Source organism: Pseudomonas sp. GW823-FHT06E10, assembly GCF_058794995.1.
The window spans coordinates 1-55330 of record NZ_JBXAHJ010000002.1 but is presented as its reverse complement, the minus strand read 5'-3'; the positions used below and the strand labels follow the sequence as shown (position 1 = coordinate 55330).

53 protein-coding genes and 1 tRNA gene (1 of these 54 cut by a window edge) are annotated in these 55330 nt (G+C 60.2%); 32 read left to right on the top strand and 22 right to left on the bottom strand.

Going from position 1 to position 55330, the window contains the following annotated elements; all coding sequences use genetic code 11:
• Positions 1-117, bottom strand: the 5' end (the start) of a protein-coding gene (locus tag AC1Q6Y_RS03285; RefSeq protein WP_198530231.1) for a 4'-phosphopantetheinyl transferase family protein. The gene continues 609 nt to the left of window position 1, outside the view; 117 of the gene's 726 nt are visible here — the first part of the coding sequence; the start codon lies at positions 115-117; the stop codon falls past the left edge of the window.
• A 233-nt stretch (positions 118-350) separates the two neighbouring features.
• Between AC1Q6Y_RS03285 and AC1Q6Y_RS03280 the strand changes: the two genes are divergently transcribed.
• The 4 genes from AC1Q6Y_RS03280 (at position 351) to AC1Q6Y_RS03265 (ending at position 4046) form a co-directional block, all read left to right on the top strand.
• Positions 351-953 carry a hypothetical protein gene (locus AC1Q6Y_RS03280; protein ID WP_057713637.1) on the top strand — a complete coding sequence of 201 codons (603 nt, stop codon included), beginning with the start codon at positions 351-353 and terminating at the stop codon, positions 951-953.
• A gap of 120 nt (positions 954-1073) precedes the next feature.
• Positions 1074-1751, top strand: coding sequence for a response regulator transcription factor (locus AC1Q6Y_RS03275; protein WP_057713638.1), 678 nt, complete (start codon positions 1074-1076; stop codon positions 1749-1751).
• Entirely contained in the window at positions 1748-3094 is a 1347-nt protein-coding gene (locus tag AC1Q6Y_RS03270; RefSeq protein ID WP_090457300.1) for an ATP-binding protein, read from the top strand. The genes AC1Q6Y_RS03275 and AC1Q6Y_RS03270 overlap by 4 nt, the downstream gene beginning before the upstream one ends.
• A gap of 196 nt (positions 3095-3290) precedes the next feature.
• Entirely contained in the window at positions 3291-4046 is a 756-nt protein-coding gene (locus AC1Q6Y_RS03265) for a polysaccharide deacetylase family protein (protein WP_057713640.1), read from the top strand.
• Between the two features lie 44 nt (positions 4047-4090).
• On the opposite strand, the gene AC1Q6Y_RS03260 is transcribed toward AC1Q6Y_RS03265, so the two are convergent.
• On the bottom strand, positions 4091-5089 hold the full coding sequence (locus AC1Q6Y_RS03260; RefSeq protein ID WP_218494352.1) for an AraC family transcriptional regulator: 999 nt from the start codon (positions 5087-5089) through the stop codon (positions 4091-4093).
• A 339-nt stretch (positions 5090-5428) separates the two neighbouring features.
• Here AC1Q6Y_RS03260 and AC1Q6Y_RS03255 point away from each other — a divergent pair, with 339 nt between their 5' ends.
• Positions 5429-6763, top strand: coding sequence for a dicarboxylate/amino acid:cation symporter (locus tag AC1Q6Y_RS03255; protein ID WP_057713642.1), 1335 nt, complete (start codon positions 5429-5431; stop codon positions 6761-6763).
• A 156-nt stretch (positions 6764-6919) separates the two neighbouring features.
• Complete coding sequence (locus AC1Q6Y_RS03250) at positions 6920-8101, top strand: CaiB/BaiF CoA transferase family protein (protein ID WP_057713643.1); 1182 nt, start codon at positions 6920-6922, stop codon at positions 8099-8101.
• A 120-nt stretch (positions 8102-8221) separates the two neighbouring features.
• Here AC1Q6Y_RS03250 and AC1Q6Y_RS03245 read toward each other — a convergent pair whose 3' ends face one another.
• Together AC1Q6Y_RS03245 and AC1Q6Y_RS03240 are read right to left on the bottom strand one after the other, a co-directional pair.
• Complete coding sequence (locus tag AC1Q6Y_RS03245) at positions 8222-8716, bottom strand: SprT family zinc-dependent metalloprotease (RefSeq protein WP_057713644.1); 495 nt, start codon at positions 8714-8716, stop codon at positions 8222-8224.
• Positions 8717-8873: 157 nt separating this feature from the next.
• Positions 8874-9476, bottom strand: coding sequence for a Yip1 family protein (locus tag AC1Q6Y_RS03240; protein ID WP_008051494.1), 603 nt, complete (start codon positions 9474-9476; stop codon positions 8874-8876).
• Between the two features lie 282 nt (positions 9477-9758).
• Here AC1Q6Y_RS03240 and ttcA point away from each other — a divergent pair, with 282 nt between their 5' ends.
• Positions 9759-10583, top strand: coding sequence for a tRNA 2-thiocytidine(32) synthetase TtcA (ttcA, locus tag AC1Q6Y_RS03235; RefSeq protein WP_008051493.1), 825 nt, complete (start codon positions 9759-9761; stop codon positions 10581-10583).
• Positions 10584-10705: 122 nt separating this feature from the next.
• Entirely contained in the window at positions 10706-11380 is a 675-nt protein-coding gene (locus AC1Q6Y_RS03230) for a DNA-3-methyladenine glycosylase I (protein WP_057713645.1), read from the top strand.
• Positions 11381-11469: 89 nt separating this feature from the next.
• On the opposite strand, the gene AC1Q6Y_RS03225 is transcribed toward AC1Q6Y_RS03230, so the two are convergent.
• From AC1Q6Y_RS03225 to arsC, 3 genes are read right to left on the bottom strand one after another with little or no spacing between them, the layout of a single operon-like run.
• The gene (locus AC1Q6Y_RS03225) at positions 11470-11895 is read right to left on the bottom strand and encodes a DUF2069 domain-containing protein (protein ID WP_492624034.1); all 426 of its coding nucleotides are present in this window, start codon (positions 11893-11895) and stop codon (positions 11470-11472) included.
• Position 11896: 1 nt separating this feature from the next.
• A complete protein-coding gene (gene wrbA / locus AC1Q6Y_RS03220) occupies positions 11897-12493 on the bottom strand; it encodes an NAD(P)H:quinone oxidoreductase (RefSeq protein WP_057713647.1) in 597 nt (198 codons plus the stop codon).
• A complete protein-coding gene (gene arsC, locus AC1Q6Y_RS03215) occupies positions 12490-12843 on the bottom strand; it encodes an arsenate reductase (glutaredoxin) (protein WP_218494355.1) in 354 nt (117 codons plus the stop codon). Before arsC ends, wrbA begins: the two co-directional genes overlap by 4 nt.
• Positions 12844-12957: 114 nt before the next feature.
• Between arsC and AC1Q6Y_RS03210 the strand changes: the two genes are divergently transcribed.
• Positions 12958-13425 carry a TlpA disulfide reductase family protein gene (locus tag AC1Q6Y_RS03210; RefSeq protein ID WP_057713649.1) on the top strand — a complete coding sequence of 156 codons (468 nt, stop codon included), beginning with the start codon at positions 12958-12960 and terminating at the stop codon, positions 13423-13425.
• Positions 13426-13514: 89 nt separating this feature from the next.
• Here the strand turns inward: AC1Q6Y_RS03210 and AC1Q6Y_RS03205 are convergent, their stop codons facing one another.
• From AC1Q6Y_RS03205 to AC1Q6Y_RS03190, 4 genes are all read right to left on the bottom strand, one after another.
• On the bottom strand, positions 13515-13919 hold the full coding sequence (locus AC1Q6Y_RS03205) for an META domain-containing protein (protein WP_492624033.1): 405 nt from the start codon (positions 13917-13919) through the stop codon (positions 13515-13517).
• Positions 13919-14353: a hypothetical protein gene (locus tag AC1Q6Y_RS03200; RefSeq protein ID WP_056728017.1), complete on the bottom strand. Its 435-nt coding sequence runs from the start codon at positions 14351-14353 to the stop codon at positions 13919-13921. The genes AC1Q6Y_RS03205 and AC1Q6Y_RS03200 overlap by 1 nt, the downstream gene beginning before the upstream one ends.
• Positions 14354-14430: 77 nt before the next feature.
• Positions 14431-15423, bottom strand: coding sequence for a 2-hydroxyacid dehydrogenase (locus AC1Q6Y_RS03195; protein WP_492624032.1), 993 nt, complete (start codon positions 15421-15423; stop codon positions 14431-14433).
• A 95-nt stretch (positions 15424-15518) separates the two neighbouring features.
• Complete coding sequence (locus tag AC1Q6Y_RS03190) at positions 15519-18272, bottom strand: response regulator (protein ID WP_492624031.1); 2754 nt, start codon at positions 18270-18272, stop codon at positions 15519-15521.
• A gap of 215 nt (positions 18273-18487) precedes the next feature.
• On the opposite strand from AC1Q6Y_RS03190, the gene AC1Q6Y_RS03185 reads away from it, so the two are divergent.
• From AC1Q6Y_RS03185 to AC1Q6Y_RS03150, 8 genes are all read left to right on the top strand, one after another.
• Entirely contained in the window at positions 18488-19207 is a 720-nt protein-coding gene (locus AC1Q6Y_RS03185; RefSeq protein WP_492624030.1) for a response regulator transcription factor, read from the top strand.
• Positions 19197-20618, top strand: coding sequence for a histidine kinase sensor domain-containing protein (locus tag AC1Q6Y_RS03180; protein ID WP_492624029.1), 1422 nt, complete (start codon positions 19197-19199; stop codon positions 20616-20618). Before AC1Q6Y_RS03185 ends, AC1Q6Y_RS03180 begins: the two co-directional genes overlap by 11 nt.
• A 168-nt stretch (positions 20619-20786) precedes the next feature.
• Positions 20787-21689 carry a cysteine synthase CysM gene (gene cysM / locus AC1Q6Y_RS03175; RefSeq protein ID WP_056728010.1) on the top strand — a complete coding sequence of 301 codons (903 nt, stop codon included), beginning with the start codon at positions 20787-20789 and terminating at the stop codon, positions 21687-21689.
• On the top strand, positions 21689-23041 hold the full coding sequence (rlmD, locus tag AC1Q6Y_RS03170; RefSeq protein WP_492624028.1) for a 23S rRNA (uracil(1939)-C(5))-methyltransferase RlmD: 1353 nt from the start codon (positions 21689-21691) through the stop codon (positions 23039-23041). Before cysM ends, rlmD begins: the two co-directional genes overlap by 1 nt.
• Positions 23042-23163: 122 nt before the next feature.
• A complete protein-coding gene (gene relA / locus AC1Q6Y_RS03165) occupies positions 23164-25407 on the top strand; it encodes a GTP diphosphokinase (protein WP_090457279.1) in 2244 nt (747 codons plus the stop codon).
• A gap of 137 nt (positions 25408-25544) precedes the next feature.
• On the top strand, positions 25545-26378 hold the full coding sequence (mazG, locus tag AC1Q6Y_RS03160) for a nucleoside triphosphate pyrophosphohydrolase (RefSeq protein WP_218494360.1): 834 nt from the start codon (positions 25545-25547) through the stop codon (positions 26376-26378).
• A gap of 28 nt (positions 26379-26406) precedes the next feature.
• Complete coding sequence (locus tag AC1Q6Y_RS03155; RefSeq protein ID WP_057713659.1) at positions 26407-26949, top strand: DUF2058 domain-containing protein; 543 nt, start codon at positions 26407-26409, stop codon at positions 26947-26949.
• A gap of 158 nt (positions 26950-27107) precedes the next feature.
• A complete protein-coding gene (locus AC1Q6Y_RS03150; RefSeq protein WP_492624027.1) occupies positions 27108-28055 on the top strand; it encodes a hypothetical protein in 948 nt (315 codons plus the stop codon).
• A gap of 67 nt (positions 28056-28122) precedes the next feature.
• Here the strand turns inward: AC1Q6Y_RS03150 and AC1Q6Y_RS03145 are convergent, their stop codons facing one another.
• The 6 genes from AC1Q6Y_RS03145 to AC1Q6Y_RS03120 all read right to left on the bottom strand — a co-directional run bounded on the left by AC1Q6Y_RS03145 (position 28123) and on the right by AC1Q6Y_RS03120 (position 35662).
• A complete protein-coding gene (locus tag AC1Q6Y_RS03145; RefSeq protein WP_057713661.1) occupies positions 28123-28311 on the bottom strand; it encodes a hypothetical protein in 189 nt (62 codons plus the stop codon).
• Positions 28312-28711: 400 nt separating this feature from the next.
• Positions 28712-29932 (bottom strand): beta-ketoacyl-ACP synthase I, encoded by a 1221-nt coding sequence (fabB, locus tag AC1Q6Y_RS03140; RefSeq protein WP_007974551.1) that lies wholly within the window; start codon positions 29930-29932, stop codon positions 28712-28714.
• Between the two features lie 11 nt (positions 29933-29943).
• Entirely contained in the window at positions 29944-30459 is a 516-nt protein-coding gene (gene fabA, locus AC1Q6Y_RS03135; protein ID WP_003227150.1) for a 3-hydroxyacyl-[acyl-carrier-protein] dehydratase FabA, read from the bottom strand.
• A gap of 247 nt (positions 30460-30706) precedes the next feature.
• A complete protein-coding gene (locus AC1Q6Y_RS03130) occupies positions 30707-32608 on the bottom strand; it encodes an ATP-binding protein (protein WP_429520533.1) in 1902 nt (633 codons plus the stop codon).
• On the bottom strand, positions 32605-33537 hold the full coding sequence (locus tag AC1Q6Y_RS03125) for an ABC transporter substrate-binding protein (RefSeq protein WP_492624026.1): 933 nt from the start codon (positions 33535-33537) through the stop codon (positions 32605-32607). Before AC1Q6Y_RS03125 ends, AC1Q6Y_RS03130 begins: the two co-directional genes overlap by 4 nt.
• A gap of 1 nt (position 33538) precedes the next feature.
• Positions 33539-35662: a TonB-dependent receptor plug domain-containing protein gene (locus AC1Q6Y_RS03120; protein ID WP_492624025.1), complete on the bottom strand. Its 2124-nt coding sequence runs from the start codon at positions 35660-35662 to the stop codon at positions 33539-33541.
• Positions 35663-35857: 195 nt separating this feature from the next.
• Here AC1Q6Y_RS03120 and AC1Q6Y_RS03115 point away from each other — a divergent pair, with 195 nt between their 5' ends.
• The 10 genes from AC1Q6Y_RS03115 to AC1Q6Y_RS03070 all read left to right on the top strand — a co-directional run bounded on the left by AC1Q6Y_RS03115 (position 35858) and on the right by AC1Q6Y_RS03070 (position 44416).
• A complete protein-coding gene (locus AC1Q6Y_RS03115) occupies positions 35858-36883 on the top strand; it encodes an NAD(P)H-dependent glycerol-3-phosphate dehydrogenase (RefSeq protein ID WP_150812165.1) in 1026 nt (341 codons plus the stop codon).
• 31 nt (positions 36884-36914) lie between these two features.
• The gene (locus tag AC1Q6Y_RS03110) at positions 36915-37262 is read left to right on the top strand and encodes a DUF4389 domain-containing protein (RefSeq protein WP_056727994.1); all 348 of its coding nucleotides are present in this window, start codon (positions 36915-36917) and stop codon (positions 37260-37262) included.
• A complete protein-coding gene (sixA, locus tag AC1Q6Y_RS03105; RefSeq protein ID WP_057713667.1) occupies positions 37259-37714 on the top strand; it encodes a phosphohistidine phosphatase SixA in 456 nt (151 codons plus the stop codon). Before AC1Q6Y_RS03110 ends, sixA begins: the two co-directional genes overlap by 4 nt.
• A 137-nt stretch (positions 37715-37851) precedes the next feature.
• On the top strand, positions 37852-39519 hold the full coding sequence (locus AC1Q6Y_RS03100; RefSeq protein ID WP_223502736.1) for an AMP-binding protein: 1668 nt from the start codon (positions 37852-37854) through the stop codon (positions 39517-39519).
• Between the two features lie 32 nt (positions 39520-39551).
• The gene (locus AC1Q6Y_RS03095; RefSeq protein ID WP_008003274.1) at positions 39552-39995 is read left to right on the top strand and encodes a hotdog fold thioesterase; all 444 of its coding nucleotides are present in this window, start codon (positions 39552-39554) and stop codon (positions 39993-39995) included.
• A gap of 113 nt (positions 39996-40108) precedes the next feature.
• Positions 40109-40915, top strand: a complete 807-nt coding sequence (locus AC1Q6Y_RS03090) for an alpha/beta fold hydrolase (RefSeq protein ID WP_349735085.1) — start codon at positions 40109-40111, stop codon at positions 40913-40915.
• Complete coding sequence (locus AC1Q6Y_RS03085) at positions 40912-41766, top strand: alpha/beta hydrolase (protein WP_090457266.1); 855 nt, start codon at positions 40912-40914, stop codon at positions 41764-41766. Before AC1Q6Y_RS03090 ends, AC1Q6Y_RS03085 begins: the two co-directional genes overlap by 4 nt.
• 50 nt (positions 41767-41816) lie before the next feature.
• A complete protein-coding gene (locus AC1Q6Y_RS03080; protein ID WP_489339078.1) occupies positions 41817-42476 on the top strand; it encodes a glutathione S-transferase family protein in 660 nt (219 codons plus the stop codon).
• 8 nt (positions 42477-42484) lie between these two features.
• Positions 42485-43291, top strand: a complete 807-nt coding sequence (locus tag AC1Q6Y_RS03075; protein ID WP_090457262.1) for a DUF4892 domain-containing protein — start codon at positions 42485-42487, stop codon at positions 43289-43291.
• A gap of 69 nt (positions 43292-43360) precedes the next feature.
• Complete coding sequence (locus tag AC1Q6Y_RS03070) at positions 43361-44416, top strand: AI-2E family transporter (protein WP_090457260.1); 1056 nt, start codon at positions 43361-43363, stop codon at positions 44414-44416.
• A gap of 44 nt (positions 44417-44460) precedes the next feature.
• Here the strand turns inward: AC1Q6Y_RS03070 and xopAW are convergent, their stop codons facing one another.
• The 3 genes from xopAW to AC1Q6Y_RS03055 form a co-directional block, all read right to left on the bottom strand.
• On the bottom strand, positions 44461-45102 hold the full coding sequence (gene xopAW / locus AC1Q6Y_RS03065) for an EF-hand domain-containing protein (RefSeq protein ID WP_218494372.1): 642 nt from the start codon (positions 45100-45102) through the stop codon (positions 44461-44463).
• 248 nt (positions 45103-45350) lie between these two features.
• Positions 45351-46400, bottom strand: coding sequence for a sensor histidine kinase (locus AC1Q6Y_RS03060; RefSeq protein WP_492624024.1), 1050 nt, complete (start codon positions 46398-46400; stop codon positions 45351-45353).
• On the bottom strand, positions 46400-47158 hold the full coding sequence (locus AC1Q6Y_RS03055; protein WP_340317611.1) for a response regulator: 759 nt from the start codon (positions 47156-47158) through the stop codon (positions 46400-46402). The genes AC1Q6Y_RS03060 and AC1Q6Y_RS03055 overlap by 1 nt, the downstream gene beginning before the upstream one ends.
• A 296-nt stretch (positions 47159-47454) precedes the next feature.
• Between AC1Q6Y_RS03055 and pyrF the strand changes: the two genes are divergently transcribed.
• Positions 47455-48153 carry an orotidine-5'-phosphate decarboxylase gene (gene pyrF, locus AC1Q6Y_RS03050; RefSeq protein ID WP_173677935.1) on the top strand — a complete coding sequence of 233 codons (699 nt, stop codon included), beginning with the start codon at positions 47455-47457 and terminating at the stop codon, positions 48151-48153.
• Positions 48154-48284: 131 nt separating this feature from the next.
• On the opposite strand, the gene AC1Q6Y_RS03045 is transcribed toward pyrF, so the two are convergent.
• Positions 48285-49289, bottom strand: coding sequence for an NADP-dependent oxidoreductase (locus AC1Q6Y_RS03045; RefSeq protein WP_492624023.1), 1005 nt, complete (start codon positions 49287-49289; stop codon positions 48285-48287).
• Positions 49290-49527: 238 nt separating this feature from the next.
• Between AC1Q6Y_RS03045 and AC1Q6Y_RS03040 the strand changes: the two genes are divergently transcribed.
• From AC1Q6Y_RS03040 to AC1Q6Y_RS03030, 3 genes are all read left to right on the top strand, one after another.
• The gene (locus AC1Q6Y_RS03040; RefSeq protein ID WP_223502742.1) at positions 49528-50289 is read left to right on the top strand and encodes an SDR family oxidoreductase; all 762 of its coding nucleotides are present in this window, start codon (positions 49528-49530) and stop codon (positions 50287-50289) included.
• 201 nt (positions 50290-50490) lie between these two features.
• Complete coding sequence (locus tag AC1Q6Y_RS03035; RefSeq protein ID WP_492624022.1) at positions 50491-51876, top strand: aminotransferase-like domain-containing protein; 1386 nt, start codon at positions 50491-50493, stop codon at positions 51874-51876.
• A 108-nt stretch (positions 51877-51984) separates the two neighbouring features.
• On the top strand, positions 51985-53949 hold the full coding sequence (locus AC1Q6Y_RS03030) for a methyl-accepting chemotaxis protein (protein WP_492624021.1): 1965 nt from the start codon (positions 51985-51987) through the stop codon (positions 53947-53949).
• A gap of 163 nt (positions 53950-54112) precedes the next feature.
• Here the strand turns inward: AC1Q6Y_RS03030 and AC1Q6Y_RS03025 are convergent, their stop codons facing one another.
• The gene (locus AC1Q6Y_RS03025; RefSeq protein ID WP_102669921.1) at positions 54113-54871 is read right to left on the bottom strand and encodes a hypothetical protein; all 759 of its coding nucleotides are present in this window, start codon (positions 54869-54871) and stop codon (positions 54113-54115) included.
• A gap of 385 nt (positions 54872-55256) precedes the next feature.
• Here AC1Q6Y_RS03025 and AC1Q6Y_RS03020 point away from each other — a divergent pair.
• Positions 55257-55329 (top strand) — tRNA-Glu (locus AC1Q6Y_RS03020).
• Position 55330 lies beyond the last annotated feature (1 nt).

Sequence of the window (55330 nt, the reverse complement as noted above, 5' to 3'; positions counted from 1 at the left end):
CAGTCGGGCGCTATCGAAATGAGTACTCAGCAGGACCGTATCGGGCAGCGCAAACGGCAGCGGCCAATGGTCATCGAGGGGCGTGCAGCAGACGGGCAGGGCGGGGGTTGAGTTCATATCTGGCATTTTGCCGGGTTGGCTTGAGGCTGGGTAGTGCAAAGCTTCTGACGAGTTGGTAGTCGGTGCCCGCCTTTTCCATTGCATGGTCGGATCTGCTGCTGAAACGTGTCGAAATATTCGGGGCGGGTCGGTTCAGCCCAGGTTCAGGGTGCGTTCAGGGGGAGTTCAGGGCGCGGTGCGTAACCTTGCCTCGTACCCAAAAAACAATCGGCACATGAGGAAACTCCCCAATGACTGGATTCAAAAAACTGCTTCTGGCATTCACGGTTCTGAGCGCAAGCACCGCAGCTTTCGCGTCCGACGACAACTTCGCCAGCCTTACTCTTGGACAGACCAGCGACAAGGTTAAAAAATCCCACGCCCTGAACGACAACCTCAATCACCCGAACGCCGATGGCGTAATCGGCAAGGACACCACCTGGGGTGTTCGTCTGGGCCAGCAAAACACCAAGGGCCGCTACTACGCCACTTACGACAATGTGTCGGGCTCGCACAACGGCATTAAACTGCGTCAGGAAAATCTCCTGGGCAGCTACGATCTGTTCTACCCGGTGGGCGCTAGCACCAGGCTGTTCGGTGGCGCCACGGCCGGCCTGACCAAAATGACTCAGGAGTCGCCAGGCTTCAGCCGCGACAGTGATATCGGCTACGCCATCGGTGGCCAAGTGGGTGTGCTGCAACAGGTTTCGCAAAACACCTCGGTTGAACTGGGTTACCGTTACCTGCGCAGCAACGCCAGCACCGAGATGAGTGAGCGCGGCGGCAGCAAGCAGGGTTCGCTGGACCTGACCAGCAGCGCCCAGACTTACCTGTCCGCCAACTACGCTTTCTGACAAGCGTTTCGTGAACGGCCTGCGCCGGATCAGCCTGAGTGACTGATCCGGCGTTGCCATGTTAGCTCTTGAGGTGCGACGTTGCGCCTATGGAGATGTTGATTTGCCCGGGAGAGCAATATGAAATTGCTGGTCGTCGAAGATGAAGCGCTGCTGCGTCATCACCTGCAAACCCGCCTGACGGAGAGCGGCCACGTGGTCGAGTCCGTGGCCAACGCCGAGGAGGCGCTGTACCAGACAGCCCAGTTCAACTTTGACCTGGCGGTGATCGACCTCGGTCTGCCGGGCATTAGCGGGCTCGACCTGATCCGGCAGTTGCGCTCAAGTGGCAAAACCTTCCCGATCCTGATCCTCACTGCGCGCGGTAACTGGCAGGACAAGGTCGAAGGCCTGGCCGCCGGCGCCGATGATTATCTGGTCAAGCCGTTTCAGTTCGAAGAACTGGAGGCCCGCCTGAATGCCTTGCTGCGACGCTCCAGCGGTTTCACCCAGTCGACCATCGTCGCTGGCCCGTTACTGCTGGATCTGAACCGCAAGCAGGCGTCCCTCGACGATCAGCCGTTGGCACTGACTGCGTATGAGTACCGCATTCTCGAATACCTGATGCGTCACCATCAGCAAGTGGTGCCCAAGGATCGCTTGATGGAACAGCTCTACCCGGATGACGACGAGCGTGATCCGAATGTGATCGAGGTGCTGGTCGGCCGTCTGCGCCGCAAACTGGAGGGGCCGGGCGGGTTCAAACCGATCGACACCGTGCGCGGCCTGGGCTACCTGTTCAACGAGCGTTGCACTTGATCCGTTCGCTGCGCATACGCTTGATGCTCGCCGCCACGCTGTTGGCGGTGTTGTTCATGCTGGCGTTGCTGCCTGCGATGCAGGGTGCCTTCAGCCTGGCGCTGCAGGACTCCATCGAGCAGCGTCTGGCATCCGACGTGACCACGCTGATCTCGGCCGCCCGGGTGGAGAACAACAGCCTGCAGATGCCAGCGCAATTGCCCGACGAGCGCTTCAATCTCACCGACAGCCGATTGCTCGGCTATATCTATGACCGTGAAGGACAACTGGTCTGGCGTTCGAAGGCGACCCAGGAAGAACGCATCAACTACAAGCCGCGCTATGACGGACGTGGCAGCGAGTTTGCGCGGATCCGCGAAGCCAATGGCCAGGAGTTCTTCGTCTACGACGTCGAGGTCAAGTTGCTCGGCGGCAAAAGTGCAGCCTTCAGCATCGTGGCGTTGCAGCCGGTTCGCGAGTACGAACTGACCCTCGAAGGTCTGCGGGAAAATCTCTATCTGGGTTTTGGCGCGGCACTGCTGGTGCTGCTGGCGTTGCTGTGGATCGGCCTGACCTGGGGCTTGCAGGCATTGCGGCGCTTGAGCCAGGAACTGGACCAGATCGAAGGTGGCACCCGCGAAAGCCTCAGTGAGGAACATCCCCGGGAGTTGCTGCGCCTGACCGGTTCCCTCAACCGTTTGCTGCATAGTGAGCGTGAGCAGCGCAGTCGCTATCGTGATTCCCTCGACGACCTGGCTCATAGCCTGAAAACGCCCTTGGCGGTGCTGCAAGGCGTCAGTGAAGACATGGCCCAGCGTCCCGAGGATCGCGATCAGGCCTGGGTGCTGCAAACCCAGATCGAACGCATGAGCCAGCAGATCAGCTACCAGTTGCAGCGCGCCAGCCTGCGCAAAAGCGGCCTGGTACGTCATCAGGTGCATTTGCGGCCGGTACTGAAAAGCTTGTGTGACACGCTGGACAAGGTTTACCGCGACAAGCGCGTACACGTCGCGTTCGATTTGCCCGACCCATGTTACGTACCGATCGAGCAGGGTGCCCTGCTGGAAATGATGGGCAATCTGCTGGAAAACGCCTATCGCCTGTGCCTGGGCGAAATACGCATCAGTGTGCGTGAAACCCTCAGCGGCACGCAGTTGTGTGTCGAGGACGACGGCCCTGGCGTACCACAGGATCAGCGCGCACGGATTCTCGAGCGCGGAGAACGCCTGGACCGCCAGCACCCGGGGCAGGGTATCGGCCTGGCGGTGGTCAAGGACATCATCGAGAGCTACCACGCCCAGCTGACCCTGGGGGATTCACCGATGGGCGGAGCGGCGTTCCGGATTTATTTTCCGGCGGTGTGAACGGGTATTTGATAGCAGTCTTTTCGGGCTACAGGCATCAAGCGTTAAACGACCGGCAACAATGTTTTGTTGGCGTTCAGCCGTTTGGTGGCAAGTAATAAGCCTCGCCTTATTGACGACATGCACACGCAGAGTCTGTGTTGCTCGCATGAGTGGATAGGGGCTGAAGCGTTACAAGCCACCAAAGGAGATAAGGATGGAAAGGAAGAAAGTTTGGCTGACGTTTGACGACGGTCCTCGGCAAGCCCAGACCGAAACCGTGCTGGAAACACTGGAGCTGTTTGATATCAAGGCAACGTTTTTTATTGTTGGCAATCTGGTTGCCAGGCATGGCGAGCGTATCAAGCGCATCCTGGGCGAAGGGCACCGGATCGGCAATCACACTTACGATCATCTAAGACTGGTCGGCCAGGACAAAGACACCATCATCGATCAAGTCAAAATGACGGAGCAGGCGCTGACTCCCTACCAGCAGCCGGACCTGATCATGAGGCCGCCTTATGGCGCTCACGACGCGATGGTCGATCGCACTGTCGCCGAGTTGGGGTACCGGCAGGTTCTCTGGAGCGTGGATACCCTGGACTGGAGCAGCAACTACCAACCGGGGGGCTGGGTATCCCATGGTGTTGAGCAAGTAAGGAAAAGAAAGAATTCCATTGTGCTGATGCATGACATACATGCGACCACGGCCAATAATCTTGGCCGGTTCATCGGACAAGTGAACCTGCTGGGCGATGTGGACTTCGAGTCACCGGCCACACTGGCGATTGCGCCGGTCAGTCAGTTGAATATGTATGTGGTGGTAAGGGGCGATACATTGTCCACAATTGCCAGAGAGTTTTATGGCGATGCTGCCAAATACCTACTGATCTTTAATGCGAACAGGTCGGTGCTGGATCATCCAGACAAAATTTACCCTGGCCTGTCACTGATCATCCCGCCTCCAGGGTAAGCGTTCGCCAAATCTGGACGGGGTGTAACGCGGGTGCTGAAAATTCAGTTCTCCTGCGCCCGATAAGCCCCCGGCGTTAGCCCCGTCCATTTCTTGAACGCCCGGTGAAACGCCGATGGCTCGGAAAACCCCAACTGCTCGGCGATCTGTTGCAACGACAGGTCGGCGCGGCTCAGGTGATAAATCGCGATGTCCCGGCGCAACTGGTCCTTCAATTCCTGAAAGCTCGAACCCTCTTCCCGCAAATGCCGGCGCAAGGTCTGCGGGCTGATGTGCAGGTGGGCGGCCACGGCTTCCAGGTCGGGCCAGTGTGAACTGTCGCGACTGAGCAAGCGCCGCAGGCGGCTGCTCAAGCTGTCGCCATCGTCCGGGCGCGAGAGCAGGTCGGCGGGGGAGCGTTCGAGGAAATGCTTGAGGGTGCGTTCATCCTGCAACAACGGCATGGCCAGGTAGCGGCTGTGAAACAACAGGCTGCTCTGGGGCCTGGAAAACTCAAGCGGACAGGAAAACAGCAGGTCGTACTCGGCGCCGTGTTCCGGCCGGGGGTAGCTGAACGTGGCCTGTTCCAGGCGAATGCGCTGGCCGATCAGCCAGCTGCCGAAACGGTGCCAGATCACCAGCAGGCTTTCACTGAGGAAATGATCCGGGTCCCAGAGCTGCGAGTCGTCCAGGCTCAGGCGCACCCATTCATCTTCGCGGCTCAGGGTCAAACGCGGCGCCCCGGGGAACAGGCTGTAAAACAACAAGCCGCGATGGAGTGCCTTATCCAGGCTGCGGCAGTGAATCACGGCATGGCACATCATTGCGAAGCTGCCCGGCCTGCTTGGGGCTTGCCCGAACCCGAGGTACTCGTCGTCCAGTGCCAGCCATAACGCCTGGATCAGTTGGGTGAATTGCTCCGGAGCGATGCGTGCCCGGGGTTCGTCCAGCAACTCGGGGCTGATTCCCAGTTGCTGTAGCAAGCCCGAATAGTCGTAGCCGTGCCGACGCGCACCACACAGGGCGGCGCGGGCGAAGTGACTGGCGATGGTACGTTCGCGCATGGCAGCAGATCTGACCGTTGATCGACGGATGTTAGCTGCGCGCCGCGGGCGTGAACAGGGCGGATATCCGCCAAATTGCAGGACGACTTTCAGTGCAGGGGCGGAAATCCGCCACATGCTTGTAGCCGTTCGGTGACAGGGAATTCGCTGCAACCCCAGATATAAAAAGGCTTGCAGGGGGTTTTACGGAAGGTGGCACGGGCCTTGCGATACAACGAGCAGATGCCTGCCGTTGCGCAGCTCGAAAAAACAAATCCCTCCAGTGCAGGAGGGTTCGCAATCGCGGTGTTGCGGGCAACAGCTGGATGTTGTCACCGGGCACCTTTGAGGAACTTTGCAATGACGACTCGTCAGCCACTGTATAAATCCCTGTACTTCCAGGTGATCGTTGCCATCGCTATCGGCATTTTGCTCGGTCACTTCTACCCGCAGACCGGTGTAGCCCTCAAACCGCTGGGTGACGGGTTCATCAAACTGATCAAAATGGTCATCGCGCCGATCATCTTCTGTACCGTCGTCAGTGGTATCGCCGGCATGCAGAACATGAAATCGGTCGGCAAGACCGGCGGCTATGCGCTGCTGTACTTCGAAATCGTGTCCACCCTTGCCTTGCTGATCGGCCTGGTCGTGGTCAACGTCGTGCAACCGGGTGCCGGCATGCACATCGACGTATCGACCCTGGATACCAGCAAAATCGCTGGCTTCATCTCGGCTGGTAAAGACCAAAGCATCATTGCCTTTGTCCTCAACGTGATCCCGAACACCATCGTCGGCGCGTTCGCCAACGGCGACATCCTGCAAGTGCTGATGTTCTCGGTGATCTTCGGTTTCGCCCTGCATCGCCTGGGTGCCTACGGCAAGCCGGTGCTGGACTTCATCGATCGCTTTGCTCACGTGATGTTCAACATCATCAACATGATCATGAAGCTCGCTCCAGTCGGTGCGTTCGGTGCGATGGCGTTCACCATCGGTGCCTACGGCGTCGGTTCGCTGGTGCAACTGGGCCAGTTGATGATCTGCTTCTACATCACCTGCATCCTGTTCGTGCTCCTGGTACTGGGTGCCATCTGCCGCGCGCACGGTTTCAGCGTCATCAAATTGATTCGCTACATCCGTGAAGAACTGCTGATCGTGCTGGGCACTTCCTCTTCGGAATCCGCTCTGCCACGCATGCTGATCAAATTGGAACGCCTGGGTGCACAGAAATCCGTTGTGGGTCTGGTGATCCCGACTGGTTACTCGTTCAACCTCGACGGTACGTCGATCTACCTGACCATGGCCGCTGTGTTCATCGCTCAGGCGACTGACACCCCAATGGACCTCACTGCCCAGATCACCTTGCTGCTGGTGCTGCTGTTGTCCTCCAAGGGCGCCGCCGGTGTGACCGGTAGTGGCTTCATCGTGTTGGCTGCCACCCTGTCCGCCGTGGGCCACCTGCCGGTTGCCGGCTTGGCGCTGATCCTCGGTATCGACCGCTTCATGTCCGAAGCCCGTGCCCTGACCAACCTGGTGGGTAACGCTGTTGCGACCCTGGTCGTGGCCAAGTGGGTGAAAGAGCTGGACGAAGACACGCTGCAAGTCGAACTGGCTTCCGGCGGTCGCGGTATCTCCGACGAGCGTGAAGTAGACGACCTGGGCGTGGCCGAAGGCCCAGCCCCGGCCAGCGTCAAGTAAACGCTCAACAGAAACTCGGCCTGCAATGAAAAACCCGCTTCGGCGGGTTTTTCATGCCTGCGATTTGAGCGCAACGGTCACCGCCAGTGACGCATCAGGTGATTGCTGCGATGTTCTCGGCTGCCTAGGCTTGGAGGATCGCACTGGAGAACACTTATGCTCGGTCCACTGGCATCACTCAAGGTTCTGGATTTCTCGACACTGCTACCGGGGCCGTTCGCCTCGTTGCTGCTGGCGGACATGGGCGCCGAAGTGCTGCGCATCGAATCGCCGACCCGCATGGATTTGCTGCGGGTGTTGCCGCCCCACGATCAAGGTGTGTCAGCCAGTCATGCCTATCTCAATCGCAACAAGCGCAGCCTGGCCCTGGATCTCAAGCAGCCTGAGGCGCTGGAGGTGATCAGGTCGTTGCTGCAGGACTACGACATTGTGCTCGAGCAGTTCCGTCCGGGTGTCATGGAGCGTCTGGGCCTGGGTTACGAAGCCCTGAAGGCGATCAATCCGAGACTGATTTATGTGTCGATCACCGGCTATGGCCAGACGGGCCCCTACAAGGACCGCGCCGGTCATGACATCAACTACCTGGCCCTGTCCGGGCTGGCGAGTTACACCGGCCGTGCCGACACTGGGCCGTTGCCGTTGGGCATGCAGGTGGCGGATGTCGCCGGTGGTTCGCTGCACGGGGTGATTGGCTTGCTGGCGGCAGTCATCGCCCGACAGCAAACCGGGCAGGGCCAGCACCTGGATGTCAGCATGACCGACTGCGCGTTCAGCCTCAATGCGATGGCCGGTGCCGGGTATCTGGCCTGCGGCGTCGAGCCGGGACCGGAAAACCAGGTGCTCAATGGCGGCAGTTTCTACGATTACTACCGCTCCCGGGATGGGCGCTGGCTGTCGGTGGGCAGCCTGGAGCCGGTCTTCATGAAACAGTTGTGCACGGCATTGGGTCTGGAGGAATTGGCCGGCCTCGGCCTGTCACCGCAACCGGCGCATCAGAAACAGCTTAAAGACGCGCTGAAGCTCGAATTCGAAAAGCATGACTTTGCCGAGTTGCGCGCGCTGTTCGCAGAGCTGGATGCGTGTGTCGAGCCAGTGTTGAGCCTGGGAGAAGCGCTCGGTCATCCGCAGTTGCAGGCGCGGGAGTTGGTGGCCGACGTACCTCGTGGCGATGGCTCGACCCAGGCGCAGATGGCGTGCCCGTTGAAGTTTTCGCAAGGTTTGCCGGAGCCCCGGCATATTGGCGCGGCGCTGGGGCAGCATACGGATCAGGTGTTGGGAGAGTTGGGGTTCAGTGCTGAGCGGATCGAGCAGTTGCGGCGGGCCAAGGTGATTCTTTAGTGCCTGTCAGGCCGCCATCGCGAGCAAGCTCGCTCCCACACTGGGTTTGTGTCACGCCACAGATTCTCTGTGGGAGCGAGCTTGCTCGCGATAGCGGCAGCACAAACACCGAAAATCCAACTACTCGACCCGCATCTCGCCACTGAACACCAACGTATTGCGGCACCGCCGACACAAATACCGCCGTCCCTGCCGAACCAGGCTGTGGCGCTGTGCCGAAAACGGGAAGTCGCTGTCGACGCACGGGCACTTGTAGATGTAGCGGGTCACGCTGCGGCGTTTGACGTCATAGGTGTGGCAGCGGTTGGGCGGCAGTTCGTACACGCCGCGCATGATCAGTTGCCACTCTTCACCATGGGGTTGGATGCGGTCGCCGAACAGTTGGTGGGCGATCAGGTGCGCGACTTCATGGGCCACGGTCTGCTTGAGGAAATCTTCGGTATTTTCCCGGTACAGCTGCGGGTTGAAGCGCAGCAGGTTCTCGTGCAAATGCGCGACACCGGCTTTTTGCCCGCGCAGCTTGAGGCTCACCACGGGGCGCTTGAAAGGTCGTTTAAAAAAGGATTCGGCTAGTTGGAAACAGTCTTCGACGCGGGTATTGAGTTGCTCGGGCATGCTTGATGGATCTCCAGAGCGGTCGAGTATGCCGCAACCCTCGGACCTTGCGAATCACCAGGTTGCCGAATGGTCGTGTGCGTTCTCGTTGCTGAAGAATGAAAAGACCGCCTTGCGGCGGCCTTTGTCGGCAGTTCTGATTTTCAGTGATGAGCGGCTAACTGGTGTAGACCGGGCCCACGCCGAGTCCCCAGACAATTACTGTGAACGCCATGATGGCGACCAGCACCACCAGGCCTACGGCGAGCACCGAACTTGAAAACAGGAAGCCCTCGTCAGATGGAATGTTCATGAATGTCGGCAAGCCCACATACAGCAAGTACACCGTGTAGCAGATCGCTGCGGTACCGACGATCATCCCCAGCCACAGGTGCGGGTACAAGGCGGCGAGACCGCCGATGAACAGCGGTGTAGCGGTGTAGGTGGCAAACGCAATGCAGCGGGCCAGGCTTGGGTTGGCGTCATAGGTGCGGGCCATCCAGTGGATGAAGGCGCCCATTACGGCCACACCACCGAGCATCGCCAGGTACGACATGATCGTCATCCATATCGCGCTTTCTACGGTCAGCATTACGGGAGGTCGATTGCCGATGACCCAGCCGACCTGTGTGGTGCCAATAAAGGCAGACACGGCGGGGATCGCCGCCAGGATCAGCGTATGGGTCAGGTACATGTGGCTGATGCTTTCCTCCTGGTCGCCACGGATTTCTTTCCATTCTTGGTCAGGGTGGGTGAAGAGCCCCACTACGTGATGGATCATGCCAGTCACTCCTCTTGTTTTTACCGTCGCCCCCCAGTGGAGCGCCTACGGGCCAATGCGGCCAAGCAAGTCATAGGTCTGAATTTGTATGTGACCTTATGTCGCAGTATAGGGAGGAGTTTCCTCAGAGGGAGTAAGGGCTTTAGAGCAAATCGCGCTGTAAACGCAGTTGTTAATCGCCGCAGGGTCTGTGGCGAACAGCCCTTTTGGCGAGGCACTTCGCCCCTGAGGCGTTTTTGCGTAAAATGCCGGCCTTTCGTCACACCTCACGGATTTCGCGTCATGGGCACTCTCACGGTCAACCAGAACAAACTGCAAAAGCGCCTTCGCCGACTGGCCGGTGAGGCAGTTGCCGATTTCAACATGATTGAAGACGGCGACAAGGTCATGGTCTGCCTGTCCGGTGGCAAGGACAGCTATACCATGCTCGATGTGCTGATGCACTTGCAGAAGGTCGCGCCGATCAAGTTCGAGATCGTGGCCGTGAACATGGACCAGAAGCAGCCGGGTTTCCCGGAGCACGTGCTGCCGGCCTACCTCAAGGAACTGGGGATCGAGTACCACATCGTCGAGAAAGACACTTACTCGGTAGTCAAGGAGCTGATCCCGGAAGGCAAGACCACCTGCTCGTTGTGCTCGCGCCTGCGTCGCGGAACGCTCTACACCTTCGCCGATGAAATCGGCGCGACCAAGATGGCCCTCGGTCACCATCGCGACGACATCGTCGAAACGTTCTTCCTGAACATGTTCTTCAACGGTTCGCTCAAGGCCATGCCACCAAAACTGCGCGCCGACGATGGTCGTAATGTGGTGATCCGCCCGCTGGCCTACTGCAACGAAAAAGACATCCAGGCCTACTCGGACTTCAAGCAATTCCCGATCATTCCGTGCAACCTCTGCGGTTCCCAGGAGAACCTGCAGCGTCAGGTGGTCAAGGAAATGCTGCTGGACTGGGAACGCAAGACCCCGGGCCGTACCGAGAGCATTTTCCGTAGCCTGCAGAACGTGATCCCGTCCCAACTGGCGGATCGCAACCTGTTCGACTTCACCAGCCTCAAGATCGACGAAAGCGCCGCATCGCGCTTCGTCAACGTGGTCAACCTCTGACCAAACTGTGGGAGCGGGCTTGCTCGCGAAAGCGGTGTGTCTTCAGCATTGATGTTGGCTGACACTACGTCTTCGCGAGCAAGCCCGCTCCCACAGGTTTTTCGTTTACCTCAGGAGAGGGCATGCGCGACTACAAGTGGCTGAATGAGTACTGCTTGAACCGCTTCGGTTCGGCAGCTGAACTGGAAGCCCATCTGCCCGTTCCCAAGACTCCCGCGCAACTGCGCAAGATCAGCGACGATCGCTACCTCTCGATGATGGCGCTACGGGTGTTCCGCGCCGGGCTCAAGCACAGCCTGGTGGATGCCAAGTGGCCGGCCTTCGAAGAAGTGTTCTTCAGGTTCGACCCGGAAAAAGTCGTGCTGATGAGCGCCGAGCACCTTGAGCGCCTGATGCAGGACACGCGGATCATCCGTCACTTGGGCAAGCTCAAGAGCGTGCCGCGCAATGCGCAGTTCATACTGGACGTGGCCCATGAAAAGGGCAGCTTCGGCGCGCTCATCGCCGACTGGCCGGTGACCGATATCGTCGGGCTCTGGACCTTCCTGAAAAAACGTGGACATCAGTTGGGCGGGCTGTCAGCCCCGCGCTTCTTGCGGATGATCGGCAAGGACACCTTTGTACCGAGCTATGACGTAGTGGCGGCGCTGAATGCGCAGGACATCATCGACAAGGTGCCGAGCAGTCTGCGCGACCTGGCGTTGGTGCAGGACGTGTTCAACCAGTGGCATGAGGAAAGCGGCGGGCGGCCGATGAGCCAGATTTCGATGATGCTGGCTTATACCGTCAACCATTAAGACCGCGTCGCCCCATTCGCGAGCAAGCCCGCTCCCACATTTGATCGCATTTCAAATGTGGGAGCGGGCTTGCTCGCGAAGGCGTCAGGTCAGGCGATAGAAATCTCGCCCTCGCCAGCCAGCTTGCGATTCAACTGATACCGCCAGCGCACATACAACAGCGCCGAGCAAAACACCGCCAGACTCGCGCCCATTTCCAGCAATCCGAAGACTTGCCGGTTCGGGTCATAGGCAGCCAATGCGCCCTTGATGAAGTACAGGTTCACCACAAAGCACATCCACGAATGCCCGCGAGGGCTGCCGACGATCATCCCCGGTGCCAGAATCAGCAGTGGCACCAGTTCGATCAACAGGATCACCCAGGGGCGTGCCCCATGCAGATCGGCAATCGCCAGGTAGTAAACACACAGCAGTCCCACCAGGCCGAAAAAGCACAGCAGGCTGATGGCGCGCATCGCCTTGACGCGTGGTTCGAGCCATTTGAGGGCGGGCAGGATCTTCGGCTTCTTGGCCACCTCAGCTCTCCAGTTTCTGTGCGGTCTTGGCCAGGCGCAGACCCAGCGCGCGGCACAACGCCACTTCATGGGCGTCCAGACCGCTTTTGCCGTCGGCGCCGGCGTGGTGGCTGGCGCCGTATGGCGTACCGCCTCCCTGGGTTTCCAGCAGTGCCGACTCGCTGTAGGGCAGGCCGGTGATCAGCATGCCGTGGTGCAGCAACGGCAGCATCATCGACAGCAGCGTGGTCTCCTGGCCGCCGTGCAGGCTCGCGGTGGAGGTGAACACACCCGCCGGTTTTCCCACCAGGGCGCCGGTCAGCCACAGGTTGCTGGTGCCGTCGAGGAAATACTTCAGTGGTGCCGCCATGTTGCCGAAGCGGGTCGGACTGCCGAGCGCCAGGCCGGCACAGTTTTTCAGGTCGTCGAGGCTGGCATACAGCGCGCCTTCGTCGGGAATCTCCGGCGAAACGGCCTCGCACTCACTGGAAATCGCCGGCACCGTGCGCAGGCGGGCCTCAAGCCCGGCCTGTTCGACACCACGTGCGATCTGCCGGGCCATTTCGTTGGTCGAGCCGCTGCGGCTGTAGTACAGAACCAGAATGTACGGTGCACTCATGGCAACAGTTCCAGGATCTGCTCCGGTGGGCGGCCGATGATGGCCTTGTTGCCGACTTCGAGAATCGGTCGCTCCATCAGTTTGGGGTGGGCGGCGATGGCGGCAATCAATTGCGCTTCGCTCAGGCTGCTGTCGGCCAGGTCAAGGGTCTTGTACTCGTCCTCGCCGGTGCGCAGCAATTGCCGGGCGCTGATCCCGAGTTTGCCCAGCAGGCTCTGGATTTGCGCGGCGTCCAGCGGAGTGTCCAGGTAACGGACCACGGTCGGGGTCAGGCCACGGGCTTCAAGCAGTTCGAGCGCACCGCGGGATTTCGAGCAGCGCGGATTGTGATAAAGCGTCAGATCGGTCATGAGCGGGTCGCATCTTGCGTAAGGTGGCGGCTATTCTAACTGTGCAGCGCGCAATCCAGAACCGTAAGAGGCGATGGGTCGCAGGTGCATTCAATTTTTGACAAGGAACACGACATGACAAGGCGACTGGCAGCAGCATTGGCGATCATCGGAGCGTTGATGCTGGGGGGCTGCGGTAATGACTATGGCATCGACCAGGACGGCCACAAGATCGCCGCCGACCGACTGGACGGCAAATGGCTGGTCCTCAACTACTGGGCAGAATGGTGCGGGCCTTGCCGTACCGAGATACCGGAGTTGAATGCCTTGGCTGAGCAGCTCAAGGACAAGAAAATCGGTGTGTTCGGGGTCAACTTCGACAATGTCCAGGGGCAAGAACTGAAGGACGCGAGCGAGAAACTTGGGATCAGGTTCACCGTGCTGGCCCAGGACCCTTCCGAACTGTTCGAGCTGCCGCGCAGCGAAGCATTGCCGGTGACCTACATCATCGATAACAAGGGCAAGGTGCGTGAGCAATTGATGGGTGAGCAGACGGCGGCGGGGGTGATGGCGAAGCTTGAGGCGTTGCAGGCGAAGAATTGATCAGATGATCGTTTTCATTGTGGTCAGGGGCTTTTTGTGGCGAGGGGGCTTGCCCCCTCCCCACAGGTTTCACCGTGCTGAAAGGGCGATCAACCCTCCTCGAGCCACCAACGCAACGGCTTGCCTTCGGCTGGCCAGAAGCGTATCTGCTCGATCGGGGAGACGTCCCAGCGCTGGACGTTTTCCAGGGCCTGAAGGAAGCGTTTTTCCTGTTCCATCAGTGCCGGCGCGCACAATTTGCGGGTGCTGCCGATTTTGTCGAAGGTCAGTTTGTCGCCATCGAGGGTGTACGGCGCGAACCAGTGGTTGCAGCCGCCATTACCGTATGCCCGGCCGTCTTCGCCGAGGGTGACGGTCAGGTGGCTGTAGTCCATCAACGGCCGCTCGCCGATCCACTCCAGAATGTAGCTGCGGTTCTGTTGCAGTTGCACCGGCTCGGCGGCGCAGCCCAGCAGGCCGGCACCGACCATGGCGGTCAGAGCGAGGCCTTTCATCACGCAGGCTCCTGGCATTTCGGGCACAGGTGTTTCTCGCCAACGCTGGTCCAGCCCAGCTCGGCAATCCGCGCGGTGGCGGCAGGCTTTTCGGCCTTGTTGCCCAGCTTGGCATCGACGGCAAACTCGAAGCTCAGCTCTTTGGCACAGCTGTCACAGTTCACTTGCCAGGTGTGGATGGCCAGTTCGCCGAACACCGGGCCACTGGCTACCGCGACCCATTGGCCGGGCGGGTTGATCAGGTGGCGAACCGTTTCGACGGTCAGGCGCATGGACAAGTCCTTGGCACCCTTGAGGGTCACAACCAGCACGTCATTGTTGCGAATCGAACCACCGTTGCCGGTGACTTGATAGCGCCCCGGCACCAGGGCGCGGCATTCAGTGAGGGTGTGTTGCGGGTTCATCAGGCTGTAGCGGAAATCGTGTTCGACCATGGGTCCTCCAAATATGCGCGATATGCTAGCACGGGCTTGTACGCCGCATCGCGCAGGTAGATGACCTTCGATCCGTTTCAGTCTCCCGTCACCAGGTTTTCCGGGGTGCCCGCCGTCCAGGCTGCAATGTTGCGTAATGTGGTGGCGGCAATCGCGTCCAGCGCTTCGCGGGTCAGGAAGGCCTGGTGCGCGGTGACGATCACGTTAGGAAAGGTCAGCAGCCTGGCCAGCACATCGTCTTGCAACGGCAGGTCGGAGCGGTCCTCGAAGAACAACTGCGCTTCCTCCTCATACACATCCAGCCCCAGGTAACCCAGGCGACCGTCTTTCAGGGCATCGATCAGTGCCGGGGTGTCCACCAGACCGCCACGCCCGGTATTGATCAACATCGCGCCCGGTTGCATGTGCGCCAGGGACTCGCGGTTGATCAAGTGCTTGCTTTGCTCGTTGAGCGGGCAGTGCAGGCTGATGATCTGCGATTCGGCCAGCAATTGCGGCAGGCTCAGGTAGCGAGCGCCGAGGGCTTCGACCTGCGGGTTGGGGTAGGGGTCATAGGCCAGCAACTGACAGCCAAATCCGCTCATGATTTTGGCGAAGGTGGCACCAATCTGACCGGTGCCGACCACGCCGACGGTCTTGCCCACCAGATCGAAACCGGTCAGCCCCTGCAGTCTGAAATCCCCTTCGCGAGTGCGGTTGTAGGCGCGGGGCAAGCGGCGGTTGAGTGCGAGGATCAGCGCTACTGCATGTTCGGCAACGGCGTGGGGCGAATAGGCCGGGACACGCACGATGGCCAGTCCCAGGCGTTTTGCTGTCGGCAAGTCGACATGGTTGTAACCGGCCGAGCGCAGGGCGATCAGGCGTGTGCCTCCAGCGGCCAGGCGCTCGAGTACCGCAGCGCCAAGGTCATCATTGATGAACGCGCAGACCGCTTCATACCCTTGGGCGAGCGCTACCGTGTCGAGGCTCAGGCGCGCAGTCTGAAATTGCAGCTCGATGCCGGCCGGTTGCCCGGCCGCGAGAAAGCTGTCGCGGTCGTAGTTCTGGCTGCTGAAAAGAATCGTACGCATGCGGTGCTCCTTGAAGGTGGCCTGCGCCGTTGAGCAAGCCGGCATTCGACAGTCCTCAGGTTAACTCGCCGGCAGCCCTTCGCGATTGCGCTGCATCAAGCATTTATGCGCGCCTGGGCTGCCAGGCGATTGATTGCCCGGTCGAGCTCATCCAGTGCCAGGCTGGCTTTCGGGTCCTGTTGCTTGAGCAGGGTTTCGCTGCGTTGGCAGGCCGCACGCAATTGCGGTACGCCGCAGTAACGCGTCGCACCATGCAGGCGATGGACCCGTTCGACCAGAGCGTTGTGTTCATTGCTTTGCCGAGCCAGTCGGATGGCTTCGCGGTCAGCCTCCAGTGACGCCAGCAGCATCGCCAGCATGTCCGCGGCCAGATCGGCCTTGCCGGCAGCCAGGCGCAATCCTTCCTCGTGGTCGAGCACCAACAGGTCATGGGTGCCAGCATGCCCATCGCCGGAGCGCTCCGGACTGTGATTGCGCAGCGCCAGGCCGCTCCACTTCAGCACCACTTGCGCCAATTGCCGTTCACTGATCGGTTTGGTCAGGTAGTCGTCCATGCCGCTTTGCAGCAGCGCGCGTTTTTCGTTGGCCATGGCGTGGGCAGTGAGGGCCACGATCGGCAGCGGCGTGCAATGGCGTTCGCTTTCCCACTGGCGGATCGCCTCGGTGCTCTGGCGACCGTCCATGCCGGGCATCTGCACGTCCATCAACACCAGATCGAATGTCTCGTTCTGCACCGCCTTGACGGCGGCATAACCGCTTTCCACCGCGAGTACCTTGGCGCCCATGTCTTCGAGCAGGGTTTGCACCAGCATCAGGTTGGCCGGATTGTCGTCGACGCAAAGCACCTTCGGGGCACGGCTGGATACCAGTTCGCCCGGCTCGCTGCGCATAGACCGCGGGTTGACCAGGTCAGACAGGGAGCGTCGCAGCTTGCGGGTGCAGGCCGGTTTAGCCTGGAGCTGGCTGTGGGGGTTGGGCACGGAAAGATGGAACAGCGTCTGTTCCGTGGTCGGGCACAGCACCAGCACTTTGCAGCCCAGATGCTCGAGGTCCCAGATGTGCTGGTTGAGGCGTTCCGGCGGCATGTCGTTGCTGGTGATGCCGAGCACGGCGAGGTCGATCGCCTGATCGGTCTGGTGGGCGGCGGTGACGCCATTGGTCAGGCTTTCCAGGGTATTGAACGGTGTGGTGCTGAGGCCGCAGTCTTCCAGTTGATGCTGCAACGCCTGCCGTGCCAGCTCGTGGTTTTCCAGTACCGCCACCCGTCGCCCGAGCAAGGGTGCCGAGGGCAGGTCTTCGGCATCGTCGCGGGTTTTTGGCAGGCTCAGGCTGATCCAGAATTCCGACCCTTCCCCCGGCGTGCTGTCGACGCCGATCTCACCGCCCATCTGTTCGATCAGGCGCTTGGAAATCACCAGGCCCAGGCCAGTACCACCGGGTTGCCGCGACAGCGAGTTGTCGGCCTGGCTGAAGGCCTGGAACAGGGCGCGTACGTCCTGGTTCGACAGACCGATGCCGGTGTCCTGAATGCTGATGCGCAACTGCACGGTGTCTTCGTGTTCTTCTTCGAGCATGGCGCGGGCGACGATGGTGCCTTCGCGGGTGAACTTGATCGCGTTGCTCACCAGGTTCGTCAGGATCTGCTTGAGCCGCAGTGGGTCGCCCACCAGCGACAGCGGCGTGTCCCGGTACACCAGGCTCACCAGTTCCAGCTGCTTGGCGTGGGCAGCCGGGGCGAGGATGGTTAGGGTGTCCTGTAGCAGGTCGCGCAGGTTGAACGGAATGTGGTCGAGCACCAGCTTGCCGGCCTCGATTTTCGAAAAGTCGAGAATCTCGTTGATGATGCCCAGCAGGCTGTCGGCGGATTTTTCGATGGTGTCCAGGTAGTCGAGCTGGCGCGGGGTGAGCTCGCTTTTTTGCAGCAGGTGGGTGAAGCCGAGAATGCCGTTGAGCGGCGTGCGGATTTCATGGCTCATGTTGGCCAGGAATTCGGACTTGATCCGGCTCGCTTCCAGGGCTTCCTTGCGCGCCAGGTCCAGTTCGATGTTCTGGATCTCGATGGTTTCCAGATTCTGGCGCACGTCTTCGGTGGCCTGGTCGATGCTGTGCTGCAATTCTTCCTGCGCATTTTGCAGGGTGCCGGCCATGCGGTTGATGCCGGAGGCCAATTCGTCCAGCTCCTGACTGCCGAGTGGCGGCAGGCGGGTTTCCAGATGACCGTCCTTGAGTTGAGCCACGGCTTGCTTGATCTGGCTCAATGGCCGATTGATTGTGCGACCCATGCGCAAGGCCAGCAGTGCCGCACCTATGAGCCCCGCCGCGATCAACATCAGGCTGGCGAACAGGCTGCGGTAACCGCGCAACAGCATGCTGTTATGGGACAGTTCAAGCTCGACCCAGCCCAGCAGGCGGTCGGCTTCTTCGGGAATCACGTCCCCGGCCAGGTTGCGGTGTTTGCCGAATACCGGCAGCAGATAGCGGGTCGCATCGTTGCCACTGCGGCGCAGCATCTGCGTGCCACTGCCGGAGGGTGTCTGGTTGAGCATGGTCGGGCCGGCGTGGGCCAGCAGCGTGCGGTCAGGAGCCAGGAAGGTCACGGCCCGCACGTCGGTTTGCTCCAGTGCCTGGGTGGCGATGCGTTCGAGCAGTTCGTTGTCCTGATGGCTCATGGCTGGCGCCGTCAGTGGAGCCAACTGCTCGGCGATCATTTCGCCGCGCTGCATGAGTTGGGTTTGCAGGTCAGCCTGTTGCATCCAGGTAAAATATCCCCCCAGCACCAACGCCATCAGGCTGGTTGGCAACAGGGTCAGCAACAGCACGCGGCCTTTGATTCCCAGTTTCTTGAGCACGCATCTCTCCTGCATCCCGCTATTTATAGGCCTGCACATGCATCCGCCATGCACCACTTGCGCAGTGTAGCGATTTGCTCGCGGGCAATCTTCGTAAAAATGGTGCCGTCATTCGTCGGATCGGACGACTCATTGGCAATTGGGACAAACGGTGGGTTGCCCCTGGCGAGGCAATCTTGAATAATCGCTCAACTGAGAATTATTTGCAGATAGTCATGACTCCCATCACTGCCGGCCTTCCCCGAATCCTGTCCATCGAAGACGACCTTGTGCTCGGAGCCTACGTTCATGAGCATCTGGACCGCAGCGGCTTCCAGGTGACCTGGTGCCAGAACGGTCAGGAAGGCCTGGACATTGCCCGCCGGCAACCATTCGACGTGGTGTTGATGGATATTCTGCTGCCGGGCATGGACGGCCTGGCGATACTGACCCAATTGCGCCAGAGCCATTCCACCCCGGTGTTGCTGATGTCTGCCCTCGGTGCCGAGGCCGATCGCATCAGCGGCTTTCGCCTGGGGGCTGATGATTACCTGCCAAAGCCCTTCAGCATGGTGGAGTTGCGGGTGCGCATCGAAGCCATTCTGCGGCGGGTGGCACTCGACCGCCGACCCGCGCCCGCAGTGCCGGCCCCGTCGATGGACAGCCTGCGTTTCGACGATGAAAGCTTCGAGGTCTTTTATGGCGAACAGGCCGGTGGCCTGACCCGCAGCGAGTATCGGTTGCTGGAGACGCTGCACCGCAGCGCCGACGAAGTACTGAGCAAAGCCTTCCTTTATCAGCAGGTGCTGCAGCGCGGTTACGCGGCCCATGACCGCAGCCTGGACATGCACATCAGCCAGATCCGCCGCAAGCTCAAGGCCATTGGATATACCGAGCGCGAAGTGCGTACGGTTTGGGGCAAGGGCTACATCCTGAGCGCCGCCGATGACATGTAACTTGCCGGGCAGGCATTCGCTGTTCTGGAAACTGGCCTGTCTATTGGTCGCTTTCTGTCTGTTGATGATCTGGCTGAGTTGGTCCTGGGGCCGTTACATGGAGCAGCGTAACCAGTTCCTCTCCGATGAGGCCCGCGGCACCCTGTCCGGTTATGCCGCCGAAGCCGAACAGGCCTGGCAGCAAAGCCAGAGCGCCGGTGTCGATGACTGGCTGCAAGGCATGCATCAGCGGGAAAAAGGTTGGGTCGGTGTCATCGGCGGTGATTTGCAGTCCTTGAGCAACCAATCGCTGACGGACACGGAAGTCGAACGCCTGACTTTTTTGCGCGGCCTCGATTGGCCCATCCACAAGAAAGGCCGGCCGTGGATGCGCATACCGTTTCCCGGTGACCCCTCCGTCGGCAGCCTGGTGATCGAGTTGCCCAAGCGCTTCGTACCCGGGCGATACCGGGTGTTCTGGCGGGTGATCACCAACGGCGTGATTCCGGGATTGTTCACCTTGCTGTTGTGCGTCGGGCTGTATCGTTTGTTGGTGGTGCCGCTCAACAGCCTGCGTGAACAGGCCAATGCCTGGCGTGCCGACCAACTGAATGTGCGCCTGTCGAGCCGCACTACCAATCGTTCCGATGAATTGGGCGAGTTGGGCAGGGCGTTCGATCACATGTCCGAGCGCCTGCAAAGCACTGTGGCCTTGCAGCAGCAACTGCTGCGCGACTTGTCCCACGAATTGCGCACGCCCTTGAGCCGCCTGCGGGTGGCCAGTGAAAGCGAGCAGGGGCTGGAGCCATTGCGCGAACGCATCGGCCGTGAAGTCGATGGCATGCAGCGCCTGGTGGAAGACACGCTGCAACTGGCGTGGCTCGATACCGAGCGCACCCGATTGCCTGACGAAGCGATCCAGATCCAGGCCCTGTGGGAAATGCTCACGGAGAACGCCTGCTATGAAAGTGGTTGGCCCGATACGCAGTTGCAATGCACCGTAGATTCATCCTGTTGGGTTCGCGGTCATCTCAACACCCTGGCCCAGGCATTGGAAAACATTCTGCGCAATGCGATTCGGCATTCACCTGATGGTGGGGTTGTCCTGCTCGGCGGCCAGCGTGATGGAGATTTCTGGCATCTATGGCTGGAGGATCAGGGTGGCGGCGTGGCGGAAGCTGATCTGGAGCGGATCTTCCTGCCGTTCACCCGACTCGACGGTTCGCGGCCGGGGGATGGTGGGTTTGGCCTGGGCTTGAGCATCGCCCGAAACGCGGTGCAGCGTCAGGGCGGACAGTTGTGGGCACAGAACACCGGAACCGGGTTGCGCCTGAACATGCGGTTGTTGGCGGATGTTGATAGCGCCAGTGCCGACGCCATCGCGGGCAAGCCCGCTCCTACACTGACCGTGCTTGAACCGCGAAACCTGTGATCACCCCGGCACCCTGTGGGAGCGAGCTTGCTCGCGATTAGGCCCTCCTGTTCACCGCAACATATCTGCTTATTCCCATAAGCCATAAGCACCGCACTTTGCGTGATATGGCCTGGGAACGTTTGCCGGTATGATAGTCGCCCCCGCAGTCTGGATTGCGAATACGCCATGACCTTGCAGTACCCAACCATCGCCGATTGCGTCGGCAACACTCCGCTGGTCCGTTTGCAGCGCCTGCCCGGCGCCACCAGCAATACCCTTTTGCTCAAGCTCGAAGGGAACAACCCGGCGGGTTCGGTCAAGGACCGTCCGGCGCTGTCGATGATCACCCGCGCCGAGCTGCGCGGGCAGATCCACGCCGGCGATACGCTGATCGAGGCGACCTCGGGCAACACCGGGATCGCCTTGGCCATGGCTGCTGCGATCAAGGGTTACAAGATGATCCTGATCATGCCCGACAACTCCAGCGCCGAGCGCAAGGCAGCCATGACAGCTTATGGCGCCGAGCTGATTCTGGTCAGCCAGGAGCAGGGCATGGAAGGCGCCCGTGACCTCGCGCAAAAGATGGAAGCCGAAGGTCGCGGCAAGGTCCTGGACCAGTTCGCCAACGGTGACAACCCCGAGGCGCACTACACCACCACCGGCCCGGAAATCTGGCGCCAGACCCAGGGCACCATCACCCATTTCGTCAGCTCCATGGGCACCACCGGTACCATCATGGGTGTGTCGCGCTACTTGAAAGAGCAGAACGACAACGTGCAAATCATCGGTCTGCAACCGATGGAAGGCTCGGCGATCCCGGGGATCCGCCGCTGGCCTCAGGAATACCTGCCGAAGATCTACCAGGCTGACCGCGTGGACCGGATCGTCGACATGGCGCAAAGCGAAGCCGAAGACGTGACCCGTCGTCTGGCCCGCGAAGAAGGCATTTTCTGTGGCGTGTCCTCGGGCGGTGCCGTGGCGGCAATGTTGCGCCTGTCCAAAGAAGTTGAAAACGCGGTGATCGTCGCGATCATCTGCGACCGTGGCGACCGTTACTTGTCGACCGGCATTTTCGACGCGCCCAACTGATGGCCAAACATGAAAGAGGCCTGCGCTTCCAGCCCACCGGCGGCAGCAAGGCCCCGCAAGTCCCGACCGGCAAAAAGCAGCGCCTGACCATCGAGCGCCTGGCCAATGACGGTCGCGGTATCGCGTTTTTCGAAGGTCGCACCTGGTTCGTCATCGGCGCATTGGCCGGTGAAGAGATCGAGGCGCGCGTCCTCGGTGCCCATGGCAAAGTGGTCGAGGCGCGCACCGAACGGGTGTTCAAGGCCAGCGAATTACGCCGCCCTGCACCGTGCGCCCATGCCGGCCGCTGTGGCGGTTGCAGCGTGCAGCATCTGCCCCACAACGAACAGCTTGCCCTGAAACAGCGCATGCTCGCCGAGCAGTTGTCGAGAGTCGCGGGCGTCGAACCCGATGAGTGGGCAGCGCCATTGAGCGCTGCGGAGTTCGCTTACCGCCGTCGCGCCCGCGTCGCGGTGCGCTGGGACATGAAGGCAAAAAAACTCGAAGTCGGTTTCCGTGCCGCTGGCAGCCAGGACATCGTGGGCATCGATGACTGCCCGGTGCTGGTACAGCCCTTGCAACCGATCATGGCCCGCTTGCCGGAGATGCTGCGGCGCTTGAGCAAGCCCCAGGCACTCGGGCATGTGGAGTTGTTCAGCGGCTCGACGCTGGCGGTTTTACTGCGGCACATGGCGCCGTTGTCCGATGCCGACCTGACGATCCTCAAGGAATTCTGCGCGTTCCATGAAGCCCAGTTGTGGCTGCACGGCGATGGTGAACCGCAACCGGTCGAGGCCGATCAGTCGTTGGGCTATCGTCTTGAACAGTGGGACCTGGAGTTGGCGTATCGTCCCGGGGATTTCATTCAGGTCAACGCCGCCGTCAACGAAGCGATGGTCGCCCAGGCGCTGGACTGGCTGAAGCCGACAGCGGATGAGCGCGTACTCGACCTGTTCTGTGGCCTGGGCAACTTTGCCTTGCCGCTGGCCAAGGCCGCTCGTGAAGTGGTGGCGGTCGAAGGCGTGCAGGTGATGGTCGATCGGGCCGCGGCGAATGCGGCCAGCAATAATCTGCATAACGCGAAGTTTTTTCAGGCCGATTTATCCCAGCCTTTGACGGACGCCGAATGGGCCGCCGAAGGCTTTTGTGCGGTACTCTTGGACCCACCGCGTGACGGTGCTTTCGAGGTTGTGCGCAAGCTCAGGAGCCTGGGCGCCGAACGTTTGGTGTATGTGTCGTGCAACCCTGCAACTCTGGCGCGCGACACGGTCGAATTGATCAAGCAGGGCTACCGGTTAAAACGTGCCGGGATTCTCGATATGTTTCCTCAAACGGCACATGTCGAGGCCATGGCGTTATTTGAAGCGAGCTAGGATGCTCGTCTGGTCCGACTGGCCCGCCCGTGCAGCCGCGCACCCAGCCCGACGTGGGCGAACCGGCAACGAAGGTCAGCGATTTGACGCATTGAATCTGCGTCGTAGGGAAGGTAAGCAAGATGGTACAGGTGAGAGCACACCAGCCGATCAACACCGACGGCAGTATCAATCTCGAGGCTTGGCTCGATCATGCGGTCAGTGTCGATCTGGCACTGGATCGCGAAGCCTTGAAAGAGGCCTGCGAGTACGCTCGCGAGGCCGAACAACAAGCCAATGCGGCACAGAATCTGTGGTCGGAAGGTAACTCGACTTTCCGTACAGGGCTTGAGATCGCCGAGATCCTCGCCGATCTCAAACTCGACCAGGACTCTTTGGTCGCCGCGATCCTGTATCGAGGCGTGCGCGAAGGCCAGATCAAGTTGCCCGCCGTCAGCCAGCGCTTCGGTCCGGTGGTGTCCAAGCTCATCGACGGCGTGCAGCGCATGGCCGCGATCAGCGACAGCCTGAGTCCGCGAAAATCCCTGGTGCTGGGCACCCAGGGCCAGGTGGAAAACCTGCGCAAGATGCTGGTGGCCATGGTTGACGACGTTCGCGTCGCCCTGATCAAACTGGCCGAACGCACGTGCGCGATCCGTGCGGTGAAAACCGCCGACGACGAAAAGCGCAACCGTGTGGCCCGTGAAGTCTTCGACATCTACGCGCCATTGGCCCATCGCCTGGGTATCGGTCACATCAAGTGGGAACTGGAAGACTTGTCCTTCCGTTACCTGGAACCGGACCAGTACAAGCAGATCGCCAAGCTGCTCCATGAGCGGCGACTGGATCGCGAGCGCTTCATCAGCGACGTGATGAGCCAGCTGAAAAACGAACTGCAGGCCACCGGCGTCGATGCCGACATCAGCGGCCGGGCCAAACACATCTATTCGATCTGGCGCAAAATGCAGCGCAAGGGTCTGGAGTTCAGCCAGATCTATGACGTGCGTGCCGTGCGCGTGCTGGTGCCGGAAATGCGCGACTGCTACACCGCGCTCGGCATCGTCCACACTCTGTGGCGGCATATCCCGAAAGAGTTCGACGACTACATCGCCAACCCGAAAGAAAACGGCTACCGCTCGCTGCACACGGCGGTGATCGGTCCGGAAGGCAAGGTACTGGAAGTGCAGATCCGCACCCACGCCATGCACGAAGAGGCTGAGCTGGGGGTATGCGCCCACTGGAAGTACAAAGGCACCGACGTCAAATCCGGTTCCAATCACTACGAAGAGAAAATTTCCTGGCTACGCCAGGTGCTCGAATGGCACGAAGAACTGGGCGACATCGGTGGCCTGGCGGAGCAACTGCGGGTCGACATCGAGCCGGACCGGGTCTACATCTTCACCCCGGACGGTCACGCCATCGACTTGCCGAAGGGCGCGACCCCGCTGGACTTCGCCTACCGCGTACACACCGAGATCGGTCACAACTGCCGTGGCGCCAAGATCAACGGGCGCATCGTACCGCTCAACTACAGCCTGCAAACCGGTGAACAGGTCGAGATCATCACCAGCAAGCACGGCACCCCGAGCCGTGACTGGCTGAACCCGAACCTGGGTTATGTCACTACGTCGCGGGCACGGGCGAAGATCGTTCACTGGTTCAAGTTGCAGGCTCGCGACCAGAACGTCGCGGCCGGTAAAACCTTGCTCGAGCGCGAACTCAATCGCCTCGGCCTGCCAGCGGTGGATTTCGACAAGCTGGCCGACAAGGCCAACATGAAAACCGCCGAAGACCTGTTCGCCGCCCTCGGCGCCGGGGATTTGCGCCTGGCGCAACTGGTAAACCTCGCGCAGCAACTGGTCGAGCCGGAGCGTGGCAACGAACAGCTTGAACTCATACCACGCAAGGCCACCGGCTACAAACCGGGCAAGCGCGGGGACATCCAGATCCAGGGCGTCGGCAACCTGATGACCCAGATGGCCGGCTGCTGCCAGCCATTGCCGGGTGATGCCATCGTCGGTTACATCACCCAGGGCCGCGGCGTGAGCATTCACCGCCAGGACTGCGCCTCGGTGCTGCAACTGAGTGGGCGGGAGCCGGAGCGGATCATCCAGGTCAGCTGGGGCCCGGTACCGGTACTCACCTATCCGGTGGACATCATCATCCGCGCCTACGACCGTTCCGGGTTGCTGCGTGACGTCTCGCAGGTTTTGCTCAATGAGCGGATCAACGTGCTGGCGGTCAACACCCGTTCGAACAAGGAGGACAACACCGCGCTGATGTCCCTGACCATCGAGATTCCGGGGCTGGATGCATTGGGGCGGTTGCTGGGGCGGATTTCCCAGTTGCCGAATATCATCGAAACCCGGCGTAACCGTACGCCGTGATGCATGTTCAGCGCCGATCCACTGTGGGAGCGAGCTTGCTCGCGATGACGGTTCAACATTCAACACAGGTGTTGTCTGACTGTCCGCTATCGCGAGCAAGCTCGCTCCCACAAGGGACTTTGCAGTGAGAGAGATTGATGTATTCACTTGAAGACCTGCTGCACCTCATGAACCGCCTGCGCGACCCGCAGTACGGTTGCCCGTGGGACATCAAGCAAACTTACGCCACCATCGTCCCCCACACTCTGGAAGAAGCCTACGAAGTCGCCGACGCCATTGAGCGCGGTGACTTCGATCACTTGCAGGGGGAGCTCGGCGACTTGTTGTTCCAGGTGGTGTATTACAGCCAGTTGGCCCGGGAAGAAGGGCGCTTCGAGTTTGAAGGTGTGGTCGACAGCATCACCCGCAAGCTGATCCGTCGTCACCCCCATGTGTTCCCTACGGGCGACCTCTATGCACCGCTGGATGTCCCGCGCCTCAGCGAAGAGCAGGTCAAGCAGCGCTGGGAAGAGATCAAGGCCGAGGAGCGCGCAGAGAAGTCCTGCGCGCCCGAACAGCTGTCATTGCTCGATGACGTCCCCGCTGCATTACCGGCGTTGTCACGTTCGGCGAAATTGCAAAAGCGCGCGGGGCAGGTCGGGTTCGACTGGCCGGACGCCTTGCCGGTGCTCGACAAAGTGCGTGAAGAGCTCGATGAAGTCCTCGAAGCCATGTCGGAAAATGATCCCGAGGCCGTGGCCGAAGAGATCGGTGACCTGCTGTTCTCCGTGGTGAATCTGGCGCGGCACCTCAAGGTTGATCCGGAAACCGCACTGCGGAGTGCCAACGGCAAGTTTGAAAGACGCTTTCGTTTTATCGAACAGGCATTGCGCGACACCCGCCGTCCCATGGAAGATTGCACCCTCGAAGAGTTGGACGCCTTGTGGGGCGAAGCCAAACGTCAGGAAAAGAATTTGCCCAGCTGCGGTTGAGCAGTGGCCTAAGTGAGTAATAAGCACCATGAGCATTTCCCTTCGCGACCAGTTGCTCAAAGCAGGGCTGGTCAACCAGAAGCAGGCCAAGCAGGTCAGCAAAGACAAGCAGAAACAGCAACGCCTGGCCCACAAAGGCCAGATCGAGCTGGATGACTCCCAGCAGCGCGCGGCACAGGAAGCCATGGCCGAGAAGGTCAAGCGCGACCAGGAGCTCAACCGCCAGCAGCAGGAAAAGGCTGAGGCCAAGGCCCGTGCCGCGCAGGTCAAGCAATTGATCGAAGTCTCGCGCCTGCCGAAATTGACGACCGAGGATTACTACAACTTCGTCGACGACAAAAAGGTCAAGCGCATCTGCGTCAACACCCTGATGCGCAACAAGCTCAGCAGCGGTTCGCTGGCCATCGTGCATCACGCTGGCGGCTACGAAGTGATTCCGCGCGAGGCGGCATTGAAGATTCAGGAGCGCGACCCGCAACGCATCGTGCAGATGAATGTGCAGACCGAAGAAGTCAGCGTCGAGGACGATCCGTATGCGGCCTACAAGATCCCTGATGATCTGATGTGGTAATCGCTTCTCTTCCATTACATGTTTGTTAGTACATTGCTGGATTAATGAATTGAACCCGAAAGATCGCGTCGATACGATCTCTCGGGTTTTCTTTTGCCCGAAATATTCTCAGGGGAGAGAACTAATGGAATGAAATTAAATGAATAAGGATATTGTCAATGCTGGTAAGTATCGCCTCGTTACGCCAACCCACTTTTAAATCGCAGCTTTCACAGCCGCGACAACCCGATCAATCCATTCACGATTATCTGGACGACGAGCTTGTCGCACGAGCGGAGCTTGTGCGCCGAAAGATCAAGATCGCTGCGAAAGCTGCTCGCGACGATCACGGCAGGCCCGCGTGCGTTTTCGTAACCCTGCCTGAGTTTTTCTGGAACATTCCCTGGCACGAAGTCCGTAATGAACAGGAGCTTCACGAACTGAACTCTGCTTATCTGACGAAGGTGACCGAGTGTGTGACGCTGTTGATAAGTGATCTGCCAGTGCAGCGCTACGGCAAGATCGTTTTATTGGCGGGAAGTTGTGCGACGCTGATCAAGGTGGGAGAGGGGGAGTCGAGCTATTACGATGTCATTAATTATGTGCTCACAATTTCCAATAAGGAATATGAGGTCGACATGCCGCTGATGTCGATGTGGCCGAAGCGTTATGTGTCAGGAATCGATTTTGGAAGACATGTAGGCTCGGAAGACGGGTACTGGTTTTTCAAGTTGTTCGATGAGGTTGTGGTACGGGTAAATAAGGTCAGTAGTGTACAGGCCGAGCACAGTTACTTTGGTGGCTACGAAGGAATATTTATTAATAGTCTTGTAGTGGGTTGCCCATTCGGTATCAACTTGTGCCTCGATTATGCGGCGTTGAAAGACGGTGAACGGGACAAGGAGGTTGAACTGGCGGGGGCCAAAATCGATTTCCTGATCGCCTGTGGCATGGACTTCGATGACGGCAAGCGTCATCTATCTTCGCTTCAGTTTGCCGTCCGCAATGACGGCATGGGCGATGGTGAGTGCGAGGTGGTGAAGCTTGAGGCGGGCTGGATCGTCGGTGTTGTTCCTTCGGTGGTGATCGACGACTCCCTTCATTTAGCGGCCATTCAGATTGCCTGAGCCGCGTGCTCCGGTTGCAGCCTGCCCGTGCGGGAAGGGGCAGGCTGCATGGTGGTGGAGTCTGCCTTCAACCGGTTGCGAGCTCGCGGTTGCGCTCGAGCATTTCCAGTTCGGCCCTGTAGTTTTGCGCGTCGATCTCGGAGTGGAACATCCCGACCAGCAGGTCTTGTTGATGCACGTCCCAGATCCGGATACCGGCGGCTACACCCTCGTGGGATTTATGTGAATCGTCGCGTTCAGTTACTTTTACAGTCATCTGCTAGCTCCAATCTCTGTTATCTGCAGCAAGGCGTGTGCAGGACTCTGTTATATGTTTTGTTAGCTTGCTAAGTAAATAACTGAGTTTGGTAACGGTTTTTTGCAAAAATGGAAACAGTCCTGCAGCCCGCGGAATCCGCGACATTCAGTCGCAGGGCGTTAAGTTTCATGACAAACGTTTCATGTTGAAGGCACCACAAATCCAGTGTCGAGCACTGAAACTGTGGGAGCGAGCTTGCTCGCGATGGCGGTGGGTCAGACAGCAATGATGTCGATTGACACTCCCTCATCGCGAGCAAGCTCACTCCCACAATGGTTGTGGTGTCGAATTCTTTGAGGCCAAAAAAAACGCCCCGAACCAGTCGGGGCGTTTTCATGTGCGACTCAGCAGAGGGAAATTACTTACCTTCCCAGCGCTTCAGTACCAAAGTGGCGTTGGTGCCACCGAAACCGAAGCTGTTGCTCATCACGGTGTTGATGGTGGCGTTTTCGCGGGTCTTGGTCAGCACCGGCAGGTCGGCCACTTCAGGGTCCAGCTCGTCGATGTTGGCGGAGCCGGCAATGAAGTTGCCTTCCATCATCAGCATGCAGTAGATCGCTTCGTGAACGCCGGCAGCGCCCAGGGAGTGACCCGACAGGCTCTTGGTGGAGCTGATGGCCGGAGCCTTGTCGCCGAACACTTCACGCACACCTTTCATTTCCGCGACGTCGCCGACCGGGGTCGAAGTGCCGTGGGTGTTCAGGTAGTCGATCGGGGTGTCGACGGTGGACAGCGCCTGCTGCATGCAGCGGATCGCGCCTTCGCCGCTCGGGGCAACCATGTCGTAGCCGTCGGAGGTCGCGCCGTAGCCAACGATTTCCGCGTAGATCTTCGCGCCGCGGGCCAGAGCATGTTCCAGCTCTTCAACCACGACCATGCCGCCACCGCCGGCGATGACGAAACCGTCACGGTCTGCGTCGTAGGCACGGGAAGCTTTTTCCGGGGTGTCGTTGCGCTTGCTGGACAGGGCGCCCATGGCGTCGAACAGGAACGACTGGCTCCAGTGCTCTTCTTCACCGCCGCCGGCGAAGACGATGTCCTGCTTGCCCATCTGGATCTGTTCCATGGCGGTACCGATGCAGTGAGCACTGGTGGCGCAGGCAGAAGCGATGGAGTAGTTCAGGCCCTTGATCTTGAACGGAGTGGCCAGGCAAGCGGAAACGGTGCTGCTCATGGTCCGCGTTACGCGGTATGGGCCGACGCGCTTGACGCCTTTCTCGCGCAGGATGTCCAGCGCTTCCATCTGGTTCAAGGTCGATGCGCCACCGGAACCGGCGATCAGGCCGGTACGCGGGTTGGAAACCTGCTCTTCGGTCAGGCCGGAGTCAGTGATGGCGTCTTTCATGGCCAGGTAGGCATAAGCTGCCGCGTGGCCGACGAAGCGATAGATCTTGCGATCGATCAGTTCTTCAAGGTTGAGGTCAATGGAGCCGGAAACCTGGCTACGCAGACCCATTTCGGCATATTCCGGGTTGAACCGGATGCCAGGGCGGCTTGCACGCAGGTTAGCGGAGACGGTCTCTTTGTCATTGCCCAGGCAAGAAACGATGCCCAGACCAGTGATAACGACGCGGCGCATGCGGATAACCCTTAGAAGTTGTCAGTGGAGGTGAACACGCCGACCCGGAGGCCTTCGGCGGTGTAGATTTCGCGACCGTCGACAGTGACCGAACCGTCGGCGATGGCCAGGTTCAGCTTGCCCTTGAGGACGCGCTTGATATGAATGTTATAGGTGACTTTCTTGGCGGTCGGCAGGACCTGGCCGAAGAATTTCACTTCGCCCGAACCCAGCGCACGGCCACGGCCCGGCAGGCCTTGCCAGCCCAGGAAGAAGCCGACCAGTTGCCACATGGCGTCGAGGCCCAGGCAGCCCGGCATCACCGGATCGCCTTCGAAGTGGCAGGCGAAGAACCACAGGTCCGGATTGATATCCAGCTCGGCGACCAATTCACCTTTGCCGTACTTGCCACCTTCTTCGCTGATCAGGGTGATGCGATCAACCATCAGCATGTTCGGGGCGGGCAGTTGCGCGTTACCAGGGCCGAACAGCTCACCGCGACTGCAGCGCAGCAGATCTTCCCGGGTAAAGGCGTTTTGTTTGGTCATGCGAGCTCCTCAATAGTCCCATGCGGCAGGTGGGGCAAATCTTCCCGGCCGATCGAAGCGTTCATGCCTCGAACCGGCAGCCTACTCATAGACTATTGCGTTGTGGTGAAAGTCACAGCACCAAGGACATGAATGTACACTTGTGCACTGAAATTATTATTCAAGCCCCTTTTCGGGCCTGTTCGGGTGACTAAGACTGCCGCACTTTCGCCTTTCACGCCAGTCGCAGATGGTCGAAAGGCCTGTACTACTGCACCCAACGCTGAAGAATTTGCTGCAGATCAGTCCGTTTGAACGGCTTGGCCAGGTAATCGTTCATCCCCGCCGACAGACAGGCTTCGCGGTCACCCTGCAAGGCATTGGCGGTCAGGGCGATGATCGGCAGGTCGGTGCAACCGGGTAGATTGCGTATTTGTCGGGTGGCTTCATAGCCATCGATGATCGGCAAGCGGCAATCCATCAGGATCGCTTCGAAGATCAGGCTCTCGGCGCTGCGCACCGCCTGCGCGCCGTCGGCAGCGACACTGACCTTGAAGCCCAGGCTGCGCAACATGGCTTCGATGACGGTCTGGTTGACCGGGTTGTCTTCGACCAACAACACATTGCGTCCTTCGCCGTTGCTGTTGCGCGATTGCGCGCGAGGGGGTAGCAGCGGTTGTGTCTGCTGGTGCAATGCCAGGGGAATTTCCAGGGTGAACACCGAACCTCGGCCTTCCTCACTCTGCGCGCGCAAGGTGCCGCCCATGCGTTCGGCCAGGGTACGGGCAATCGGCAGGCCCAGCCCCGTACCGCCGTAGCGTCTTGAAATAGAACTGTCGGCCTGCTGGAAAGCGTTGAACATCAATTCCAGGCTTTGCGCCGGGATGCCGATGCCGCTGTCGCGCACGGTGCAGGTGAACCACAGCAACTCGTGGTCCAGCGACTGCCACTGCGCCTCGATCGTGACGCGGCCCTGCTCGGTGAACTTCAGCGCATTGCCGACCAGGTTGACCAGTATCTGACGGATACGCGTCGGGTCGCCCTTGACCTGCAAACCGCGCATGTCGTCGGGGATCATCAGTTGCAGGTCCAGACCGCGTTGCGCGGCGCTGTGCTGGAACGACTGGGCGCAACTGCCGATCAGGTCGGTGAGGTTGAATGCAATGTGCTCCAGTTCCAGCTCTGAACGTTCGATCCGCGAGAAATCCAGGATGTCGTTGATGACCTTGAGCAAGTGCTCGGTGGATTCGGAGGCCAGCGCCGCGTACTCCACCTGCTCCTCGGTCATGTCGGTGGTTTCCAGTAACTGCAGCATGCCCAGTACGCCATTCATCGGCGTGCGCAGTTCATGGCTCATCATGGCGAGGAAATCGGATTTGGCGTTGTTGGCCTTTTCCGCTTCTTCGCGGGTCTGGATCAACTGCGCCATGGCCTGATGCTGTTCGCGGCTGGCCTGTTCGAGACCGCTGGCGAGGTTGTTGATGTGTTGCGACAGCGCCCCCAGCTCGGTGTCGTCGACAATGGGCAGCGGTGTGTTGTAATCGCCGTCCTGGATCGCCTTGACCGCATTGCCGATATCACGGATCGGTTTCGACAGGCTGCCCGCCAGGCGGCGGGCCACGATGAAGGTAAACAGCAGGGCAAACAGCGCCAGGATGGCGGCCTTGAGCACGATTTCCTGTTGGCGCCGGCTGAAGGCATCGTTGGACAGCCCGACGATCACCCGACCGAGGTAGTCCTCGGTGGGGGCGGCAGTGGCGGTTTTGCTGCTCTGGAAAAAATCATTGTGCAACGCGATACGCTGGAGCCGTATCGGTGCCTGGAACACTTCGAGCTGTTGCGCGCGATTGTGGTGTTCGCTCGGTTGTTCGACGTACACCAGAACCCGGTTTGCACTGTCCTGGATTTCCAGAAAACTCACGTTGGGCGTGGCCAGCGTCGCCTTGAGCAAGGTTTCGAGCACTTCGATGTTGCCCGAAATCACGCCGTACTCGGTGGCCGGGGCCAGTTGATTGGCGATCAACTGGCCGGTGTGGGAGATTTCCTGACGCAGATCCTGGATGCGCACGAACGTGAAGAAACTGATCAGCAACAAGGTCAGCAGCAGTGCAGGGCCGAGGCTGATCAGTTGGGTGCGAGTGTTGATGTCCCAGCGACGGCGCAAGCTCATGGACGGCGTTCTCCTTCAGCCAGCAGTGTGGCGACAGACGCTTCGTTTATCTGTTCGATACCCAATGAACGTGCGACTTGCGGGTTGCTCGCGACCTTGAATCGATGGGGATAGTGCGTGCGCGGCCAGGTGGCCGGTGGCTGGTCGAGCAATTCATCGAGGACCGCCAGCCAGTCGCTCTGATCGCTATAGGTGCTGGCCAGGCTTCCGGCCTTGACGAATCCGGCGTTGGGTCCGATCAGGGCCACTTGCCGGGAATAGCTGCTCAGCAGCAGGTTCTTTGCGGTTTGCGGGTTGTACAGGTCGGCATCGTCCAGTCCCAGCAACACGTCGCTGTTATTTAGCAGTGCCTGTAATGGACGACTGTCGTGAATGTTATCCCAGCGCTGGGTGACCATCTCAAGACCCAGGGGGAGGGCGGCCTGACGCAGCTCATTCAACAGGAATTCACTGTGGGTGTCGTAGAGCACGCCGATGCGTCTGGCTTGTGGCAACAGGGTGCGGGTCAAGCGTAACTGGCGGTCCAGTGGTGGATCGCTCCATAGCAAGCACAGGCGCGCAGGCAATGTATTGTTCAAGCGTTGCCGGGCTTGCAGGCGGCTGATGCGCAATACGAGAGTCGCCGGGCCCTGGGCGTTTTGCAGGCGCCAGTCGAGGCTGGGCAGGTCGAGCAGTATCAAGCGGATGTTTTCCGGGAGCTTGTCCGGTATCGGCATTTTGGCCAGCGTCTGGAAGCGTACGTTATCGTGTGGTCGCAACTCGCTCAGGGCCTGGGTAAACGCCCGCACACCGGGACTGTCTTCGGCCCCCGTTAGCAAAATGTCGGCCGCGTTACTCGCCAGGCTGCCCAGCAGGCCGCTTGTCAGCAGGCAAAGTATGGCCAGCAGCCGACCCAGGGGCGGCATTCTGCAGGCCGGGCGATTCGGCATCTTAAAGCTCCAGCTCGGCGCTGAAATACATCACCTGGCGCTGGTCATAATTATTGTCGATGAAGGTGGTCGGCTGATTGTCCAGCCGTTGCTGGAGCACCCCGGCCAGTTCCAGGCTGGCCTTGCCCAAGGCGATGCGTTTGGCGATGCGCGCATCGACCCGTTCAAAGCGGTAGCCGTTGAGGGCGTCATCGCCATAGTAGAAAAGCGCACTGTTCCAGCCTTGGCCCCAATCGCGCAGCCATCCGGCCGAACCACTGTTACTTGCAGTCTGTCTGGCATCCAGCGGATTGCTGGCATCGGTATCGACGTAGGCATAAGTCAGTCGCAGGCGATCGAGGCTGCCGACACGCCAGTCGAGCTGGGTTTCGACCCCCGAAAAGCGCGCCTTGTTGGCATTGCTGGCAATGTACTGATTGTTGCGCAGCGGCTCACTGATCATGCCGGTGATTTCGTCGTGGAACAGCTTCACGTCGAGCGCCAGCCCCGGTTCGGGAAAATAGCCGTTGTAGCCCAGTTCCCGGGAGCGCATGTGCTCTTGATCAAGGTCGCCGGGGCCGCGGGTCTTGACGAAATAACGGGCGCTGGACTGGCCAAACGCACCGGGCTTGAGGTTGGTGACCTGATAACTCCAGTTGACGTTGTTCTCGAACATGTCCGGTGAGCGGATGGCCTCGGAGTACACCGCACGCAAGCCGTGGCGCGGGTTGATCAGGTAGTTGACTGCCATGCGAGGTGTCAGCGAGCTACCGGTCAACCGGGTGTCCTCGAACATGGCGCCGCCTTGCAGCAGCCAGTGTTCGGTGGCACGCCACTCGAACTGGCCGAACGCTCGCCAGATCCTGTCATCGAGCGTGCCATTGAAGTAGGTCTCGGAATCCGCCCGGTCGTAACGATAGTTCATCCCGCTGACCAGTCGCAGGTTATCGGCAAGGCTCAGGGTGTCCTGCAGTTCGAGGTCGTAGCGCGATTCCCGGGTGCTCTGGTCGATGTCGCCGCAAACGGTCTGGCTCGCGCCGTTGCGCCATTGATCGAGTACCTGGTTGGCCAGCGCCTGCTCGGCGGGCGTGCCGGCCGGCGCACCAGAGCCGATGAAACGCGTGATATTGCGGGCCAGGCGCTCGGTGTAGTTCGGGTTCAACTGCCAGAGTTCGGTCAGCTGCGGGCTGAACGAAACTTCTGCATCGCAGGCGCGCCAGGTTTGCTGGCGATCCCAGTGTTGGGCCGACCCCTGGATATAAAGGCTGTGGTCCGGATTGACGTCCAGATTCCAGCGCAATGACCCGGCGTAGTCCTTGGCGGTGACGTCGGAGTCGTCGCCGGCGCGGGTAATTCCCGGGAACACCGGCCGGTAGGTATAGGGCCGCTGGTTGGTGCCGTCCTTGGCATTCAATTGCCAATCGAGGCTTTGCCGTTCGTCGAGGCTCTGGCTGACGGTAAGGTTGAAGCGCTCGAGGCGACGACTGTCATGGTAGTCAGCGCCGGTTCGGTCGGTGTCGAAGCCGTCGTCTTGCTGGCCGGACAGGGACAGGCGCATGTCACCATCCTCCCAGCCCAGGCCCTGGCTGGCGTAAAAGTCGTTGATGCCGCGCTGGCCCCGGGTGACCTTCATTCGCGTGCCGTGACTGTCGGCCGGGCGCCGGGTAATGATGTTGACCACCGCCATCAGGGCGTTGGCGCCGTAGCTGACGGTATTCGGTCCGCGAAAGACTTCGATGTGCTCGATGTCTTCCATGGCCACCGGAATGTCACTCCAGTCCACGGTGGCCAGGCCGGCGCGATACACCGAGCGCCCATCGATCAGCACTTGCATGCGCCGCGCTTCATTCGCATTGGTGCCGTGGTAGTTCACCGTCGCCTGATTGCCGCTGATGTTGCCGACCATCATCCCCGGCACCAGGCGCAGCAGTTCGCTGATGTCACGGGCACCGCTGGCGTGGATCAGGGCACTGTCGATCACTGTCATGCTTCCCGGCACGGCCGCCGGCGACTGCTTCAGGCGCGTGGCGGTGAGTACTTGCGGCAGCGGTTCGTTGTCCAGGAACAAGTCGTCGGCCAGCGCCGGCGAGCTGAAAATCAGCGCCAGTACCAGAGGTGAATGCGGTGAAGGAGAGCCCGGAGACACAACACATCCCTGTCAGTGATTGTTGGCGCGCATGTTAACCGAGCCGAATGACTTTTCCATTCACGATGTCTGCATTTTCCTCGGTTTTATTGGTCTTCTTCCTACGGGTGCAGGTATTTGATGTCGGGGCTGGCCGTCGATGGACTGCCCCGTATAATGCCGACATCGCCACTGGTATGGATTAACGGATTGCATATGACTGAACAGCGCCCGATTGCGGTCCTGGGAGGCGGAAGTTTTGGAACCGCCGTGGCTAATCTGCTGGCCGAGAACGGGCATCAGGTCCTTCAGTGGATGCGTGACCCCGAACAGGCCGAGGCCATTCGGGTCAATCGCGAGAACCCGCGTTACCTCAAAGGCATCAAGATTCTGCCCGGCGTCACGCCGGTCACCGACCTGCAAGCCACCCTGGACGCCTGCGACCTGTGTTTCGTCGCATTGCCCTCCAGTGCTCTGCGCTCGGTGCTGGTGCCGCACGCCGAACGCTTGACCGGCAAAATGCTGGTGAGCCTGACCAAAGGCATCGAAGCCCACACCTTCAAGTTGATGAGCGAGATCCTCGAAGAGATCGCTCCACAGGCGCGCATCGGCGTCCTGTCCGGACCCAACCTGGCCCGTGAAATCGCCGAGCACGCGCTGACCGCCACGGTGGTCGCCAGTGAAGACGAAGAACTCTGCCAACAGGTTCAGGCCGCGCTGCACGGGCGCACCTTTCGTGTGTACGCCAGCGCCGATCGTTTCGGCGTGGAGCTGGGCGGGGCGCTGAAAAATGTCTACGCGATCATCGCCGGCATGGCGGTGGCGCTGGGCATGGGAGAAAATACCAAGAGCATGCTGATTACCCGGGCATTGGCGGAAATGACCCGCTTCGCGGTGAACCAGGGTGCCAACCCGATGACCTTCCTGGGGCTGGCCGGCGTGGGCGATCTGATCGTGACCTGTTCGTCGCCCAAGAGCCGCAACTATCAGGTCGGCTTTGCCCTCGGCCAGGGCCTGAGCCTGGACGAGGCGGTCACGCGCCTGGGCGAAGTCGCCGAAGGGGTCAATACCCTTAAAGTGCTCAAGGCCAAGGCCCAGGAGGTTGGCGTGTACATGCCGCTGGTCGCCGGGCTGCACGCGATCCTGTTCGAGGGGCGCACGCTGGAGCAGGTCATCGGTCTGTTAATGCGTGGCGAGCCGAAAACCGACGTCGACTTTATTTCCACCAGTGGTTTCAACTAATCACGCTTGCCAGAAAAGCAGGGAGTTGCGCATGAACGATCCAAAAGTAGAAGCCAAGTACGAGTCCATCCTGCTGCGGGTGCTGTGGATGATCCTCTTCGTGCTGGTGTGGCAAGTGGCGCAGTTCATCCTCGGCGCCGTCGTGCTGGTGCAGTTGATCTATCGTTTGTTTTATGGCGCCCCAAGCGCCAGCCTGATGAATTTCGGCGACAGCCTGAGCCAGTTTCTGGCGCAGATCGGTCGTTTCGGCAGCTTTCACAGCGACCAGAAGCCCTGGCCGTTCGCCGACTGGCCGACGCCGCGTACACCGGAAGGTGAGGCGCCGCATGTCGTGGCACCGGCACCGCATCCGGCCCGAGATGAGGAACCCAAGCTATGAAACTCTGGGTATTGCGTCATGGTGAAGCTGTACCACACGGCTCCCGCCCCCACGATTCGGAGCGGGAATTGACGGATAACGGTCGTAAGGAAGTATTGAAAATCGCCGCAGAGCTGATGGGTCAGCCACTGACCGGCATTTACGCCAGCCCGTACCTGCGAGCGCAGCAAACAGCGCATCTGGTGCGAGATGCATTGGGTTTCGAACCGGAGATCCGCACCGTCGAGTGGCTGACACCGGACACGGAGCCGGACAAGGTGGCCGAACAGATGGTCGCGGTAAGCAACGTTTTGCTGGTCAGTCACAACCCGCTGGTGGGGAATCTGCTGAGCTACCTGCAGCATGGTGCCGGACATCCGCCGGAAAGGGTCAGCACTGCCGGTCTGGCGGAGCTCAAGGGTGAAGAGCTGCTGGTCGGGTCAATGAAACTCGACAGCATCAAGCATCCCTGATAACGGGTTTCAAAGGGCACAGCTTGACTTGAAGTGGGTGCTCCCACAGATGTAGAAAGTTTTGTATGAAATAGTCAACCAAGCACTTGCTTGGTTGACTACGCTTGCTCCAGACCAAAATCACAGGAGCGAGTCGCATGTCTGCTGCTTTTCGTTTGCCGCTGGACGTTTTCTACGAGCGTGAGGCTCGTCATCCCCGCCAGCGCTTTCTGGTCCAGCCTGTCGGGGGCGGCCAGGTCGAGACCTTGACCTGGGCGGACGTCGGTCATCAAGCACGCTGCGCCGCCCACTGGCTGCGAGCGCGGGAACTGCCGCAGGGCAGCCATATCGCCCTGATCTCGAAAAACTGTGCGCACTGGATCGTTGCCGATCTCGCGATCTGGATGGCCGGGCATGTGTCGGTGCCGTTGTACCCAAACCTGACCGCCGAGACCGTTGCCCAGGTACTCGAACATTCGCAAGCAGCGCTGGCATTCATCGGCAAGCTCGACGACTGGCCAGGTATGTCCCGTGGTGTCAGCTCCGACCTGCCGACCATCAGCCTGCCCCTGCATCCTCCCGGCGACTTTGATTTCAGTTGGGACGACCTGCAACGCAGTTCGCCCATCCAGGACAATCCCAAGCCCGACGCCGATCAACTGGCGACCATCATTTACACGTCCGGCACCACGGGCATGCCCAAGGGTGTGATGCACAGCTTCGGCACTCTGGGGTTTGCCACCACCCGCGGCACTGCGTTGTTCGGTCTCAACGAGTCGGACCGGCTGTTGTCCTACCTGCCGCTGTGCCACGTTGCCGAGCGCATGTTCGTCGAGCTGGCATCGATCTATACCGGCCAAACGGTGTTTTTCGCCGAGAGCCTCGATACCTTCCTCACCGACCTGCGCCGTGCGCGCCCGACCGCACTGTTTGGCGTGCCGCGCATCTGGACCAAATTCCAGATGGGCGTGTACAGCAAGATCCCGGCAAAACGTCTCGACTTCCTGCTCGGCCTGCCGATCATCGGCAAACGGGTCGGGCATAAAGTCCTCGCCGGGTTGGGGCTGGATGCGCTGCGCATCGCGTTGTCCGGCGCGGCTCCGGTACCGCAGACCTTGTTGCAGTGGTACCGCAAACTGGGGTTGGACGTGCTGGAGGTCTACGGCATGACCGAGAGTTGCGGCTACTCCCACATCGGCATGCCGGGCCAGAACAAACCGGGCTGGATCGGCAAGCCGTGTCCGGAAGTCGAAGTGAGGATCGCCGAGACGGGGGAGGTCATGGTGCGCAGTGGTGCGACCATGCTCGGGTATTACAAGGAACCGGAAAAAACCGCCGACACCATTACAGAGGACGGCTTCCTGCGTACCGGCGACAAGGGCGAGGAGGACGCCGAAGGCAATCTGCGCCTGACCGGGCGCCTGAAGGAAATCTTCAAGACCAGCAAAGGCAAGTACGTGGCCCCGGCACCGATTGAAAATCGCCTGGCCGTGCATTCGCGCATCGAACAGGTTTGCGTGGTGGGCGATGGCTTGAGTGCGCCGCTGGGTTTGTGCGTGTTGTCGGCGGTGGGCCAGCAGGATGCCGGCGGGGCCGCGCGCGCCGGTTTGCATTCGAGCCTGGAAAAACTGCTGGAGGAGGTCAATGGTGCCCTCGACAAGCATGAACAACTTCGGCGCCTGGTGGTGGTCAAGGACAGTTGGGCCGTGGAAAACGGCTTTCTTACCCCGACCCTGAAGATCAAGCGCAACGTGATCGAAGCGGCTTACGGTGAACGCTTTGAGGAATGGAGCGAGCGCAGCGAAGCGGTGCTGTGGCAGGATTGATCCACGAACAAAACCAACGAGGAAACTCTGCGATGAGCCTGTGGCGCACCACCCCGAACATCGAGCAGTTGAACGCAATCCAGAAAAACACCATCGGCGAAGTGCTGGACATCCGTTTCGAAGCTTTTGACGATGAGTCCCTGACCGCCAGCATGGTCGTCGATCACCGCACCCATCAGCCTTACGGCTTGCTGCATGGCGGTGCCTCGGTGGTGCTGGCCGAATCGGTCGGCTCGATGGCCAGTTACCTGTGCATCGATGCCAGCAAATTCTATTGCGTGGGCCTGGAAATCAACGCCAACCATTTGCGCGGCCTGCGCAGCGGACGGGTGACGGCGGTGGCCAAGCCGATCCACATCGGCCGCACGACCCATGTCTGGGACATTCGGTTGACCAGCGATGAGGGCAAGGCCAGTTGTGTGTCGCGACTGACCATGGCTGTGGTGCCCTTGGGTGAGAATCCGCCGGCGCGTTGAACCAAAACCATAGCTTTGACCGGACTGTCATCATTCCTGTCAGTTACGGTCATTGCTGTAGGACGCGGTCTTGCGGACAATCTACACCTGTTCTCGCTCATGGATTTGCAGGTATGTCGCAACAGATCTTTTTCGCCCACGCCAATGGTTTTCCTTCGGGGACCTACGGCAAGTTGTTTGCGGCGCTGGCACCCGAGTTTCAGGTGACGCATCTGGAGCAGCACGCCCACGACCCGCGTTTCCCGGCGGACGACAATTGGTACAACCTGGTGGATGAGCTGATCCATCACCTGCAACAACAGGCCGAACCCGTGTGGGGCGTCGGTCACTCCTTCGGTGGCGTGTTGCACCTGCATGCGGCCTTGCGTTGCCCCGAGTTGTATCGCGGCGTGGTGATGCTCGACTCGCCAGTGCTGACCCGGACCGATCAATGGGTCATACGGGCGGCCAAACGCTTTGGTTTCATCGACCGCTTGACCCCGGCCGGGCGTACCCTGGGCCGCCGTGAAGAATTCGCCGACCTGGAAAGCGCCCGGAAGTATTTCGCTGGAAAAACCCTGTTTCGTGGCTTCGACCCGGAATGTTTCGATGCCTACCTGCAACACGGCTTGCATCAGGTCGGCGACAAGTTGCGCCTGCGGTTCGACCCGGCCACGGAAATCAGTATCTATCGCGGTGTACCGCACACCAGCCCGGGCAGCACCCGGCAGTTGCAAGTGCCGCTGGCGGTGGTACGCGGGCACAACAGCCGCGTTGTGATGCGCCATCACGCCAGTTCGGTCGACCGCCTGCCGTTGGGCGAGTCGTTGACCATGCCTGGCGGCCACATGTTTCCGCTCGAACGTCCCCTTGATACCGCTGACATGCTCAAAGGCCTGTTCTACCGTTGGAGCGGCCGTCGACAACAGGATTGCGCATGAACCACGTCGTCGAAGAGGTCCGCCTGAGCCTGCCACACATCGAACTGGCGGCGCACCTGTTCGGTCCTGAAGACGGTTTGCCGGTGATTGCCCTGCATGGCTGGCTGGACAACGCCAACAGCTTTGCCCGCCTGGCACCCAAACTCAAAGGCCTGCGCATCATCGCGCTGGACATGGCCGGTCACGGTCATTCCGGGCATCGCCCGCCGGGAGCCGGTTACGCCATGTGGGACTATGCCCACGATGTGCTGCAAGTGGCCGACCAGCTTGGACTGCGCAGGTTTGCGCTGATGGGGCATTCGATGGGCGCCATTGCTTCGTTGATCATCGCCGGGTCGATGCCCGAGCGGGTTACCCACCTGGCGTTGATCGACGGCATCATTCCTCCTACAGACAAAGGTGAAAACGCTGCCGAGCGCATGGGCATGGCCCTGCAGGCGCAACTGGATCTGCGGGAAAAGCGCAAACCGGTCTACGACACCCTCGACCGAGCCGTCGAAGCGCGCATGAAAGGCCTGGTGGCGGTCAGCCGCGAGGCCGCAGAACTGCTGGCGCAGCGTGGCCTGATGCCGGTGCCGGGCGGTTACACCTGGCGCACTGACAATCGCCTCACACTGCCATCGCCGTTGCGCCTTACCACCGAGCAGGCCATGGCCTTCGTCCAGCGGGTCAAGTGTCCTGCAACACTGGTGGTTGCCGCCGACGGCATGCTCGCCAAACACCCAGAGTTGCTGGAGCGTCTACCCTTTAGCCGGGAACAGCTGCCAGGCGGCCACCATTTGCACCTCAATGATGAGTCTGGTGCCGATCTTGTCGCAGACTGTTTCAATCGGTTTTTCGCCATTCCTTGACTTGCGCCGGGCAACTGTCGAGGCTTGGCGGGTTGAAAAGGGAGACAACCATGATAGATCTCTACACCGCTGCGACCCCGAATGGCCACAAGGTCTCTATCGTGCTCGAGGAACTCGGCCTGCCCTACACGGTGCATGCCTTGAGTTTCGACAAAAAGGAGCAGAAGTCCGCGGACTTCCTCAAGATCAACCCCAATGGCCGGATTCCGGCGATTGTCGACCGCGCCAATGGCGATTTCGCCGTGTTCGAGTCAGGCGCCATCCTGATTTACCTCGCTGAACAGACCGGCAAACTGATGCCATCGGACCCGAAGGGGCGTTCGCTGGTATTGCAGTGGCTGATGTTCCAGATGGGGGGCATCGGCCCGATGCAGGGCCAGGCCAACGTGTTCTTCCGCTACTTTCCGGAAAAACTCCAGGGCGCCATCGACCGGTATCAGCATGAAACCCGTCGCCTCTACGAAGTGCTCGACACGCGGTTGCAAGGCGTGGAGTTCCTCGCCGATCAGTACAGCATTGCCGACATTGCCACCTTTCCCTGGGTGCGCGGCTACGAGTGGTCGGGCGTCTCGGTGGAAGGCTTGACGGCGTTGCAACGCTGGATGGCAACCATGGAGGACCGGCCGGCAGTGCAGCGTGGCCTGCAAGTACCGAAACGCGCCGATGAAGCCAGTATTATCAAGGGCGCCCAGGCCATGCTGATCCGATGAGTCTATCCATGCGTTCATTCAGTTTGCTGGTGCTGTGCAGTTTCAGTCCCTTGTTATTCGCCGCCGATGTTCCGGGCAGTCAGGACCTGCCGATAGTGCCGCGCATGGTCGACGCCCAGATTGTCGACTATCGCCCCGCCGCCGAACTGGAGCGGATCTACCCGTTGGGCTCGATCCGTAAAATCAGTGGCCAGTTACGATTCGACGGCCAGGTCAGTGCCCGCGGCAACGTCACTTCGGTGACCTACGAATTACCCTCGGAGCATTCATCCATCGAGGCGTTCACCGCTGCCCGCGAGGCTTTGCAACAGCAGGACGCCGGGTTGCTCTTCTGGTGCCAGGCGCGCGATTGCGGTGAAAGCAGCCTCTGGGCCAACCAGGTCTTTGGCAACGCGAAGCTGTACGGCGCCGACGATCAGCAAGCCTATTTGTTGCTGCGACTTGCCGCTCCAAGGGACAACACGCTCGTTGCGCTGTACAGCATCACCCGCGGTAATCGCAAAGCCTACCTGCATGTCGAACAGTTCGAGGCTTCGACACCGCTGGGTGAGTTGTTACCGACCTCCGCGACCTTGCTGCGTGAACTCAAGAGCACCGGCGAACTTGATTTTGCCACGTTGAACAGCGCACCTGACGAGACCTGGCTCCGCTTGATTTCTCGCGGACTGAATCTGGACACCACCTTGCGGGTCAGCATTTCCGGAGCGAACGCCGAAGCCTGGCGTCAGGCCCTGATTGGCCAGGGCGTGCGTGCCGCGCGGCTGGAAACCGGCAGTGCCGAAGGCTCTGGCCTGCACATCGAGCTATTGCGCTAGGCTGTACCGGGCGAGCGTGTACGTCGCGTTCGCCTACTCTTTTGCTGACTGACTTTTTCGAGACTTTTGATGATCAATAACGATCGCCTGTTGGTGCAGATCCTGCTCGTGGCGTTGTTCGGCGCGAGCTTCTGGGTGATGGCGCCGTTCTGGTCGGCGATGTTCTGGGGCGCGGTCCTGGCGTTTGCCAGTTGGCCGCTGATGCGCTTGCTGACCCGTTGGCTCAATGGCCGCGAGTCGCTGGCGGCGGCATTGCTGACGCTGGGCTGGATGGTGTTGGTAGCGGCACCCTTGGTGTGGTTGGGTTTCAACCTTGCCGATCATGTGCGCGATGCCACGGCATTCATCAAGGATGCACAGGTTGAGGGGCTTCCCGAAGCGCCGCTGTGGCTGGGTTCGATTCCCCTGGTGGGCGGGCGTCTGGTAGGGATCTGGAACAGCATCGATGAGCAGGGCGCGGCGATGATGGTGTCGCTCAAGCCTTATCTGGGGCAGGTGGGTAACTGGTTGCTGGCGCGCAGCGCGCAGATCGGCGGCGGTATTCTCGAACTGACCCTGAGCGTCGTCTTCGTGTTCTTTTTCTATCGTGACGGGCCGCGCCTGGCGGCATTTGTACACACACTGCTGGAGCGACTGATCGGTCAACGGGCCGGCTACTACATTGAGCTGGTGGCGGGCACGGTACAGCGGGTGGTGAACGGCGTGATCGGCACTGCGGCGGCCCAGGCGATCCTGGCGTTGATCGGGTTCCTGATTGCCGGCGTACCGGGTGCGCTGGTGCTTGGCATCGTGACGTTCATGCTCAGCCTGATCCCGATGGGCCCGCCGCTGGTGTGGATTCCGGCAACCGCGTGGCTGGTCTGGAAAGGCGAGTACGGGATGGCCATATTCCTCGGGATCTGGGGCACATTCATCATCAGCGGTGTCGACAACGTGCTCAAGCCGTACCTGATCAGCCGTGGCGGCAACCTGCCGCTGGTCATTGTGCTGCTTGGGGTGTTTGGCGGGTTGATTGCCTTTGGCTTTATCGGCCTGTTCATCGGCCCGACATTGCTGGCGGTGGCCTACAGCCTGTTGATCGACTGGAGCACCACCCAGGCACGGGGTGAAGATCGCCGGCCCTGAGATTTGTATTCAACTCCGGGCGGCGATCCGACGAAGCTTTTGACTCAGGTTGCTACGTTCAGGTGCTTGCCCACGCTTGCCACGTTATCGAGCGAATACTGCTTGCTCAGGTTGGCGATCATTTTTTGCAGCGCGTCATTTACGCTCGATTGATCGGAAGAGCTGTTGGTGTTCTGCTCCCGACCGGCCTGCAGGGCTGCCTTGAGTTCATCACTGCTGACACCACCGCTGCTGTCGCTGTCCAGCGCCTTGAGCAGCGCGGTGCTGGTGTCGGTGCTGGTCGACGAGTTGCTGTTGCTGGCCTGTAACGCGCTGCTCAGTTCATCGCTGCTGATGGTGCCATCGCCGTCGGCGTCCAGCGCGCTGATCAATGCGTCAGCGAGGTCGGTGTTGGGGGCTTCATCGCCTGGCGGAGGCGGCGGGGGAGCCATCACGGCCATTTCTTCGCCGCTCAGGCTGCCACTGCCATCACTGTCGAGGTCGGTGAAATTCTTGCTCAGGTTGACCAGTAAACCGTCGTCGGTTTGCTGCGACAAAACACTCTTGAGTTCATTTTGATCGACCGTGCCATCGCTATTGCTGTCGAGTTTGGCCAACAGGTCTTTCTGCAATTGCTGGTTGCGGGCGCTATTGGATGTGGTGCTGCTGGTGTAATTCGAGTAATTGCTGCTGATGCTGCCGATCATCGGGCTCACTCCTTGGAAAGATAAACCGGTGGTGTACCGGCTTATGCAGACTCAAGGGGCGAGTTGTCGCGGATATGTGGAGTTTGTACCGAGTGGTACACATGGCTGTCAGCCTCGCCAATATCCCTGTGGGAGCGGGCTTGCTCGCGAAGAGGGAGTGTCAGTCGACGAAAATGTTGTCTGGCACACCGCATTCGTCGGAACGCCGCTCGGAGCAAGCCCGCTCCCACAATGGACCGGTGTGGCTTTCAGGTCCGGGGCAGGCGAATCACCGCCGTCAGGCCGCCGCACGGAGTTTCTTCCAGTGTCAGCTGCCCGCCCATTCGTTGCGCGGCCTCCCGGGCAATGGTCATGCCCAGGCCAACGCCGCCGGAATTGCGATTGCGCGAGCCTTCAAGGCGAAAGAAGGGTTCGAACACCGCTTCACGTTGTTCTGGGGCGATGCCCGGGCCATGGTCGATGACCCGAATCTCCAGCTGTTCACGATGGTCTTGCAGGGTGATCAACGCCTGTCCGGCATAGCGCAGGGCATTGTCCATCAGGTTGTTGATGCAGGAGCGCAAGGCCATCGGCTGAACTTGCAGGGGGGCGCAGTGGCCGCTGGCCTGGACGTTCGCACCCTGGTCCTGGGCATTTTCGCTCAGGGATTCCACCAGCGCTTGCACGTCCATCCACTGCGGAGCTTCGCTGGTGCGTTGTTCATGCAGATAGGTGAGGGTGGCGTCGAGCATGCTGATCATGTCGTCGAGGTCTTGGCGCATCTGACCTTGCAGCTTTTCGTCGTCGATTTTCTCCAGCCGCAGCTTGAGCCGCGACAGCGGCGTGCGCAAGTCGTGGGACACGGCGCCAAGCATGCGCGAACGCTGCTTGACCTGTTCCAGGATGCGGCGCTGCATTTTGTTGAACGTGTGCGCTGCTTGCCGTGCTTCCCGTGGTCCCGACTCTTCCAGTGGCGGGCTGTCGAGGTCTTCGCTCAAACGCTCGGCCGCGTCGCTCAGGCGCTGGATCGGCCGGCTCAGCAGTTTGGCGCCGTACCAGGCGGCAATGATCAGTGAGACCAATTGAAACGTCAGGGGTACCAGGGGGCCGCCGAACCACGGCCGTGGTGGCCGTTTTTCGAGGTTTGGGTCCAGTGGTGGGCGTGGCCCGTCCAGGCCCTCGGAAAACTCCGGTGGAGGCGGCGGTGGCGGCGGGCCGTAATGGTGAAACCAGGCAAAGGCCAGCAGGTGCGCGAGGATAATCGCCAGCAACAGCACGCCAAACAGGCGGCCGAACAGCGTATCGAAGCGTCCGCGCATCAGCCGATGTCTCGGGCATCGAACAGGTAACCCTCGCCGCGAACGGTCTTGATCAACTGCGGAGCCTTGGGGTCGTCGCCGAGTTTCTGGCGCAGGCGCGACACCAGCAGGTCGATGCTGCGATCAAAGGCTTCGATCGAACGACCACGAGCGGCGTCAAGCAGTTGTTCCCGGCTGAGCACGCGGCGCGGACGTTCGATAAACACCCAGAGCAGGCGGAATTCGGCGTTGGACAGCGGCACCACCAGGCCATCGTCGGCAATCAGTTGCCGCAGCACGCTGTTCAGGCGCCAATTGTCGAAACGAATGTTCGCCCGCTGTTCGCTGCGGTCATCGCGCACCCTGCGCAGGATAGTCTGGATCCGCGCCACCAGTTCGCGAGGCTCGAACGGCTTGGCCATGTAGTCGTCGGCGCCCAGTTCGAGGCCGATGATCCGGTCGGTGGGTTCGCAGCGGGCCGTGAGCATCAGGATCGGGATGGCTGACTCGGCGCGCAGCCAGCGGCACAGCGACAGGCCGTCTTCACCGGGCAGCATCAGGTCGAGCACCACCACGTCGAAATGCTCCGCCTGCAACGCCAGGCGCATCGCGGCACCATCGGTGACGCCGCTGGCGTGAATGTTGAACCGGGCCAGGTAGTCGATCATCAATTCGCGGATCGGGACGTCATCGTCGACGATCAGGGCACGAATGCTCCAGCGTTTGTCGTCACCGGGCGTTTTTTGGTCGTCGTTCACGGGTGCTGGGGTGTTGTGCATGCGTGCGTTCATCTGCCAGGTAGGCTGCCAACCACAAAGATAGGCTGCGAGGTTGTGGTTCCAGCATAGGCGTCCGGCCCTGAGGCGGGAAGCGCTGTTGTAGGGACCCGTTGCGGTTGCCGAGGGTAGCGGGTCAGGGTGTTGCGGGCGTGTCGTGTCTGTATCGAACTCGACACAATGGCCTCAAGGGCTAGTCTTGCCTGAGCCGTCGCGACGATTTACCGATCATCGGGTCCCGCAGCGGCGCTGGTTCCGCTACAATGCGCGCCGATTTCGACTTGCCTGAGAGCCCACTCATGTCCGCCTGCCAGACTCCCATCATCGTCGCCCTGGATTTCCCTACCCGTGACGCCGCACTGAAGCTGGCCGATCAGTTGGACCCGAAGCTGTGCCGGGTCAAAGTCGGCAAGGAACTGTTCACCAGCTGCGCCTCGGAAATCGTCGGCACCCTGCGCGACAAGGGTTTCGAAGTGTTCCTGGACCTCAAGTTCCACGACATCCCGAACACCACCGCGATGGCCGTCAAGGCGGCGGCGGAAATGGGCGTGTGGATGGTTAACGTGCATTGCTCCGGCGGCCTGCGCATGATGGCTGCGTGCCGTGAAGTGCTGGATCAGCGCACCGGTCCTAAACCACTGCTGATCGGCGTGACCGTGTTGACCAGCATGGAGCGTGAAGACTTGGCGGGCATCGGCCTGGACATCGAGCCCCAGGAGCAGGTGCTGCGCCTGGCCGCCCTGGCGGAAAAAGCCGGGATGGACGGCCTGGTGTGCTCGGCCCTCGAAGCCCAGGCACTGAAAACGGCGCACCCGTCGCTGCAACTGGTGACTCCGGGGATTCGTCCGGCGGGCAGCGCCCAGGACGATCAACGCCGCATTCTGACGCCACGTCAGGCGCTGGATGCCGGTTCCGACTATCTGGTGATCGGCCGTCCGATCAGCCAGGCGGCGGATCCAGCCAAGGCACTGGCGTCGGTTGTGGCTGAACTGGCCTAAACACCGCTAAACCTGTGGGAGCGAGCTTGCTCGCGATGAGGGAGGGTCAGTGACGTCAATGTCGCCTGACACTCCGCTATCGCGAGCAAGCTCGCTCCCACAGTGGTTTTTGGGTGAGTTCAAATATCGGGTTAGACCTTCAACACCAACTTCCCGAAGTTCTCGCCGCTGAACAATTTCATCAGCGTCTCCGGGAAAGTCTCCAGTCCTTCGACAATATCTTCCTTGCTCTTGAGCTGCCCCTTGGCCATCCAGCCGGCCATTTCCTGGGCGGCGCTGGCGTATTGGGCGGCGTAGTCCATCACCACAAAACCTTCCATGCGCGCGCGGTTGACCAGCAGTGACAGGTAATTGGCCGGTCCTTTGACCGCTTCCTTGTTGTTGTACTGGCTGATGGCACCGCAAATCACCACCCGCGCCTTCATGTTCAGGCGGCTCAACACCGCGTCGAGAATGTCACCACCCACGTTATCGAAATACACGTCGACGCCCTTCGGGCACTCGCGCTTGAGGCCGGCGAGGACGTCTTCGCTCTTGTAGTCGATAGCGCCATCGAAACCCAGTTCATCGATCAGGAACTTGCACTTGTCGGCGCCACCGGCGATGCCAACCACCCGGCACCCTTTGATCTTGGCGATCTGCCCGGCAATGCTGCCCACGGCGCCCGCCGCGCCCGACAGCACCACGGTGTCACCGGCCTTTGGAGCGCCGACGTCGAGCAGGGCGAAGTACGCCGTCATTCCGGTCATGCCCAGCGCGGACAAGTAACGTGGCAGCGGTGCCAGTTTCGGATCGACCTTGTAGAAGCCTCGCGGTTCGCCGAGGAAGAAGTCCTGCACACCCAGGGCGCCGTTGACGTAATCCCCGACCGCGAACCCCGGGATGTTCGACGCAATGACTTTGCCCACACCCAAGGCGCGCATGACTTCGCCGAGCCCGACCGGCGGGATGTAGGACTTGCCCTCGTTCATCCATCCACGCATGGCCGGATCCAGGGACAGGTATTGGTTTTCGACCAGTATCTGACCCGCCGCCGGCTCGCCGACCGGTACTTCCTGGTAGGTGAATGTCTCGCGGGTCGCCGCGCCAACCGGACGTTTGGCGAGCAGGAATTGGCGATTGGTCTGGGAGGTCATGGCAAGCACTCAAGTTGAATGAAGCTTTGTTGATAGCCGGTCAGCGACGATGCTGCAAGTTCGGCTGATGCGGCGAATGCAGGTGGATCCAGTGCAGTGATAGTTGGTACGGCAGTTCCATCACTGCAACTCATGGGTGCCCAACCGGAGCCTTGATAGTGCTGCCGTGTTCAAGACCTCCATGGCTAGACTGGTCCTACGCGATTCCCCGCATTCTTCTTTTCGAGGACATAACAAAATGAGCATGACGTTTTCTGGCCAGGTGGTCGTGGTGACAGGCGGGGCGGCCGGTATTGGCCGCGCGACCGCCCAGGCATTTGCCGCCGAGGGCCTGAAGGTAGTAGTGGCCGATATGGACGTGGCGGGCGGCGAGGGCACGGTGGCGCTGATTCGTACCGCCGGTGGCGAAGCGACCTTCGTGCGCTGCAACGTTACCCTGGAAAACGATGTAAAAAATCTGATGGGGGAGGTGATCAATACTTACGGTCGCCTCGACTATGCCTTCAACAATGCCGGCATCGAAATCGAGAAGGGCAAGTTGGCCGAAGGTACGCTCGACGAGTTCGACGCGATCATGGGCGTCAACGTCAAAGGTGTCTGGCTGTGCATGAAATACCAGTTGCCGTTGCTGCTGGCGCAAGGGGGCGGTGCGATCGTCAATACGGCATCGGTGGCCGGCCTTGGGGCGGCGCCGAAAATGAGCATCTACGCAGCCTCTAAACATGCGGTGATCGGCCTGACCAAGTCGGCGGCCATCGAATATGCCAAGAAGAAAATCCGGGTCAACGCCGTGTGTCCGGCGGTGATCGACACGGATATGTTCCGCCGCGCTTATGAAGCCGACCCGAAAAAAGGCGAGTTCGCCAACGCCATGCATCCGGTCGGTCGCATCGGCAAGGTCGAAGAGATCGCCAGCGCGGTGCTGTACCTGTGCAGCGATGGCGCGGCATTCACCACGGGGCACTCATTGGCCGTGGACGGTGGCGTTACCGCGTTTTAACTCGACATACCAATACCAGACACACTGCGAACCTGTGGGAGCAAGCAAGCTCGCTCCCACAGGTTTTTTGGTTCCGCTGAAGGGCCAGGCAATGTGTATCAAATGATTAGATCGAATGGTTTTGGCGGCGTTGTCGCACAAGTCTTCGAACACGCCTGTGATTAACTGCTTATCGCAAAATCAACAGGGGTTTGCTTGCTCATGGAATTGAGAATCGACCGACAGGCGCTGGTGCCCGTCGTACAGCAAATTGTTGACGCGCTGACCTGCTGGCTTCATTCCAGCGGGGTATCGCCCGGTACGCGCCTGCCTTCGGTGCGACAGATCGCGCGGATCAATTTGCTCAGTCAGTTAAGCGTCGCTCAGGCTTGTGAACGCCTGGTGACACAGGGAATGCTGGTGTCAGGTCATGGAGCCGGCTATGCGGTTGCCGATCCGGCATTGGCCACAGGCACAAAGCACGAGCCGGTGTGGTTCGAGGGGGCGGAGCCCGATCACGGGACTTTTTCGAGTGAGTTGAGGCTGGGCTGTGGCGGGCTGCCTGAAAGCTGGCGCGAGACAGACGATCTGACTTACGCGATTCGGCAAGTCAGTCGTACCGACACGGCCAGCCTGTTCAACTACAGCACGCCGTTGGGTTTGCCAGCCTTGCGACAACAGATCCTCAAGCACCTCAGGCAGCTGGATATCCGGGCAAAGGACAACCGGATCATGACCACGGCGGGTGCCAGTCAGGGGCTCGACCTGATTGTGCGGACGCTGTTCAAGGCCGGTGACTGTGTGGTCGTGGAGAGTCCCGGTTATCCGGTGCTGTTCGATCTGCTCAGGCTGCACGGCATCCACATGGTCGAGATACCGCGAACACCGCGCGGGCCGGACGTGGAGGTGCTCGAGTCGGTGCTGGTCAAACACCGGCCCCAAGGGCTGTTCATCAATAGCTTCTATCACAACCCGACCGGCAGCAGCCTTGCACCGGTGGTGGCGCGCCGCGTGCTGCAACTGGCCAGGACCTTCGGCGTGCAGGTGATCGAAGACGACGTTTATGCGGATTTGCACAGCGGTTCCGGTATGCGACTGGCTGCGCTGGACGACGATGTGATCTACGTGGGCAGCTTTTCCAAGACCCTCAGCAGTTCCTTGCGGGTCGGTTTCGTGGTGGCCGATGCCGAAGTCATTACACGTCTGGCCGAGGTCAAGATGATCAGTGGCATGGGCGCCTCGCGATTTTGCGAATCGGTGCTGGCGTGCCTGTTGGCTAACGGTGCCTACCGCAAACTGGTACAGCGTCAGCGCCAACGTTTGAGCAGCGACCGGCTGGTAGTGCTGCAATTGCTCGAAGATGCCGAATGGGAAGTTTTCGGCAAGCCGGCGGGAGGCCTGTTCATCTGGGCGCGATCACGAATGTCCGACTACGATCAGCTGCGAATCCAGGCACGGCGCCTGGGTGTACTGCTGTCATCGAAGACCGCCTTCAACCCCTCGGGTGAGGCCAGTGACTGGCAGCGTATCAACGTGACATATGCCTGCGATCCGCGTGCCCGGGCGTTCTTTCAGGCCACTGCCCGGGATCGACCTCAAGCGTTCTGAAAACGACGTTGGCGTAGCTTTTTGCCATTATTCCGAAGCCAGAGCCTTGTGTTGCCACTGGCCCGTTGCGAATCTGCGTCTACAGACTTTGGCAGGGGACTAAGTGCAATGAATTCGGCCGTGCAAGGACGTTTTGCCAACCTCGGTATGGCGAAAAAACTGGGTGTCGGGTTTGTCCTGGTGCTGTTGTTGACTGCGCTGGTGGCGGGCATTGGCGTTTGGTCCCTGCAAACCATCAGCCAGCGCTTCGATGGGCTCAAGCAAATGTCATCGCTCAACAGCGGTTTGCTCAAGGTGCGGCTACTGGAGCAGGAGTACGCCTTGCACGGCAATCCGAAAACCGTCGATGCCCTGCACGAGGGCGTCGATGGCTTGATCGCCCTGGCCGGCCAGCTCAAAGCCGCGTCTGCGGCCAACGTGCCGGTGATGAATGATGTCGAACAGTCCCTGGGAGCCTATCGCAAGGCCTTCGACGAGTTTGTCTCGCTCACCCAGGCCAAGGACCTGGCGCTGGAAATGGCCAGTTGGTCGGTGTCCAGCGTGGCCAATAACCTTGATGTATTGCAATCCGGGCTCGCCGATGACGGCACCTATACGCTGAAAGATTCCGAAGGCAAGGACGGTGCGCAATTCATCGAGCAGGCCAGTCAGGTCAGCCAGGTTTCACGCTTGATGCTGCAAGCCATGAATGAAGCGCGCGTGCGTCTGGATCAAAGCCGCAAAGGCGACGACAGCGCCGGGCAGGGCAAGATCGAACAGGCCAGCCAGGCATTGGCCCAGGCCGAGCAGCTCAAGACTACGGTCAAGGACGAGGGTTACCAGACCGTTCTCAATGAGGTGATGGGTCATATCGTCAGTTTCAGTGACAAGCTCGCCGAGTACACCGGCCTGCTGGAACAGGAAAAAACCGTCTATCAACAATTACACCAGCGCGCAGCCCAAGTGGTCGAGCGGGTGGATCAGGCTTATGTCGCGCAAGACCTGGCGATGCAGGCTGAACTGAAAAAGAACTCGCTGCTGATCATTGGCTCTTCCGCCCTGGCCTTGCTGGTTGGGCTGGTTGCCGCGTGGATCATCACCCGGTTGATCGTGGCACCGCTGCGCCGTGTGATTCAGGTGGCGCAGCAGATTGCCTCAGGGGATTTGAGTGCGACCATTGACGTGACCCGCCGTGATGAAATCGGCCAGTTGATGCAGGCAATGCAACAAATGGGCGCGGGGCTCAGCCACATAGTTAGCGGCTTGCAATCGGGTATCGAGCAGTTGGCGACTTCCGCCCAATCGTTGTCGGCGGTGACTGAACAGACCAATCTCGAAGTCAGCACGCAGAAGGAGGAAACCGAACAGGTCGCCACCGCAATGAATCAGATGACGGCCACGGTGCATGACGTCGCGCGTAATGCAGAGGAAGCTGCGCTGGCCGCGCAAACCGCTGACGGCAAGGTTGAAAGTGGTCAGCAGGTGGTGCGCCAGAGCATGGCGCGGATCGAGCAGTTGGCGGACTCGGCCACCTCGGCCAGTTCGAGCATCGAAAGCCTGAGTGCGGAAATCCAGAACATCGGCACGGTTTTGAGTGTGATCAAAAGCGTGGCGGAGCAAACCAATCTGCTGGCGTTGAACGCGGCGATCGAGGCAGCCCGGGCCGGCGAGCAGGGCAGGGGCTTTGCAGTGGTGGCCGATGAAGTGCGTGCGCTGGCCAAGCGAACCCAGCAATCGACCGAGGAAATCGAACGCCTGGTCAGTGCCTTGCGCTCGGCGGCGCAGTCGTCGGTGCAGCAGATCCAGAGCAGTGGCGAGTTGGTGAAGCTGGCGGTCAGCGATGCCTTGCAGACCGAGAGTGCGCTGGGAAGCATTGCGGCGGCGGTGTCGTTGATCCAGCAGATGAACCAACAGATTGCCGCGGCGGCCGAGGAACAGAGCTCGGTGGCCGAGGAGATCAACCGCAGTGTCACCAGTATTCGCGCCAGTGCCGATCAGTCATCGCTGGCGATGCAGGGCAATGCAGCGTCGAGTATTCAGCTGGCGCAACTGGGGGTTGAACTGAAGGGGATGGTGGGGCATTTCAGGCTTTGAAATGATCATCGGCCAGGCTAAAAAAAGCCACATCTCGATTAAAGCTTCCTGTAGGAGCGAGCATGCTCGCGATGGTCGCAAAAGATAACGCGCGTTTACTGGCTGAACGCGGCGCTCTGGAGTCCATCGCGAGCAAGCTCGCTCCTACAGTGTTTTTCGATGATCAGTCGTAGATCGCTTTCTTCTTCCAGTCCGCGTCAACCTCGACGTCCTTGAGGCCTTCGGTCAACTGGTTGACCTCGCCTTCGACCGGCGCGATGCGATCCATGACCTGGTCGTTGGCCCTGGCCAGGAGTTTTTCCAGGTATTCCAGTTGCTCGGCATAGACCTGTGGTTCCTGCTGTTTGCGCAGGTATTGCACGCCACGCTCGAATGCCAGGCGGGCCTGCCCGGGCTGGTTCTGTTGCAGGGAGTGCTGGCCGAGGTTGTTGAAGAACTCGATGTGCAGCAGCACCAGGATGTGGCGCACTTCACGAATCCAGCGCTTGGCTTCGTTGGGGGGCAGGAAGCCGTCCTGGGCCGCGCGGGTAACCTGGCCGTGCAGGGCTTCGAGCAGGAAGCGTACATCCTTGGCCTTGGCTTCAGTCTGGATCGGTGCCGGCGGATTGTTGACCGGGATGGATTCACCCTGGCCGACAAGGGCTTCCAGTTCGGCGATCCGTGCCTTGAGGTTGGCGCTGGATTTTTCCAGGTTAAGCAGGCGCTGGCAGACGTTCAGTTCCAGGCGGGCCAACAGCAGCTTGAGGGCCGGGGTCATCAGCTGGCCGGGGAACGTCTCGGTGATTTCGCCGCAGCGTCGCAGGCGATCGTTGAGCTCAATCTTGGTACGGGCCTTTTCCAGCTTGTTGTTTTCCACCACATGGTTCATGTAGCCAATGGCGATCAACAGCGCGATCCCGGCTACGACTAGCAGGGTGATCATGAGTGGCGTCACCGGTAAGACCTCTTTATAGGTTACGCATGCGGGTTGAGTGGCTTGGCATTTGAGCCCCCAGTCCCGCACGACGGGTTGGATCGGACATGCTTGTTCTTGTATCGGCCGGAGCCCCGCTTCTTTGAATGATGGCACTCGATACTCAGATTGCCATCATCGGGTGGACTATAACGTCTTGGCGGGTGCCAGAATATAGGCGTCAAACGCCGGGCAGCGGAAAAACCGCAATGGCTCCCAAAAGCAGGGCGAAGTCATTGATTTAAATAAATTTATATCAGGGGGTTGACGACCTCTCAATCCATCCATAGAATGCGCGCCACTTGCAGCGTAAAGCACACAGCGAAACGAAGCAGGGAGTGAATGTTGTACGTGTGTCCCCTTCGTCTAGTGGCCTAGGACACCGCCCTTTCACGGCGGTAACAGGGGTTCGAGTCCCCTAGGGGACGC

Excerpts from the sequence above, each read along its gene's own strand:
- AC1Q6Y_RS03280 (WP_057713637.1), top strand. The coding sequence starts at position 351 with ATGACTGGATTCAAAAAACTGCTTCTGGCATTCACGGTTCTGAGCGCA.
- AC1Q6Y_RS03275 (WP_057713638.1), top strand. The coding sequence starts at position 1,074 with ATGAAATTGCTGGTCGTCGAAGATGAAGCGCTGCTGCGTCATCACCTG.
- AC1Q6Y_RS03265 (WP_057713640.1), top strand. The coding sequence starts at position 3,291 with ATGGAAAGGAAGAAAGTTTGGCTGACGTTTGACGACGGTCCTCGGCAA.
- AC1Q6Y_RS03260 (WP_218494352.1), bottom strand. The coding sequence starts at position 5,089 with ATGCGCGAACGTACCATCGCCAGTCACTTCGCCCGCGCCGCCCTGTGT.
- AC1Q6Y_RS03255 (WP_057713642.1), top strand. The coding sequence starts at position 5,429 with ATGACGACTCGTCAGCCACTGTATAAATCCCTGTACTTCCAGGTGATC.
- AC1Q6Y_RS03250 (WP_057713643.1), top strand. The coding sequence starts at position 6,920 with ATGCTCGGTCCACTGGCATCACTCAAGGTTCTGGATTTCTCGACACTG.
- AC1Q6Y_RS03245 (WP_057713644.1), bottom strand. The coding sequence starts at position 8,716 with ATGCCCGAGCAACTCAATACCCGCGTCGAAGACTGTTTCCAACTAGCC.
- AC1Q6Y_RS03240 (WP_008051494.1), bottom strand. The coding sequence starts at position 9,476 with ATGATCCATCACGTAGTGGGGCTCTTCACCCACCCTGACCAAGAATGG.
- ttcA (WP_008051493.1), top strand. The coding sequence starts at position 9,759 with ATGGGCACTCTCACGGTCAACCAGAACAAACTGCAAAAGCGCCTTCGC.
- AC1Q6Y_RS03230 (WP_057713645.1), top strand. The coding sequence starts at position 10,706 with ATGCGCGACTACAAGTGGCTGAATGAGTACTGCTTGAACCGCTTCGGT.
- wrbA (WP_057713647.1), bottom strand. The coding sequence starts at position 12,493 with ATGAGTGCACCGTACATTCTGGTTCTGTACTACAGCCGCAGCGGCTCG.
- arsC (WP_218494355.1), bottom strand. The coding sequence starts at position 12,843 with ATGACCGATCTGACGCTTTATCACAATCCGCGCTGCTCGAAATCCCGC.
- AC1Q6Y_RS03210 (WP_057713649.1), top strand. The coding sequence starts at position 12,958 with ATGACAAGGCGACTGGCAGCAGCATTGGCGATCATCGGAGCGTTGATG.
- AC1Q6Y_RS03205 (WP_492624033.1), bottom strand. The coding sequence starts at position 13,919 with ATGAAAGGCCTCGCTCTGACCGCCATGGTCGGTGCCGGCCTGCTGGGC.
- AC1Q6Y_RS03200 (WP_056728017.1), bottom strand. The coding sequence starts at position 14,353 with ATGGTCGAACACGATTTCCGCTACAGCCTGATGAACCCGCAACACACC.
- AC1Q6Y_RS03195 (WP_492624032.1), bottom strand. The coding sequence starts at position 15,423 with ATGCGTACGATTCTTTTCAGCAGCCAGAACTACGACCGCGACAGCTTT.
- AC1Q6Y_RS03185 (WP_492624030.1), top strand. The coding sequence starts at position 18,488 with ATGACTCCCATCACTGCCGGCCTTCCCCGAATCCTGTCCATCGAAGAC.
- AC1Q6Y_RS03180 (WP_492624029.1), top strand. The coding sequence starts at position 19,197 with ATGACATGTAACTTGCCGGGCAGGCATTCGCTGTTCTGGAAACTGGCC.
- cysM (WP_056728010.1), top strand. The coding sequence starts at position 20,787 with ATGACCTTGCAGTACCCAACCATCGCCGATTGCGTCGGCAACACTCCG.
- rlmD (WP_492624028.1), top strand. The coding sequence starts at position 21,689 with ATGGCCAAACATGAAAGAGGCCTGCGCTTCCAGCCCACCGGCGGCAGC.
- relA (WP_090457279.1), top strand. The coding sequence starts at position 23,164 with ATGGTACAGGTGAGAGCACACCAGCCGATCAACACCGACGGCAGTATC.
- mazG (WP_218494360.1), top strand. The coding sequence starts at position 25,545 with ATGTATTCACTTGAAGACCTGCTGCACCTCATGAACCGCCTGCGCGAC.
- AC1Q6Y_RS03155 (WP_057713659.1), top strand. The coding sequence starts at position 26,407 with ATGAGCATTTCCCTTCGCGACCAGTTGCTCAAAGCAGGGCTGGTCAAC.
- AC1Q6Y_RS03150 (WP_492624027.1), top strand. The coding sequence starts at position 27,108 with ATGCTGGTAAGTATCGCCTCGTTACGCCAACCCACTTTTAAATCGCAG.
- AC1Q6Y_RS03145 (WP_057713661.1), bottom strand. The coding sequence starts at position 28,311 with ATGACTGTAAAAGTAACTGAACGCGACGATTCACATAAATCCCACGAG.
- fabB (WP_007974551.1), bottom strand. The coding sequence starts at position 29,932 with ATGCGCCGCGTCGTTATCACTGGTCTGGGCATCGTTTCTTGCCTGGGC.
- fabA (WP_003227150.1), bottom strand. The coding sequence starts at position 30,459 with ATGACCAAACAAAACGCCTTTACCCGGGAAGATCTGCTGCGCTGCAGT.
- AC1Q6Y_RS03130 (WP_429520533.1), bottom strand. The coding sequence starts at position 32,608 with ATGAGCTTGCGCCGTCGCTGGGACATCAACACTCGCACCCAACTGATC.
- AC1Q6Y_RS03125 (WP_492624026.1), bottom strand. The coding sequence starts at position 33,537 with ATGCCGAATCGCCCGGCCTGCAGAATGCCGCCCCTGGGTCGGCTGCTG.
- AC1Q6Y_RS03115 (WP_150812165.1), top strand. The coding sequence starts at position 35,858 with ATGACTGAACAGCGCCCGATTGCGGTCCTGGGAGGCGGAAGTTTTGGA.
- AC1Q6Y_RS03110 (WP_056727994.1), top strand. The coding sequence starts at position 36,915 with ATGAACGATCCAAAAGTAGAAGCCAAGTACGAGTCCATCCTGCTGCGG.
- sixA (WP_057713667.1), top strand. The coding sequence starts at position 37,259 with ATGAAACTCTGGGTATTGCGTCATGGTGAAGCTGTACCACACGGCTCC.
- AC1Q6Y_RS03100 (WP_223502736.1), top strand. The coding sequence starts at position 37,852 with ATGTCTGCTGCTTTTCGTTTGCCGCTGGACGTTTTCTACGAGCGTGAG.
- AC1Q6Y_RS03095 (WP_008003274.1), top strand. The coding sequence starts at position 39,552 with ATGAGCCTGTGGCGCACCACCCCGAACATCGAGCAGTTGAACGCAATC.
- AC1Q6Y_RS03090 (WP_349735085.1), top strand. The coding sequence starts at position 40,109 with ATGTCGCAACAGATCTTTTTCGCCCACGCCAATGGTTTTCCTTCGGGG.
- AC1Q6Y_RS03085 (WP_090457266.1), top strand. The coding sequence starts at position 40,912 with ATGAACCACGTCGTCGAAGAGGTCCGCCTGAGCCTGCCACACATCGAA.
- AC1Q6Y_RS03080 (WP_489339078.1), top strand. The coding sequence starts at position 41,817 with ATGATAGATCTCTACACCGCTGCGACCCCGAATGGCCACAAGGTCTCT.
- AC1Q6Y_RS03075 (WP_090457262.1), top strand. The coding sequence starts at position 42,485 with ATGCGTTCATTCAGTTTGCTGGTGCTGTGCAGTTTCAGTCCCTTGTTA.
- AC1Q6Y_RS03070 (WP_090457260.1), top strand. The coding sequence starts at position 43,361 with ATGATCAATAACGATCGCCTGTTGGTGCAGATCCTGCTCGTGGCGTTG.
- xopAW (WP_218494372.1), bottom strand. The coding sequence starts at position 45,102 with ATGATCGGCAGCATCAGCAGCAATTACTCGAATTACACCAGCAGCACC.
- AC1Q6Y_RS03060 (WP_492624024.1), bottom strand. The coding sequence starts at position 46,400 with ATGCGCGGACGCTTCGATACGCTGTTCGGCCGCCTGTTTGGCGTGCTG.
- AC1Q6Y_RS03055 (WP_340317611.1), bottom strand. The coding sequence starts at position 47,158 with ATGCACAACACCCCAGCACCCGTGAACGACGACCAAAAAACGCCCGGT.
- pyrF (WP_173677935.1), top strand. The coding sequence starts at position 47,455 with ATGTCCGCCTGCCAGACTCCCATCATCGTCGCCCTGGATTTCCCTACC.
- AC1Q6Y_RS03045 (WP_492624023.1), bottom strand. The coding sequence starts at position 49,289 with ATGACCTCCCAGACCAATCGCCAATTCCTGCTCGCCAAACGTCCGGTT.
- AC1Q6Y_RS03040 (WP_223502742.1), top strand. The coding sequence starts at position 49,528 with ATGAGCATGACGTTTTCTGGCCAGGTGGTCGTGGTGACAGGCGGGGCG.
- AC1Q6Y_RS03035 (WP_492624022.1), top strand. The coding sequence starts at position 50,491 with ATGGAATTGAGAATCGACCGACAGGCGCTGGTGCCCGTCGTACAGCAA.
- AC1Q6Y_RS03030 (WP_492624021.1), top strand. The coding sequence starts at position 51,985 with ATGAATTCGGCCGTGCAAGGACGTTTTGCCAACCTCGGTATGGCGAAA.
- AC1Q6Y_RS03025 (WP_102669921.1), bottom strand. The coding sequence starts at position 54,871 with ATGATCACCCTGCTAGTCGTAGCCGGGATCGCGCTGTTGATCGCCATT.